At 73.7% G+C, this 57,375-nt stretch carries 47 protein-coding genes and 3 tRNA genes (2 of these 50 cut by a window edge); 23 read left to right on the top strand and 27 right to left on the bottom strand.

The annotated features are described in order from the left end of the window. Positions 1 to 2: a 2-nt sliver of a sensor histidine kinase gene (locus tag AC0682_RS27065; RefSeq protein WP_478535700.1), read on the bottom strand. It extends 1,462 nt beyond the left edge of the window; just 2 of its 1,464 coding nucleotides fall inside the window; its start codon straddles the left edge of the window (only 2 of its three bases are visible, at positions 1 to 2); the stop codon falls past the left edge of the window. After that, positions 1 to 760: the 5' portion of a response regulator transcription factor gene (locus AC0682_RS27060; protein WP_478535698.1), read on the bottom strand. It extends 2 nt beyond the left edge of the window; 760 of the gene's 762 nt are visible here — the first part of the coding sequence; its start codon is at positions 758 to 760; the stop codon is cut by the window's left edge — 1 of its three bases falls inside, at position 1. Before AC0682_RS27060 ends, AC0682_RS27065 begins: the two co-directional genes overlap by 4 nt. A gap of 188 nt (positions 761 to 948) precedes the next feature. Here AC0682_RS27060 and AC0682_RS27055 point away from each other — a divergent pair, with 188 nt between their 5' ends. Beyond that, on the top strand, positions 949 to 1,515 hold the full coding sequence (locus tag AC0682_RS27055) for a hypothetical protein (protein ID WP_478535697.1): 567 nt from the start codon (positions 949 to 951) through the stop codon (positions 1,513 to 1,515). 25 nt (positions 1,516 to 1,540) lie between these two features. Here AC0682_RS27055 and AC0682_RS27050 read toward each other — a convergent pair whose 3' ends face one another. Then, positions 1,541 to 2,437: a spermidine synthase gene (locus AC0682_RS27050; protein ID WP_478535696.1), complete on the bottom strand. Its 897-nt coding sequence runs from the start codon at positions 2,435 to 2,437 to the stop codon at positions 1,541 to 1,543. 216 nt (positions 2,438 to 2,653) lie between these two features. Further along, positions 2,654 to 3,136: a hypothetical protein gene (locus AC0682_RS27045; RefSeq protein WP_478535694.1), complete on the bottom strand. Its 483-nt coding sequence runs from the start codon at positions 3,134 to 3,136 to the stop codon at positions 2,654 to 2,656. Between the two features lie 253 nt (positions 3,137 to 3,389). On the opposite strand from AC0682_RS27045, the gene AC0682_RS27040 reads away from it, so the two are divergent. After that, a complete protein-coding gene (locus AC0682_RS27040; RefSeq protein ID WP_478535693.1) occupies positions 3,390 to 4,829 on the top strand; it encodes a tetratricopeptide repeat protein in 1,440 nt (479 codons plus the stop codon). A gap of 134 nt (positions 4,830 to 4,963) precedes the next feature. Here AC0682_RS27040 and AC0682_RS27035 read toward each other — a convergent pair whose 3' ends face one another. Next, entirely contained in the window at positions 4,964 to 5,563 is a 600-nt protein-coding gene (locus AC0682_RS27035) for a histidine phosphatase family protein (protein ID WP_478535692.1), read from the bottom strand. Between the two features lie 242 nt (positions 5,564 to 5,805). On the opposite strand from AC0682_RS27035, the gene AC0682_RS27030 reads away from it, so the two are divergent. From AC0682_RS27030 to AC0682_RS27010, 5 genes are all read left to right on the top strand, one after another. Further along, positions 5,806 to 6,804 (top strand): phosphatase PAP2 family protein, encoded by a 999-nt coding sequence (locus tag AC0682_RS27030; protein WP_478535690.1) that lies wholly within the window; start codon positions 5,806 to 5,808, stop codon positions 6,802 to 6,804. Then, the gene (locus AC0682_RS27025) at positions 6,752 to 7,915 is read left to right on the top strand and encodes a hypothetical protein (RefSeq protein WP_478535688.1); all 1,164 of its coding nucleotides are present in this window, start codon (positions 6,752 to 6,754) and stop codon (positions 7,913 to 7,915) included. The genes AC0682_RS27030 and AC0682_RS27025 overlap by 53 nt, the downstream gene beginning before the upstream one ends. Then, the gene (locus AC0682_RS27020; RefSeq protein WP_478535686.1) at positions 7,906 to 9,522 is read left to right on the top strand and encodes a hypothetical protein; all 1,617 of its coding nucleotides are present in this window, start codon (positions 7,906 to 7,908) and stop codon (positions 9,520 to 9,522) included. The genes AC0682_RS27025 and AC0682_RS27020 overlap by 10 nt, the downstream gene beginning before the upstream one ends. A 25-nt stretch (positions 9,523 to 9,547) precedes the next feature. Next, positions 9,548 to 10,882, top strand: a complete 1,335-nt coding sequence (locus AC0682_RS27015) for an AAA domain-containing protein (protein WP_478535684.1) — start codon at positions 9,548 to 9,550, stop codon at positions 10,880 to 10,882. Between the two features lie 144 nt (positions 10,883 to 11,026). After that, positions 11,027 to 11,371, top strand: coding sequence for a hypothetical protein (locus AC0682_RS27010; protein ID WP_367514110.1), 345 nt, complete (start codon positions 11,027 to 11,029; stop codon positions 11,369 to 11,371). A 157-nt stretch (positions 11,372 to 11,528) separates the two neighbouring features. On the opposite strand, the gene AC0682_RS27005 is transcribed toward AC0682_RS27010, so the two are convergent. Both AC0682_RS27005 and AC0682_RS27000 read right to left on the bottom strand, forming a co-directional pair. Then, entirely contained in the window at positions 11,529 to 12,071 is a 543-nt protein-coding gene (locus AC0682_RS27005) for a hypothetical protein (RefSeq protein ID WP_478535682.1), read from the bottom strand. A gap of 29 nt (positions 12,072 to 12,100) precedes the next feature. Continuing rightward, positions 12,101 to 14,923, bottom strand: coding sequence for a DNRLRE domain-containing protein (locus AC0682_RS27000; RefSeq protein WP_478535680.1), 2,823 nt, complete (start codon positions 14,921 to 14,923; stop codon positions 12,101 to 12,103). A 925-nt stretch (positions 14,924 to 15,848) separates the two neighbouring features. On the opposite strand from AC0682_RS27000, the gene AC0682_RS26995 reads away from it, so the two are divergent. The 3 genes from AC0682_RS26995 (at position 15,849) to AC0682_RS26985 (ending at position 18,456) form a co-directional block, all read left to right on the top strand. Further along, on the top strand, positions 15,849 to 17,393 hold the full coding sequence (locus AC0682_RS26995) for an LAETG motif-containing sortase-dependent surface protein (protein ID WP_478535678.1): 1,545 nt from the start codon (positions 15,849 to 15,851) through the stop codon (positions 17,391 to 17,393). A 291-nt stretch (positions 17,394 to 17,684) separates the two neighbouring features. Then, on the top strand, positions 17,685 to 18,392 hold the full coding sequence (locus AC0682_RS26990) for a hypothetical protein (RefSeq protein WP_254812490.1): 708 nt from the start codon (positions 17,685 to 17,687) through the stop codon (positions 18,390 to 18,392). Beyond that, positions 18,383 to 18,456: transfer RNA gene (locus tag AC0682_RS26985), tRNA-Lys, on the top strand. Before AC0682_RS26990 ends, AC0682_RS26985 begins: the two co-directional genes overlap by 10 nt. Positions 18,457 to 18,537: 81 nt before the next feature. On the opposite strand, the gene AC0682_RS26980 is transcribed toward AC0682_RS26985, so the two are convergent. Continuing rightward, positions 18,538 to 19,833, bottom strand: a complete 1,296-nt coding sequence (locus AC0682_RS26980; protein WP_478535675.1) for a M6 family metalloprotease domain-containing protein — start codon at positions 19,831 to 19,833, stop codon at positions 18,538 to 18,540. Positions 19,834 to 20,183: 350 nt separating this feature from the next. Here AC0682_RS26980 and AC0682_RS26975 point away from each other — a divergent pair, with 350 nt between their 5' ends. Continuing rightward, complete coding sequence (locus AC0682_RS26975; RefSeq protein WP_478535673.1) at positions 20,184 to 22,271, top strand: putative bifunctional diguanylate cyclase/phosphodiesterase; 2,088 nt, start codon at positions 20,184 to 20,186, stop codon at positions 22,269 to 22,271. On the opposite strand, the gene AC0682_RS26970 is transcribed toward AC0682_RS26975, so the two are convergent. Beyond that, a complete protein-coding gene (locus AC0682_RS26970; RefSeq protein WP_478535671.1) occupies positions 22,247 to 23,389 on the bottom strand; it encodes an LLM class flavin-dependent oxidoreductase in 1,143 nt (380 codons plus the stop codon). The two genes, AC0682_RS26975 and AC0682_RS26970, sit on opposite strands and share 25 nt — an antisense overlap. Before the next feature lie 149 nt (positions 23,390 to 23,538). Beyond that, positions 23,539 to 24,303 carry a maleate cis-trans isomerase family protein gene (locus tag AC0682_RS26965; RefSeq protein ID WP_478535669.1) on the bottom strand — a complete coding sequence of 255 codons (765 nt, stop codon included), beginning with the start codon at positions 24,301 to 24,303 and terminating at the stop codon, positions 23,539 to 23,541. Positions 24,304 to 24,655: 352 nt separating this feature from the next. Here AC0682_RS26965 and AC0682_RS26960 point away from each other — a divergent pair, with 352 nt between their 5' ends. From AC0682_RS26960 to AC0682_RS26930, 7 genes are all read left to right on the top strand, one after another. Continuing rightward, positions 24,656 to 25,651 (top strand): D-2-hydroxyacid dehydrogenase, encoded by a 996-nt coding sequence (locus AC0682_RS26960; protein WP_478535668.1) that lies wholly within the window; start codon positions 24,656 to 24,658, stop codon positions 25,649 to 25,651. Between the two features lie 147 nt (positions 25,652 to 25,798). After that, on the top strand, positions 25,799 to 26,701 hold the full coding sequence (gene ehuB / locus AC0682_RS26955) for an ectoine/hydroxyectoine ABC transporter substrate-binding protein EhuB (protein ID WP_478535666.1): 903 nt from the start codon (positions 25,799 to 25,801) through the stop codon (positions 26,699 to 26,701). 22 nt (positions 26,702 to 26,723) lie between these two features. After that, positions 26,724 to 27,455, top strand: a complete 732-nt coding sequence (gene ehuC / locus AC0682_RS26950) for an ectoine/hydroxyectoine ABC transporter permease subunit EhuC (protein WP_478535664.1) — start codon at positions 26,724 to 26,726, stop codon at positions 27,453 to 27,455. Continuing rightward, positions 27,452 to 28,093, top strand: coding sequence for an ectoine/hydroxyectoine ABC transporter permease subunit EhuD (ehuD, locus tag AC0682_RS26945; RefSeq protein WP_478535662.1), 642 nt, complete (start codon positions 27,452 to 27,454; stop codon positions 28,091 to 28,093). The genes ehuC and ehuD overlap by 4 nt, the downstream gene beginning before the upstream one ends. Continuing rightward, entirely contained in the window at positions 28,083 to 28,940 is an 858-nt protein-coding gene (gene ehuA / locus AC0682_RS26940) for an ectoine/hydroxyectoine ABC transporter ATP-binding protein EhuA (RefSeq protein ID WP_478535660.1), read from the top strand. Before ehuD ends, ehuA begins: the two co-directional genes overlap by 11 nt. Positions 28,941 to 29,107: 167 nt before the next feature. Next, the gene (locus AC0682_RS26935; protein WP_478535658.1) at positions 29,108 to 29,866 is read left to right on the top strand and encodes an IclR family transcriptional regulator; all 759 of its coding nucleotides are present in this window, start codon (positions 29,108 to 29,110) and stop codon (positions 29,864 to 29,866) included. 95 nt (positions 29,867 to 29,961) lie between these two features. Continuing rightward, positions 29,962 to 30,035: transfer RNA gene (locus AC0682_RS26930), tRNA-Lys, on the top strand. Between the two features lie 179 nt (positions 30,036 to 30,214). Here the strand turns inward: AC0682_RS26930 and AC0682_RS26925 are convergent. The 3 genes from AC0682_RS26925 to AC0682_RS26915 form a co-directional block, all read right to left on the bottom strand. After that, positions 30,215 to 30,805, bottom strand: a complete 591-nt coding sequence (locus AC0682_RS26925; RefSeq protein WP_478535656.1) for a lytic polysaccharide monooxygenase auxiliary activity family 9 protein — start codon at positions 30,803 to 30,805, stop codon at positions 30,215 to 30,217. Positions 30,806 to 31,028: 223 nt separating this feature from the next. Beyond that, entirely contained in the window at positions 31,029 to 33,155 is a 2,127-nt protein-coding gene (locus tag AC0682_RS26920) for an SPFH domain-containing protein (protein WP_478535654.1), read from the bottom strand. Between the two features lie 74 nt (positions 33,156 to 33,229). Beyond that, entirely contained in the window at positions 33,230 to 34,522 is a 1,293-nt protein-coding gene (locus AC0682_RS26915) for a peptidoglycan-binding protein (RefSeq protein WP_478535652.1), read from the bottom strand. A gap of 192 nt (positions 34,523 to 34,714) precedes the next feature. On the opposite strand from AC0682_RS26915, the gene AC0682_RS26910 reads away from it, so the two are divergent. Then, positions 34,715 to 34,788: transfer RNA gene (locus AC0682_RS26910), tRNA-Lys, on the top strand. 230 nt (positions 34,789 to 35,018) lie between these two features. On the opposite strand, the gene AC0682_RS26905 is transcribed toward AC0682_RS26910, so the two are convergent. From AC0682_RS26905 to AC0682_RS26845, 13 genes are all read right to left on the bottom strand, one after another. Next, on the bottom strand, positions 35,019 to 36,035 hold the full coding sequence (locus AC0682_RS26905) for a glycoside hydrolase family 6 protein (RefSeq protein WP_478535651.1): 1,017 nt from the start codon (positions 36,033 to 36,035) through the stop codon (positions 35,019 to 35,021). A 346-nt stretch (positions 36,036 to 36,381) separates the two neighbouring features. Then, positions 36,382 to 37,044, bottom strand: coding sequence for a class F sortase (locus AC0682_RS26900; protein WP_478535650.1), 663 nt, complete (start codon positions 37,042 to 37,044; stop codon positions 36,382 to 36,384). Between the two features lies 1 nt (position 37,045). Then, complete coding sequence (locus AC0682_RS26895; RefSeq protein ID WP_478535648.1) at positions 37,046 to 37,612, bottom strand: hypothetical protein; 567 nt, start codon at positions 37,610 to 37,612, stop codon at positions 37,046 to 37,048. A gap of 121 nt (positions 37,613 to 37,733) precedes the next feature. Then, entirely contained in the window at positions 37,734 to 38,540 is an 807-nt protein-coding gene (locus AC0682_RS26890; RefSeq protein ID WP_478535646.1) for an HAD-IIA family hydrolase, read from the bottom strand. 74 nt (positions 38,541 to 38,614) lie between these two features. After that, entirely contained in the window at positions 38,615 to 40,159 is a 1,545-nt protein-coding gene (locus AC0682_RS26885) for an alkaline phosphatase family protein (RefSeq protein ID WP_478535645.1), read from the bottom strand. A gap of 164 nt (positions 40,160 to 40,323) precedes the next feature. After that, positions 40,324 to 41,388, bottom strand: a complete 1,065-nt coding sequence (locus AC0682_RS26880) for a 2-aminoethylphosphonate ABC transporter substrate-binding protein (protein WP_478535644.1) — start codon at positions 41,386 to 41,388, stop codon at positions 40,324 to 40,326. 45 nt (positions 41,389 to 41,433) lie between these two features. After that, positions 41,434 to 42,231: an ABC transporter permease gene (locus AC0682_RS26875; protein WP_478535643.1), complete on the bottom strand. Its 798-nt coding sequence runs from the start codon at positions 42,229 to 42,231 to the stop codon at positions 41,434 to 41,436. Continuing rightward, positions 42,218 to 43,129, bottom strand: a complete 912-nt coding sequence (locus AC0682_RS26870; RefSeq protein WP_478535641.1) for a 2-aminoethylphosphonate ABC transporter permease subunit — start codon at positions 43,127 to 43,129, stop codon at positions 42,218 to 42,220. Before AC0682_RS26870 ends, AC0682_RS26875 begins: the two co-directional genes overlap by 14 nt. After that, entirely contained in the window at positions 43,122 to 44,225 is a 1,104-nt protein-coding gene (locus AC0682_RS26865; RefSeq protein WP_478535640.1) for an ABC transporter ATP-binding protein, read from the bottom strand. The genes AC0682_RS26870 and AC0682_RS26865 overlap by 8 nt, the downstream gene beginning before the upstream one ends. Next, complete coding sequence (locus AC0682_RS26860; RefSeq protein WP_478535639.1) at positions 44,222 to 44,938, bottom strand: phosphonatase-like hydrolase; 717 nt, start codon at positions 44,936 to 44,938, stop codon at positions 44,222 to 44,224. The genes AC0682_RS26865 and AC0682_RS26860 overlap by 4 nt, the downstream gene beginning before the upstream one ends. Positions 44,939 to 44,943: 5 nt before the next feature. Then, positions 44,944 to 46,068: a TIGR03364 family FAD-dependent oxidoreductase gene (locus AC0682_RS26855; RefSeq protein WP_478535638.1), complete on the bottom strand. Its 1,125-nt coding sequence runs from the start codon at positions 46,066 to 46,068 to the stop codon at positions 44,944 to 44,946. 140 nt (positions 46,069 to 46,208) lie between these two features. Beyond that, entirely contained in the window at positions 46,209 to 46,982 is a 774-nt protein-coding gene (locus AC0682_RS26850) for a GntR family transcriptional regulator (protein ID WP_478535636.1), read from the bottom strand. A gap of 182 nt (positions 46,983 to 47,164) precedes the next feature. Beyond that, a complete protein-coding gene (locus tag AC0682_RS26845; protein ID WP_478535634.1) occupies positions 47,165 to 48,322 on the bottom strand; it encodes a peptidase in 1,158 nt (385 codons plus the stop codon). 95 nt (positions 48,323 to 48,417) lie between these two features. Here AC0682_RS26845 and AC0682_RS26840 point away from each other — a divergent pair, with 95 nt between their 5' ends. Continuing rightward, positions 48,418 to 53,520 carry a hypothetical protein gene (locus AC0682_RS26840; RefSeq protein ID WP_478535633.1) on the top strand — a complete coding sequence of 1,701 codons (5,103 nt, stop codon included), beginning with the start codon at positions 48,418 to 48,420 and terminating at the stop codon, positions 53,518 to 53,520. A 373-nt stretch (positions 53,521 to 53,893) separates the two neighbouring features. Continuing rightward, a complete protein-coding gene (locus AC0682_RS26835) occupies positions 53,894 to 54,361 on the top strand; it encodes a hypothetical protein (protein ID WP_478535631.1) in 468 nt (155 codons plus the stop codon). Positions 54,362 to 54,392: 31 nt separating this feature from the next. Here the strand turns inward: AC0682_RS26835 and AC0682_RS26830 are convergent, their stop codons facing one another. Further along, positions 54,393 to 55,508: an ROK family transcriptional regulator gene (locus tag AC0682_RS26830; RefSeq protein WP_478535630.1), complete on the bottom strand. Its 1,116-nt coding sequence runs from the start codon at positions 55,506 to 55,508 to the stop codon at positions 54,393 to 54,395. Positions 55,509 to 55,581: 73 nt separating this feature from the next. Here AC0682_RS26830 and AC0682_RS26825 point away from each other — a divergent pair, with 73 nt between their 5' ends. Both AC0682_RS26825 and AC0682_RS26820 read left to right on the top strand, forming a co-directional pair. Beyond that, on the top strand, positions 55,582 to 56,745 hold the full coding sequence (locus tag AC0682_RS26825) for a Gfo/Idh/MocA family oxidoreductase (protein WP_478535706.1): 1,164 nt from the start codon (positions 55,582 to 55,584) through the stop codon (positions 56,743 to 56,745). After that, on the top strand, positions 56,742 to 57,221 hold the full coding sequence (locus AC0682_RS26820) for a heme-degrading domain-containing protein (protein WP_478535628.1): 480 nt from the start codon (positions 56,742 to 56,744) through the stop codon (positions 57,219 to 57,221). The genes AC0682_RS26825 and AC0682_RS26820 overlap by 4 nt, the downstream gene beginning before the upstream one ends. Positions 57,222 to 57,375: the final 154 nt, after the last annotated feature.

Raw genomic sequence — 57,375 nt, 5'->3', positions numbered from 1 at the left:
ATGCGGGCGGCCTCACGGCCGGGGCACCGGGGGGCGGCAGGGGGGCGGGCGGGGAGCCTGCCGGTGACGCGTCGGCCGGGGGCTGGAGCTTCACTCCGACGCCGCGCAGGGTGTGCAGATAGCGCGGCCGGGCGGCGGTCTCACCGAGCTTGCGGCGGAGCCAGGAGAGGTGGACGTCGATGGTCTGGTCGTCGCCGTAGGACTGCTGCCAGACCTCGGCCAGCAGCTCCTTGCGGGCCACGACCACCCCGGGCCGCCCGGCCAGGAAGGTCAGCAGGTCGAACTCACGTCGGGTGAGGTCGAGTTGGGCCCCGTCCAGCTCGGCGCTGCGGCGCAGCGGGTCGATGGCGAGTCCGCCGACGCGGATGACCCGGGGCGGCGGCGCCTGCTCCCCGGCCGCCCGGGCACGGCGCAGCACGGCGGCCATGCGGGCGGAGAGGTGCTCGACGGAGAACGGTTTGGTGAGGTAGTCGTCGGCACCGTCGTTGAGGAGCCGGACGATCTCACTCTCGTCGTCGCGGGCGGTGGCGATGATGACGGGTACGTCGGTGATGGAGCGCAGCATCTTGAGCGCCTCGCCGCCGTCCAGGTCGGGCAGCCCGAGATCGAGGATGACCACGTCGAAGCGGAAGTGCGCGACCTCGCGCAGCGCTTCGAGCGCGGTGCCCACACTCCGTACCGTGTGGGAGGCCTCACTGAGGTGTCGGATGAGGGCGGAACGCACGAACTGGTCGTCCTCGACCACGAGCACACTTGCCATGGGCCGCACCGTACGCCATGGCACGGGGCCCGGTCCCGCCGCCGCCGGAAACCTCCGCAAAGGCCGGAACAGGGCTGGAACGGGGCGGAGTCCGCAGCCGCAACGAACAGTCCCGGAGGGGCGCGGTCCCGGAGCGGACGGGGCCACCGGGGGGACAGTCCCGGTACGGGTGGGGCAGGATGTGCCCGATGCAACGAGGACTCGTTCACGCGCTCGCGTGGTCGCTCGCCACCGGCGCGGCGGTCACGCTGTCGTGGTGGGGCGTGCACACGGTCATGGCGGGGACGGCCTACGACCCGCCCCGGGCCGTGCCGGTCTCCGTAGGGGCGGGGACACCGCAGCGCATCGGGCAGTCCACCGAGGAGCCCCTCGCCTCCTCCACCCACCGTGCCTCACCGTCCCCCTCCCCCTCGGCGCGGAACAGCGAGCCGAGCCCGTCCCCGTCCACCGCGCGCCCGTCCCGTACGCCGTCGAGCCCCCCGGCGGAGCCGCCCGCATCGGCCAGGGCGGCCGCGGACCCCGGCGAGGTGAAGGGGTACCGCACCAGGGGCGGCCGGGTCGTGTTCGAGCTGGGGAGGAGCTCGGCGAAGCTGGTCTCCGCGACGCCGGAGCCGGGCTGGTCGATGCAGGTGTGGACGAACGAAGCCTGGATCCGGGTGGACTTCAGCGACGGCGGCGGGGTGAACGGCAAGACGTACTCGGTCTTCTGCACCTGGAACGGGACCCCGCCCACGGTGCAGGTCGTCGAGCCCTGAGCCCTCTGTTCGCAGGCCCGGAGGTTCAGAGGCCCTCGAAGACGGACGGCGGGGGCGCGGGCGAGGGTCTGGCCGCCGCGTCGGTGACGACCCCCGCGCCGCCGGTGAAGTCCGTGAGCGCCCGCCCGTGTTCGACCCGGCCGGGGTGCGGGTCGCTCGCCACCCGGCGGGTGAACTCGGCCACGGGCAGCGGCAGGGCGGAGGCCAGCAGGACCGCGTTGCCGAAGCGGCGGCCGCGCCAGACCACGGGGTCGGCGGCGAGCGCGAGTTCGGGGAAGACGGCGGCGGCGGTGGCGATCTGGCCGCGCAGATGGGCCAGCGGGGGGCCGTCGGCCAGGTTGGCGGCGTACTGCCCGGAGGGCTTCAGCACCCGGCGTACGTCGGTGAGGAACTCGGCGGAGGTCAGGTGCGCGGGGGTCCGGGCGCCGCTGAAGACGTCCGCGACGACCAGGTCCGCCCAGCCGTCCGGGAGCCCCGCGAGCCCTTCGCGGGCGTCCATCGACCGGACCCGGACGCGGGCCTGCGGGTCCAGCGGGAGCCGTTCGCGGACGAGCCGGACGAGGGCCGCGTCGATCTCCACGACCTGCTGGGTGGAGCGGGGGCGGGTGGCTGCGGTGTACCGGGCGAGGGTGAAGGCGCCGCCGCCCAGGTGCAGGACGCGCAGAGGCTGGAGCGGGGGCGCGGCGAGATCGATGATGTGGCCGAGCCTGCGCTGGTAGGCGAAGGAGAGGTGCCCGGGGTCGCCGAGGTCCACGTGGGACTGCGGGGCGCCGTCGAGCAGCAGCGTCCAGCCCTCTGGGCGCTCCCGGTCGGGTATCAGCTCGGCGCGTCCGCTGTCGACGGGGGTGGAGAAGGGCTCGCGCTCCTCCCTGCCGCGGCTGCGGTCCTTCCTGCCCTTGGCCTGCGCTCCTCTTCGTGCCACGTGCGCTGGTCCTTGCCGGCGGAGGGGCCGGGGTCCCCGGCGGCGGCGGAGGGTTCCGCCCCTGCCGCCATTATGGGCGCCCCGGGGATCACCGGCAGCCGCCGGGTGAGCGGCGGCCTTCGGGTCGGTGGCGGTCTCGTGCCCGGTTGCGGTCTTGTGCCCGGTTGCGGAAGACCGGGCGGCGGGCAGTCCTCCGTGCAGCGGCAGCCGATCAGTTCAGCGGCAGTTGTCCGCGGCCTCCAGGAGGCGGGCCGCCTGGTCGAGGGCGGCGCGCAGGACGGCGGGATCGGTGACGGGGGCGTCCTCCGCGGGCGGGAGCAGCCAGCAGGAGCCGGCGGCGGGCGGCTCGGCGGGGATGCGCAGCCCGCGTCCGTCCGTCCGCGTACAGGCGCTGCCCGGTACGTCCCAGGCGTCGGCGGTGCCGGGCGGGACGAGGAAGCCGAGGGTGTCGCACGGGCCGTCGTGCAGGACCGGGCCGACGCCCTCGTGGTTCCGGCCGCGGCGGAGGATGTCGACGGCCTCCAGCCCCTGGCGGGCGGGGACGGTGACGAGGTCGCAGGGCTGGTCCGCCGCCGTGGACGCGCACGCGGGTGCGGGTGCGGGCCGTGCGGGCTCCGTGATCGGGCCCATGGGGGTCGTGGTCGTCGTCGGGTTCGTCGCGGTCGTCCGTGAGCCGGTCTCCATGCCGAGGTGCAGCAAGGGAACCCCTCCTCTCATCGCCGAACGGAGCCACACTCCGTCTCCATGGGGACCAACGGCACGGGAGCGTCAAGGGCTACGGGAGCACACCGCCGCAAAGGGTGGCAGTTCATGGCGGATCACGCTCGATATGAGCTTGTTCAAGGGGAAATGCTGGGTTATGTCCTCCGTCGCAGCAGGTACGTTCATGCTCCGCCGGGACACCGGAAAGCAGGACCCGGCTCGCACCGCTTGCACCAGAGAGGGGCCGGCCATGGTGTCGACAGGGGCAGTTCCCAACCTCGCCTTCCGCCGACTGCGCGGACAGCGCTCCGCGGGAGAGTTCGCGGCCGCCGTCCGCAGAGCGGCGCGCGAGATCGGTGAGCAGGTCGCGTGCGATGCCCGGTACATCGGACGCGTGGAGTCCGGGGAGATCCGCTGCCCCAACTACGCGTACGAACGGGTCTTCCTGCACATGTTCCCCGGGGCCTCGCTGACCGACCTGGGCTTCTCGGCCCGCGAGAGCGTACGGGGGCGGGGCGCGCGGACCGTCTCGGCCTCCGCCCCCTCCCCCGCCCCTTCCGCCCCTTTCGTCCAGGGCGAGTCCCCCCACACCGACGAGGAGAGCGACGTGCTGCGTCGCGTGTTCATGATGGGCGGTACGGCCACGGTGGCCGCCGCGTCCCTGGGGCTGGGCGGAGCACCCGCCGCGGCCGCCGGGGTCTCCCTGCCCGCACAGCGCCGGGTCGGTGAGAGCGAGGTGGACGCCGTCGAGCAGGCGGTCCGGCGGATCCGGGTGCTGGACGACCGGCACGGGGGCGACGGGCTCTACCGGCAGGCCGCGCGGCCGTTGCGGGCGGCCTACGAGCTGCTGGACGCCGGGACCACGACCCGGCGGGCGACGGCCGACCGGCTGCACGCGGGCGCGGGTGAGCTGGCCATCTCGGTGGGGTGGCTGGCCCATGACTCGGGGCGCTTCGAGGACGCGCGCTCGCACTACGCGGAGGCCCTGGCGACGGCGCGGCTGGCGGGGGACGCGGGTCTTGAGGCGCACGCGTTCTGCAACACCTCGTTCCTGGCCCGGGACGCCGGGCGGCCGCGGGAGGCCGTACGGGCGGCGGAGGCCGGGCAGCGGGCGGCCCGCGCGCTGGGCTCGCCCCGGCTGCTGGCGCTGCTCGCGTTGCGGGAGGCGGGGGGCCGGGCGGGGCTCGGGGACCGTACGGGGTGCGACCGGGCGATCGGGCGGGCGCGGGCGGCGTTCGAGCGGGGGGCGGCGGCCGGTGACCCGGAGTGGATGAGCTTCTTCCGGGAGGCGGAGCTGGAGCTGCTGGAGGCGCAGTGCTGGTCGGCGCTGGGCGACTGGTCCCGGGCGGCGCGGCACGGGCGGCGGGCGGTGGTGCTCCAGGACGCGCACTTCACCCGGAACCTGGCGCTGTACCGGGCGCAGCTGGCGGGGGACCTGGCGCGGGCGGGCCGGGTGGAGGAGGCGGCGGCGACGGGCCACCAGGTGCTGGACCTGCTGGACCGGGTCAGGTCCTCCCGGATCCGGGGGATGGTGGCGGGGGCGGCGCGGGTGCTCGAGGGGCGTGCGGGGGTGTCGGGCGCGGAGTCCTTCCTGACCCGCCACCGCGAGTCGGGGGGCGCCCGCTCCGGCCTGGCCGGGGCCCCCTCCAGCCCGTCCCGGGGCGGCCACCCCAGCCCGTCGGGAGTGTGAGGGCGCAACCGCTGCCCGGGTGAGGACGCGCCCGGTCGGATCCCGTGGCGCGCGAAGGGCCTCCCGTGGCGCGGGAGAGCCGTGCAGCGCACCCGGAACACGCTCGACGGTCCGGCCCTCGGGCGCCGGACGGCTCAGGCCGTCTCCAGATGCCCCAGGTCGTTCCAGCGTTCCATGGCCGGGGCCCCGTACGCCCATCCCAGTACGGACAGCGACGTCGGTTCCAGGCGGATGCGGGCGCCGAAGGCCAGCTCCTCGCCCAGCCAGCGCGCGGCGAGGGCGCGCAGGATGTGGCCGTGGGCGAAGACCAGCACGTCGCGGTCGGCCGACCGCGCCCAGTCGACCACCGCGTCCGCGCGGGCGGTGACCTCCGCGAGGGACTCCCCCTCCGGAACCCCGTCGCGCCAGATCAGCCACTCCGGCCGGTCCGCCCTGATCTGCGCCGGGGTCAGCCCCTCGTACGCCCCGTAGTCCCACTCCAGCAGCGCGTCCCACCGCTCGGCCCGCTCACCGAACCCGGCGATCTCGCACGTCTCGGCGGCCCGGACCAGCGGGCTGGTGCGCACCTCGACCCCGGGCAGCCCGTTCCACGGCGCCCGGTGCAGCCTTTCGCCGAGCAGCTTCGCGCCCTCGCGGCCGGTGTCCAGGAGCGGGATGTCCGTCCGGCCGGTGTGATTGCCCCGGACCGACCACTGGGTCTGGCCGTGCCGGGCTAGGAGGATGCGCGGTGCCATGGGGGATGCTCCCTGAAACGGTGGTGCGGCCCTCCATCATCCCGTACCGCCCCACCGGGGAACCTCCGGGCCCGCCCCGGCGTCCCTCCCTTGAGCAGCAGCTCGCAGCGGTGGGAACGCCACGGCGGGGCCGGCCGCGTGCGGGATGTCCGGGAGTGGACCCCCGGGGGAGAGGGCGGCCCGCCACCGCCTTACGGTTGAACGCTGACCGTCGGCCGCATGAAAACGGGGAGAGCCACCGGATGCCGCACGCCACCGCCCTGCCCGCGACCGGTCATCGGCCCCGCTGGTGGACGGAGCTGCCGCTGATCGCGGTGGTGTACGCGCTGTACTCCGTGGGCCGCCTCCTGGTCCGCGGGGACGTGTCGACGGCGGTCGACCACGGGCTGGCGATCCTCCGGTTCGAGCAGGCGCTGTACCTGAACGCCGAACACCCGCTGAATCGTCTCTTCACCAGCACCCCTGCCTTGGGCATACCCGCCGACTTCGCCTACGCCACGCTGCACTACCTGGTCACCCCGGCGATCCTGGTCTGGATGTTCCGGCGCAGGTCGGCCGCGTACCGGGCGGCCCGGGTCTGGCTGATGAACTCGACGCTGCTCGGTCTGGTCGGCTTCACGCTCCTGCCGACCTGCCCGCCCCGGCTGCTGGACGCGAGCCACGGCTTCGTCGACACGATGGCGCAGTACAGCGCGTACGGGTGGTGGGGCGAGGGCGCGAGCGCGCCGCGCGGGCTGAGCGGGATGACCAACCAGTACGCGGCCATGCCGAGCCTGCACGTCGGCTGGTCCCTGTGGTGCGGCATCCTCCTGTGGCGCCACGCCCGCCACCCCCTGCTGCGGGCGGCCGGGATCGCCTACCCCCTGATTACCACCATCGTCGTCATGGGTACCGCGAACCACTATTTCCTGGACGCGGTCGCGGGCGCCGCCGTGATGGGTGTCGGAGCCCTGCTGACCAGGCCCGTCATCCGGCTCGCCGACCGGACCAAGGGCCGGCTGCGGGCCGCCCTCGCCACCGTGCGTACGGCCTCCGAGCCGGTCAGGTCCCCGATTGTCAGTGACGGGTGCAAGACTTCCGCGGGTGAGCGAATCCCCGGCCAGCGGACCTCCTCCGCAGATTCCCCCGACGCGCAGGCCGACGGGCCGGCAGCACCCCGTGGCGCGGCAGCCGACGCCGCAGGACCGGGTGCGGGACCAGGCGCCTCGGCCGACGACGACGCTCCGGCAGCGGCTCGCTGAGCTGCGCGGCCCCTCCGTCGCCCCGCACCCGCTCGACGCCCGGGCGCTCGCCGCCCTCGCCGCCAACCCCGGCTGCAAGCGGCGCGCCCTGCTCGACGGCGCCGGGGTCGACAAGGGGGTGCTGGCCCAGGCCCTCGGCTCCCCCGCCCCCTTCGGCCAGTCCCAGTTCGCCTTCATGCGGGGCAACGCCTTCGAGGCCCGGGTCAAGGCCGACGGCGGCGCGGAGCTGCTGCGCCTGCTGTACGAGCGGCTCGGGGGCTCCTCCCCCGCCCCGGGCCCGGATGCCGCCACGCCCGATCTGAGCGCCGCCGGTCCCGAGGGCCGGGCCGCCCGGACCGCGCTCGCCCTGCGCGAGGCGACGGCCGCGGGTGGCTGGGCGCTGCTGGACCACCCGATGCTGGCCCTGGAGGTGGCGGGCTCCCCCGCCTATCTGGAGCCGGACGCCGTGGTGGTGCACCCCGACGGCCGCTGGACGGTGGTCGAGATCAAGTCGTTCCCGATGATCGACGCCTCCGCCGACGCCGCGAAGGTCGGGGCCGCCGCCCGCCAGGCCGCGGTGTACGTGCTGGCGCTGGAGCGGGTGGCGGCGGTGACCGAGGGCGCCGAGGTGGGCCACCGGGTGCTGCTGGTCTGCCCGAAGGACTTCTCCAACCTGCCGACCGCCTCCGTCGTCGACGTACGCAAGCAGCGGGCCGTCACCCGCCGCCAGCTGACCCGGCTCACCCGTATCGAGGACATCGCGGCGGCTCTCCCCGAGGGGACGACCTTCGACCCGGCGTGCTCGCCGCAGGAGCTTCAGGCCGCCGTCTCCGCCGTCTCCGCGGCGTACGCCCCCGAGTGCCTGGCCGCGTGCGAGCTGGCCTTCCACTGCCGGGCCCGGTCCCGGGCCGAGGGGGCCGTGGAGACCCTCGGCCGGAGCGTGCGCGGCGAGCTGGGCGGGCTGACCACGGTGGCCGGGGTGCTGGCCGCCGCCGCGGGCAAGGAGGGCGATCCGGCCGACCCGACCGTGGCCGCCCTGCGCCGGGCCGCGGCGCTGCGCGCGGAGGCGCTGGAGAGCGCGGCCGTCCTGCGCGAGCGCGTCCGGCAGGAGGAGGCCGCCGTATGTCGCTGATCACCACCCTCGCCCGGCTGGAGGCCGTCGACTCCGGCCGCGCCCAGCCGCTCGCGACCGTCCGCCACCGCCATCTCACCGACCGCCCGCTGGTCCTGGTCCCGCTCACCACCGCCGGGGAGGCCGGGGCCCCGCTCGGTGCCCTGGTCGGCACCGATCGCGAGCAGCCCCGGCTGCTCGCCGTGGCCCAGCCGCGCGACCGGGACCTGCGGTTCGCGTTCCTGGCCGAGCTGGCGGAGGCGGTCCTTCCGCACATCGAGGCGTACGAGGACGTCGTCGAGCCCACCGAGCGGAACGAGACCGATCCGGCCACCGGCAAGAAGACCAAGGTCGAGGTCGAGCTGTGCACGGACGCCCCGCAGCTGATCGTGCCGAGCCGGGCGGGCATCGAGTTCGTCCGGCTGCTCGGCCGCTCCATGCGGTTCCGCCGGACCGCCGAGGACGATCCGCAGACGCCGTACCCGGCCCCGGTGCGCGTCCCGCTGCTCGGCCGCTGGCTCACGCACTACGGGGAGCGGGCCCGGGTGCCCGGCTCCTCACTGCTGCTGGCCGCCACCGACCTGCTCAACCGGCACTGGGCGACCGGCCAGAGCAGTCTGGAGGACCAGCACCTGGGGGCGCTGCTCGCCTGGATCGACCCGCCGGAGGGCTCGTCCGGCGCCGAGGCCGCCCTCGCCGCCGAGCTGGCCCGGGACGCGGACGGCCAGCTCCTGTGCCCGCCCGCCGGCCCGGCCACCGACCCGGCCTTCGACAACCGGCTGCTGGCCCCGGCGATCGAGCGGTACGACCGGGCCCGTACGGCGTTCGCGGCGGCCGAGGACGGACTCGCGGCCGACGAGCGGCACGGTGAGCTGAGCAGGGCCGAGCACGAGATCCGCTCGCTCCTGGCCAAGGTGGCCCTGCCGACCTGGGACAAGGTGTGGCAGGGGCTCGACCTGCTGCGGGAGCTGCCCGAGGGGTCCCGGGCCGAGGACCGCTGGACCCGGGACCGCTGGTCCTTCACCGCCCACCGGGACCGGGTGCGCTCCGGCGAGCCGCCGCAGCCCCGCCGCGACGACGCGGTGACGGCCGCGCAGAAGCTGGCCTCCCGGGAGACCGCCCAGGCCCAGCTGGAGGCCCAGGAGGCGCTGGACGATCCGCTGGTGCTGGCCGGGCGGCGGCTGGCGGGCGAGGCGTTCCTCGCGACGGTGACCGGCGTCGAGATGGCCTACACCGAGTCCAAGCGGCCCTCCCCGCGCCCGCTCGTCACCCTCCGCACGGACGAGCGGCCGCATCTCGGCGAGCGGACCAAGGTCTACCGCTCGCTGGACGGCAAGCCGCAGACGGCCGAGTTCGTACGGGCCGGGCAGGAGGAGGGCCCGGACGGCGAGATCCTGCTCGTGCTGCGGATCATGGACCGGATGGGGCGGGGCAAGGAGCCCGCGCCCGGTTCGCTGCCGGAGCCGGGCGAGCGGATCGCCTGGACCCTGTTCGAGCACGACCAGCGCGGCGGGCCGAAGCTGCCCGACCCGGAGGAGACCCCGTGGACCCACGGCGGCCCGCCGGGCGCGGACGCCGCGACGCGCGCGGAGCATCCCGACCCCGTGACCCCGGAGGATCTGCTGTGACCACCGCCCGCTGGGAGGACCCGCTGTGACCACCGTCTTCGACCCCGGCGCCGCGGCGGCGCGGGCGACCGGGGCGATCCTGGACGACACTCTGCGCGGCTCCGCCCGGGGCATCGTCGTGGACTCCCCGCCCGGGGCCGGGAAGTCCACCCTGGTGGTCCGGGCGGCCCTGGAGCTGGCCGCCGCCGGGCACCCGCTCATGGTGGTCGCGCAGACCAACGCCCAGGTCGACGACCTGGTGGTGCGGCTCGCGGAGAAGGAGCCCGAGCTGCCGGTGGGCCGGCTGCACAGCAACGACTCCGACCCGTACGACCCGGTGCTGGACGGGCTGGAGAACGTACGAAAATCGGCCAAGGCGGCGGACCTGGCCGGGCTGGACGTGGTGATCTCCACGGCCGCCAAGTGGGCGCACGTGAAGAACGTGGAGCCGTGGGGGCACGCGATCGTCGACGAGGCGTACCAGATGCGCTCCGACGCGCTGCTGGCCGTGGCCGGGCTGTTCGACCGGGCGCTGTTCGTCGGGGACCCGGGGCAGCTGGACCCGTTCTCGATCGTGGGCGCGGACCAGTGGGCGGGGTTGAGCTACGACCCGTCCGCGAGCGCGGTCTCCACGCTGCTCGCGCACAATCCGGAGCTGCCGCAGCACCGGCTGCCGGTCTCCTGGCGGCTCCCCGCCTCGGCGGCGCCGCTGGTATCGGACGCGTTCTACCCGTACACCCCCTTCCGCAGCGGTACGGACCACGGGGACCGGAAGCTCTCGTTCGGGGTGGCCTCGGACGGGTCGGGCCCGGACCGGGTGCTGGACGAGGCGGCGGAGGCCGGGTGGGGCCTGCTGGAGCTGCCGGCCCGGCACACCCCGCGTACGGACCCCGAGGCGGTACGGGCGGTGGCCCTGGTGGTCCGCCGGCTGCTGGACCGGGGCGGCGTCGCCACCAGCGAGCGGGCGGACGAGCCGGTTCCGGTCACGGCGGACCGGGTGGCGGTCGGCACGGCCCACCGCGACCAGGCGGCGGCCGTGCGGACGGCCCTCGCGGAGCTGGGCGTCACGGGTGTGGCGGTGGACACGGCCAACCGGCTCCAGGGCCGCGAGTTCGACGTCACGGTCGTCCTGCACCCGCTGTCGGGCCGCCCCGACGCCACCGCCTTCCATCTGGAGACGGGGCGCCTGTGCGTGCTGGCCTCGCGCCACCGGCACGCGTGCGTCGTGGTGTGCCGGGAGGGGGTGGCGGAGCTGCTGGACGAGCACCCGTCGACCGAGCCGGTGCAGCTCGGCGTCACGGTGAAGTTCCCGGACGGCTGGGAGGCCAACCACGCGGTCCTGGCCCACCTCGCGGAGCACCGGGTGCGGTGGCGGCCCTAGACCGCCCTCCCCTCCCGCCAGGGCGGTGCGCCCGAGCGGTGCGCCCGGGCAAAGCGTCCGAAAGCCGGTCGCGCTCTTGCGCGGGGTCGGACAATGGAGGGTGGCCGTCCGGGCTGTCCGGACCGCCTGAGGGAGGAACAGCACATGACACAGTCCGAGCGGAACGAACGGCAGCGGCTGCGCCCCGCGCCGCTGCTCTTCGAGCCGTCGGAGGCGGTGGCCGACCCGGAGCACTTCTTCGACCTGGAGTCGGTGGAGGACCCCCGTGAGCTGCTGGCCCGCGCGACGGAGCTGACGCAGGCCTTCCGCGCGGCGACGGACCGGTCGGTGGAGTTCCAGGCGATGGCGGCGGCCCAGCTCGCCGACCCGCGCCGGTTCGACCGGCTGACCGCGGCGGATGTCGCGGAGCGCGCGGAGTGGACCGAGGACTACGCGAAGAAGATGATCGAGTTCGGCCGCTCCCTGCTGGACGCCTCCTCCCCGGCCTGAGCCCGCTTCCGCCGGTCCGGGAGCGTCCCGGTGCGCCGGCCCGGTCAGCGGCCCGGGCCCGCGCGCGGGGTGCGCGGGGGCCTGGGCCGCATCCCGGTCGGCCGGGGCCGACGCCCGGATCGGACCGGTGCGTCCGGCCCGGTCCGGACGCAGGACCCTAGTCCGCCAGGCGGACCGAGAAGTCGCACCACGCGGTCCACTGCGAGCTGGCGGGGCCGTCCTGGACCCTGACCCTCCAGCGGTAGTCACCGCTGGTGAGCCTGGCCTCGGGGAGCTGGTAGACAGCCGTGTGGCCGGCCTCCGTGGTGGCCTTCTTGGTGAGCACGTGCTTCCCGTCCGCCTCGGTCACCTCGAAGACGACCTTGCGGCCGGGCTGGTCCGCGCCTTCGGGCGGCTCGACGGAGCCGGGGGGCGCCACCGACTCGAGGGTCGCGGCGAGGCTCGGACGGTCCGTGGTGACCAGCGGCGGGTTGTCCGGGATCCCGCAGAACTGGAAGCCCGAGTAGGAGCCGTCGGAGATCCGCGGGACCTCGGGGGTCGCGAGGAGCCGATCGGGGTCGCCCGCAGGCAGCGCCTGCGAGCCCTTCGGCGTGGGGTCGGCCATGGAGAGAGGAGCGGCGACCGCTCCGACGACCACGGCGGCGGCCAGCACGATCGCGGCCCGCGACCACGTGCCGGGGACCTTGTCGAACAGACGCATGTTTGCTGTCCTTCCTGGACGTGGGCCGGCTACTTGACGGAGAGCGCGTGGTCGGTGTTCGCGGTGGTGACCCGCACGCACTGGTAGGCGCTCCAGCGGTGCTCGGCGACGAGCTTCTGGCCCAGCGCCTCACAGCCGCCGAGGTTCTTCAGCGTCTCGTAGGCGACCCAGGTGGCCGAGGTGTTGCTCTTCACCTTGTTCGCGGCGACGTAGGCGGCTGCGGCGGCGCCGGAGGAGACCCCTTCGGTACCGTCCCAGTCGTAGTGGACACCCAGCCACACCCGGCCGATGGCGTTCTCGTCCGCGGCGGCCGAGAAGCTGCTGAAGGTCCGGGTGACGCCGACGGCGTTCGGGTCCTCGGTGGTGGCCGTGAAGGTGACGTCGTCGGTGGAGAACCACTGCTCCATGGCCTTCGCCCAGGCTCCGCCGAAGGTGGCGTGCCCCGAGACGTAGGCGGGGAAGGGCGGGGAGAAGTGCTGGCCGTTGCGGTCCTGCGAGAGCGGCTGCCAGTTGGGGTCGACCACGGTGGCCGGGTTGTCGTCGCCGTCGAGCCGGATCGCGGACTCCGGACGCCACAGATCGAGGTCCGTCTGGTACTTGGCGTCCCACGCGACGATGCCGGCGTCCGCCATGGCGAAGGCGGTCAGCGCGAAGAGCTTGGCGTTCGCGGTGACCGACAGACCCCGGTCGCGCGAGACGATCTGGGTGAACTCGAAGAGCTGGCCCGGGGGCTTGTAGGTGCCGTCCAGGTCGTTGGCCCAGAAGAGGGCCGCCTGGGTCTGGTCGGAGGTGCGCTGCGTCGAGTCGGACCTGCCCAGGGACTTCACCTGGTTGACCTGCCGGGCGTACTCCGCGCTCTTCAGCACCTCGGAGCCGCCGGCGAGTTCGGGCAGGCTCCTGGGGCGGAACTGGGAGCTGGAAGCCATGCCGAAGGGCTTGAGCAGGCCCCAGCCGGGGGTGGCGGCGCTGCCGCTCCCCGTGGGGCGCCACTGCCCCGGGGCGGTGCTGGGGGTGTAGGCGGTGTTGCTCGTCGCTCCGTCGTTCTGCCGGTCCGCGATCATGGCCGCTGCCGCCTGCTGTCCGATCGCGGTACCCGCCGCCCGCTGTGCGCCGGTGACTCCGGCCGGGATGGTGGCGCGGGCGTCCGCGATCTCCCGGTCGAAGTCGAGCTGCGGGTAGACCGACCGCAGCACGTCGAAGGCGGCGTGGTCGATGGCGCTGTTGATGTCCGGCAGCTCACCGGACGAGGGGACCTTGACGAGGTAGGCGTCCCCCAGGCACTTCGCGGGACCCTGCGCGCACTGAGCGGAGTTCGCGGCATCGTAGATCGCGCCGTGCATCATCGCACCGGCGCGGGCCAGGGGCCCGGGTGCTCCGCCGATCTGACGGTAGGTCGCCTGCAGCACGTCGTTCCAGTAGGTGACGTGGTCCTTGACCGGGTCGGCCGGGACCTCGTACGTGACCAGCAGCGAGGGCCCGTTGGCCGGTGCGTCGCTGGAGGCGAAGATCTTGTACGCCTTCGTGTCGGACTCGTCGGTGGCGCGGATGCCGATGGAGTTCTCGGCGCGGTCCGCCACGGCCCACTCCTTCACGAGACCGGTGACGTCCGTCTGGATCCACTGGGCTCCGCAGGCGGGTGAGTGGCCGAGCGTGCTCGTCGAGGTCGCGACCTTCGAACGCCAGGCGGGCTGGTTGCTCCAGCGCGTGGCGGTCGAGGTGAGCCCGGTGTCCCAGAGCTCCCACGACCTGGGCTCGCAGGAGTCGGACCAGACCGAGTAGAGGTTGAGCTCCGCGTTGAGGATCTCCATGCCCGAGACGACGAAGTTCCGCGGGAAGTGCACGAAGGAGCGGGCCGCCTGCTTGCCGTACTCACGGCCCACGGGCAGATCGACGGAGGCGGAGAGGTCCTCGGTCACCCCCTCACGCACGGCGGTGTCGAAGTTGGTGCCGAAGAAGACCGCGGGGTCGATGGTCACGGGGTACTGCGTGTTCTCGTCCGCGAGGAACTTCCGGTCGGGCGTGAGCCGCAGCTCCAGGTTCTCGCCCTGCCCGGCGACCTTCAGGTCCACAGCGGCACGGTTGGTGGCCGCGAGACCCTGCTTGTTGCGGGAGGCGTCCCACATCACCGGGGCGGGGAGCCTGCCCACGGTCGTCCCGGTCCTGGCGTCGGTGAACGTGAGGGACCGGTCCGCGTTCTGCGTGGTCTTCAGGCCCTTCGCCGAGAGCGGGAGGGTGATGCGGGCCGCCGCGTCGGCCGCGGAGCGGTTCTTGACGACGAGATACTGCTCGAACCCTGTCCGGGTCGCCTCGACCACCAGGTCGGTGGCGGGCCTGACGTCCACGTAGGTGGCCTTGTTGCCCCGCAGGACGGGGTCGGGCAGCGCGCCCTGCCAGCCGAGGCTGACCTCGTGCGCGCCGGCGCCGAGTGTCACCAGCTCGCCGCCGTCGGACCCTGTGCGGCCGGCGAGCCGGAGGCCTCGGGGATGGCTCTTGGCCCGCACCGAACCGTCCTCGGCCTTCTCCAGGTCGACGTCGACGGCGACCCAGCTCTTCCCCTCGCGGAACCTGACCGGTCCGGCATGGGTCTCCTGCGACATGGTGCCGTCGGGGTTGGCCCACAGCGTCGTGTTCTCGGTACGGGCCCCCAGCACCTCTATCGGGCGCTCCTGGGCGGCAGCGGCGACGCGTGCCGAGAACTCGTCCCGGGCTTCGGCCGCCCCCCGCCGTTCGGCCGTCGAAGCGGGCTCGGAGGCCCCTTGCTTCCGGGTGCCGTCGGCCGCCACAGCGGCACCGGCGGCCATGCCGACCTCGGCCAGCAGCAGAAGGGACAGCGGAACGGCCAGGGCCCCCAACCACCGTGCCCTGCCGGCCTTCCGTGCGGGAACCCCCGCAGACGGATGGATACGTCTTTGCATTGTTGAACCCCCCATTATCGTCCGCCTGTTCGAGACGGGCACCCAAACCCTGACACCTCATCAACCACGCGGTCCAGGGCCGCCCTTGAGCCGGTCGGTGACCTTCATCACTATCGGGCGGCATCGCGCACCCGCCCACGCGCGCTGAATTCATCGGGTTTCCACCACCCCGGCCGGATTCCGTCAGCGGCACCCGCGGGATTCGACGGTGAGAGTTCTCTTCCTCCGGTACCGATACACACCGGACCGTGGCAGGCGCCCGATTCACGAAAAGACGTCTGCATTTCCGGAACTGTCCACACCGGAATGCATCGCACGTTCATTTTCGGCGGCACGCCTTCGAGCACGGCACTTCGCTCCGGACGACCCGCCCTCCCGCACGGAAGGGCGCCCGGGGCGGGGGTGGGCCGGGGTGTCTTGCCGGTCCGCCGCCCCACGCCCCCTCAGCTCCTCCCGCACGGGCTCCACTTCCCGCGCATGTCCGGCCCGCGCGACCCCGTCCCGGCAGGCCCTGACGGGACCGCGGCAGCCGCCGGACCGAGGGCAGGAACCGTGACTCCCTGCCCCTGGAGAGACACGGCCTGTCGCCGCGGAGCGCAAGTGGTGGGAACGCCGCGGCCTCGGCACCTCCGGACGCGGCTCCATAGCCCAGCCGTAAGGGGCCGGGGCAACCCCCTTCGGAGGTAACGATTCCGATTCAGAACCCTCAAATCATGCCGCCGAGGAGCACGGCGCGCCGCTCGCTCCATAGGATCTCCGCGTGCTCGCAGGGCACTTGGCACTGGTTTCGCGACTCTCCCACGTATCTCGTGTGGCGCATCTGACGCGCCTGCAAGGATGAGCCGCATCGGAGGGGACTTCTGTGTTTGCAAACTTCTCATCACCCGCCGCGACCGGGCGGGGAACCACCGGTCGCCGCATAGCGACCTCGGTCGCCACGGCCGGACTTCTGGTCCTGGGCTCCCTCGCCGGGGCCGGCAGCGCCGCGGCCGACGGACGCGACGTCCACCACCAGGGTGGCGCGGTGGCCACGCTGGACGGTCTGAAGACGTATGACACCGCCCGGCTCGACGTCGGCAACGGCAAGACCACGAACATCTCCGCGGGCCTGTTCGAGATGACCGTGGAGGGTGGCGGCCGACTGCAGACGTACTGCATCGACATCCACAACCCGACCCAGAACAAGGCGAAGTACCTGGAGACCCCCTGGGGCCAGACCTCGCTCGGCAGCAACAAGGACGCCGGGAAGATCCTCTGGATCCTCCGCAACTCCTACCCGCAGGTCGGTGACCTGGACGCGCTGGCCCAGAAGTCGGGCGCCGGGAAGCTGACCGCCAAGACCGCTGCCGCCGGCACGCAGGTCGCCATCTGGCGCTTCTCGGACGGTGCGAAGGTCGAGGCGAAGAACGGGCAGGCCGAGAAGCTGGCGGACTGGCTCGAGGCCCAGGCCCAGAACCTCCAGGAGCCGAAGACCTCCCTGACGCTGGACCCGAACGCGGTCTCCGGCAAGTCGGGCAGCAAGATCGGCCCGGTGACGGTGCACACCGATGCCGACAAGGTCTCCGTGGCCGCCAACTCCGACGCCACGGCGGCGGGGATCAAGGTGACCGACAAGGACGGCCAGCCCATCACCTCGGTCAACGACGGCACCGAGCTGTACTTCGACGTGCCGGCGGGCACGGCCGACGGCACCGCCTCGCTCACGGCCAAGGCCACCACGCAGGTCCCGGTCGGCCGGGCGTTCGCGAGCCCCAGCAAGAGCCAGACCCAGATCCTGGCCGGCTCGACCGAGTCCACGATCACCGCGGACGCGACCGTGAACTGGGCCGCGAAGGGCGCCATCCCCTCGGTCACCGCTGAGAAGAACTGCTCCGCGGGCGGCGTCGACGTCAAGGTCAGCAACGACGGCGACGCCCCCTTCACCTTCGAACTCTCCGGCGTCGAGCACACCGTCGCCGCCGGCGAGACCAAGACCGTGACGGTCCCGGTCGGCGAGGACGAGGCGTACGACTTCACCGTCACCGGCCCGGACGGCTTCTCGGAGCGTTTCCAGGGAGTCCTGGACTGCGAGACCCAGGGCACCCCTGCCCCGAGCACCGGTGGCAGCGGCGGGACCCCTCCCACCACCCCGACCCCCACGCCCGGTGACACCGACGGCGGCACCACCGGAGAGACGACCGGTGGTACGACCGGTGGTACGACCGGCGACACCACCGGCGGCACGACCGGCGACACCACGGGTGGCACCACCGGTGACAAGACCGGCGGCACCACCGGCGGCGGCGACCTCGCCGAGACCGGCAGCTCCAGTGCCACGCCCATGATCGCCGGCCTGGCGGTCGCCCTCGTGGCCGCAGGCGGTGCGGCGCTGTTCCTGCTGCGCAGGAAGAAGGCCGCGGGTCAGTAGCCTGCAAAGAGTTCGGTGGACGGGCCCGGCACCCATGTGCCGGGCCCGTCGCCGTGCGGCCCCGCGTACGCGGCAGGGTCCCGCCGGGGCCCACCGCGGCTCCCGGGGCCGGGAACAGACCGCTCCCCCCGGCGCCCCGCTCGGGCAGAGCAGGGGGCGGGCGGCCTCAGGCCGGCGGGCAGGTCCGGTGGCATATTCCGGGCGGGCAAGATACTCCTTCCCCTCACGCCCTGTCCTGGTTTCCGGCAACTCTCGGAATCATCTCCGTCACTCCCGGTAGACCTTCTCTCCATGAGCGCTTGGCTGAAAGACGAAACGACCCTGCAGGCCGGCGGAGCCGCGGCCCACGCCGTCGACATCTTCGCCCTGCTGCGGGACCAGGCGGGGGTGCAGGCCGCCCAGGTGACCGCGGCGGGCGCCGCCTGGCTGGCGGGCGCCTCCGCCTACCCGCGCTCCACGCTCGCGCAGTGGGAGGAGCGCCCCTCCTCGCCCGGGGTACTCCCCTGCGGCACCCAGTTCGACGTCGTCAACGTGCCCGCGCTGTTCGGGCGGCGGATGCTGGAGCGGCTCTGGGCCGAGGGCCCGGGCACCGGTCCGGTCGCCGTGCACCGGGGGCGGATGCTGCTCTTCGCCTCCCCCGGCACGGCCCAGCGGCTGCCCTCGCTGCTGGCCTGGGAGGAGTGGGGCGCGGGCGGCGGCGCTCCGCGCGGCGAGGTGCCCCCGCTGCTCTGCCACGGCACCGGCGACGCCGTCACCGTACCGCCGCTGACCTGCCCGTCCGGTGGTTCGGGCCCGCGCTGGCTGGTGGCACCCGACACCCGGGCCCCCTGGCTGCCGGGACCCGATGTGCTGCTGTGGGCCTGTGTGCGGGTGAGCCGCGCCACGGCGTCCCACCAGGAGTCGCGCGGCTCGGGGCGGACCTCCCACGGGTCCGGGCATTCGATTTTTCCTCGGGCGGATCAGGGTGCTAATGTCTACGACGTCAGCAGGCGCCGTTAGCTCAGTTGGTTAGAGCAGCTGACTCTTAATCAGCGGGTCCGGGGTTCGAGTCCCTGACGGCGCACCGACGGAAGAAGCCCCTCGCGCGAGCGAGGGGCTTCTTCGTGTTCCCGTAGGCGCTCGCGTTCCCGTACGGGCGGCGGGCTCAGACGCCGGTGGTGACCCGGACCGTCCAGGAGCCGGACGGCGTGCGGTCCGCGACCTCCACCCGGGTGCGCTCCCCCGGCACGGTGTAGGTCTCGCCCTCCGCGAGCGGGGCGTCCGCGAGCGGCGGGTAGACCGAGCGGTCCCAGCAGGCGCCGGTGTCCGGATGGGTGTCCACCACCTCGACCGGGCCGCCGCCGGAGGCCGTACCGGCGCGGACCTTGTAGATCAGGATGCCCTCGGTGCAGGTCCCCTCGTCGTTGCCGGTGGCGCTGCGGGCCTCGATGGCGAGCACGCTGTCCTCGCCGGTCCGCACGACGGCGAGCCGGGTGCCGATGGACCCGCCCGGCACGGGCGCGGCGGCGACCGGCTCCAGGGTGAGGTCGGCGGAGCCCTGGACGCAGACGACCTGGGCCTCGTCCAGCCAGCCCAGCTTCCACTTGTGCCAGCCGAAGAGGTCGGGGGCCAGGCCGAACTGGCTGCCCATGACGTCCCAGTCGCCCACGTGGGTGTCCCAGTCGCCCTTGCCGTCGGCGGGGCGGTGGTAGAGGTCGGCCAGGTCGAAGACGTGCCCGGTCTCATGGGCGAGGACGTTGCGGTCGGGCGGGTGCTGTTCGAAGACGGTGACCACGCGCCGGATGTCCGTTCCGTCGGCGCGCAGCGGCCGCTCGAAGTTGACGACCTTCGTGGCGTCGGAGTCCACGCCCGGGGCGTCCGGGTCCGCCACCAGGTAGACGATGTCGTACGCCGAGAAGTCGACGTGTCCGTCGGCGGCGGCGATCGCGTCGCGGAGGTAGGCGGTGCGCTTCCTGGCGTCCCAGTCGCGCTCTATGCCGTACCAGGTGGAGGCGCGCGGCATCGGCGTCCAGCTCCGCCGCGGGTGCGGGCGGAGGGTGAAACGGCCGTAGCTGGCGCGCTCGAAGAAGCGGGTGGTGGCGGGGAAGTGGTCGGCGGCGAGGAGTTCGGGGGTGAGCCGGGGTTCGGAGTCCGGGAAGGAGAGGAAGATCATCACCGCGTCGAGGCCGCGGTCGGGGCGGGGGTAGGCCCCGTTCCAGCTGTCCAGGCCCAGCGAGTGGTGGGCCGAGGTCCTGGGGAGTGTGCACGGGGCCGCGTCGCGTACGGCGGCCGCGGCGGGACCGGCGACGAGCGAGGTGGCGGCGAGCGCCAGAAGGGAGGTGAGGGCGGCCGCAAGACTGCGCACACTCGGCCGCCCCGCTCCCCCGGGTCCGGGCTCACGCTGCACATCGACCTCCGGGTGGGGAACGCGGTACGTCCCGTCCACCCTGTTCCGGTTCATGGCGGTGCGCCCTGTTGTGCTGCCCCACACGGGTCACAGAGGTCACACGCGCCTCAGGGGCGGCACCCGAAGGCGCCCCCACCCCAGACCTTCACGGAACGTCACCGTCGATCGGATCGGCGACTCGATACAACAGAACCGCTCAGAAACCATCGAGTTCGGGCAAAGCGGAACGTCGCAGACCAGCCGTTCGCGCAACCCGTGGCCGGATGCGAGCTGGAACGCCCGACGCGCCACCCTCTATGCTTCACCACGCTTTCCCGCGTGGATCGGGCCCCTTCACGGGTTCACCACCCGGTGCCCTGTCCGACCCCACCTGTTCACGACAACCTTCACAGCGGGAGCGAGCGGTGAGCGGAACCTCCGAAGGGCCCAGGGCCCCGGCAGGCACATCCCCGGACGCCGTGGACACGACGGTCACGGAGCGTCATACGGCACGGCCCCCGGAGCACCCCGCGGCGCACCCCGCGGCCCGGCCCGCGCCCCCGCCGGAGCAGCCACGGGCCCGGACGTCGGAGGAGACAGCGGAGCGGACACCGGAGCAGCCGCCGGGGCAGACATCGGCGCAGGCGTCCGGGAGCGCGGCGGACGCCGCCGCCGCCGAGCTGCGCGACCACCGGGCCGCCTTCAACGCCGCCCCCCTCCCCATGGCCGTCGTGGACGGCCGGGGCCATGTCGTCCGGGCCAACGACGCCCTCGGCTCCCTCCTCGGCACCACGGCCGGGGCGCTGGCCGACCGTCAGGCCTGCGACCTGGTCGACCTGGCCTCCGACGACCGCACCTGGCACGCCTACCGCGAGGTGCTCCAGGGCCGCCGCTCCCGGTTCCGCTGCACCCGCCGCCTCAAACACCCCGACGGGCGGACCCTGTGGGCCGAGGTCACCGTCGTACCGATGACGGGGACGTCGGCGGCCGAGCCCGCCCGGGTCCTGCTGACGGTGGCGGACATCAGCGACCGGCGCGAGCTCCAGGACCGGCTGCGCCATCTCCAGATGCACGACCCGGTGACCCGGCTGCCCAACCGGACCCTGTTCTTCGAGCGGCTCTCGGTGGCCCTGGAGACCCCGCCGTACCAGGACGACTCGATGCTCCCCCGGCACGGCCGGATCGGCCTCTGCTACCTGGACCTGGACGGCTTCAAGGCCATCAACGACACCCTGGGCCACCGGATCGGGGACCGGCTGCTGGCCGCCGTGGCCGGGCGGCTCAACGACTGCGCCGAGAACGACGCGAGCCGCAACCCGGGCGGCGGCCGGCTGGTGGCGCGCATGGGCGGCGACGAGTTCGCGATCCTGGTGGAGGACTCCGGCGGTACGGAGGCGCTGACCGAGCTGGCCCGCTCGGTCCTGGCCGCCCTCCAGCGCCCCTTCGACCTGGCCGGGCAGCGGCTCTCGGTCTCCGCGTCGATCGGGGTGGTGGAGCGGCCGGTGGCGGGCACCTCGCCCACCGGCCTGATGCAGGCCGCCGACACCACGCTGTACTGGGCGAAGGCCGACGGCCGGGCCCGCTGGACCCTCTTCGACCCCGAGCGCAACGCCCACCGCATGACCCGCCAGGCCCTCGCCTCCACGCTCCGGCCCGCCGTGGAGCGCGGCGAGTTCACGCTGGAGTACCAGCCGCTCGTCGGGATGGCGGACGGGGTGGTGCGCGGGGTGGAGGCGCTGGTGCGCTGGAACCATCCCCAGTTCGGCGTGCTCTCGCCGAATCGGTTCGTCGGGATCGCCGAGGAGGACGGCTCGATCGTCCAGCTCGGCCAGTGGATCCTGCGCACCGCCTGCCGCCAGGCGCGCCGCTGGCAGCTGGACCACCCGGACGAGCCCGCGCTCTTCATCAGCGTCAATGTCGCCGTACGCCAGGTCTGGGACTCCGACCTCGTGGCGGACGTGGCGCAGATCCTCAACGAGACCGGCCTGGATCCGGGGCTGCTCCAGCTGGAGCTGACCGAGTCGGCGGTGATGGGCTCGGGCGGCCGCCCGCTGAGAGCTCTCCAGGCCCTGAGCGACATGGGCGTGAGGATCGCGATCGACGACTTCGGGACCGGCTACTCCAACCTCGCCTACCTCAGCCGCCTGCCCGTCTCCGTGCTGAAGCTGGACGGGGCGTTCGTGAAGGGCTTCCGGTACGAGGACGGTACGCATCCGAGCCCGGCCGACGAGACGATCGTGGAGGCGATGGTGCAGCTGGCCCACCGCCTGGGCCTGACCGTCACCGCGGAGTGCGTGGAGACGGCCGGGCAGGCGGAGCGGCTGCGCCGGATCGGCTGCGACACCGGGCAGGGGTGGCTGTACTCGCGGGCGGTGGCACCGGAGCTGATCGCGGCGCTGATCACAGGGCGGCCCGGGGCCGACCCCGAGGCGCCCGGGACCGGCCCTGCCCGGGCAGCGGCCGGTCCGTACGTGACCGGCCCCGGGCCTCAGCCCACGCGCGGCAGACCGTAGGCGTCCGCGATCAGCTCGTAGCTGCGCAGCCGCGCTTCGCCGCCGTGCGCGTTGGCGGTGATCATCAGCTCGTCGGCGCCGGTCCGCCCGGCCAGGTCGTCCAGGCCGGTGCGGACCTCGTCGGCGGTGCCGTGGACGACGTCGGCGAGCCAGCCGTCGACGAATTCCCGCTCCATCGGGGAGAAGTCGTACGCGGCCGCCTCCTCCGGGCTGGGGATCAGCCCGGGCCGCCCGGTGCGCAGCCGGACCATGGACAGAGCGCCGGTCAGCACCTGGCGGCGGGCCTCGGCCTCCTCGTCGGCGGCCAGCGCGGAGACGCCGATCAGGGCGTACGGGGCATCCAGCACGGCCGAGGGCCGGAAGGAGCTGCGGTACAGGTCCAGCGCCGGGATCGTGTTCCGCGCCGAGAAGTGGTGGGCGAAGGCGAACGGCAGCCCGAGCGTGCCCGCCAGCCGGGCGCTGAAGCCGGAGGAGCCGAGCAGCCAGACCGGCGGCCGGTGTGCGGACTGCACCCCGCCGGGGGCGGTCGCCTGGACCGGGCCGGGCACGGCGTGGATGCGTGCGTACGGGTGCCCGTCGGGGAAGTCGTCGTCCAGGAACCGGATCAGCTCGCTGAGCTGCTGCGGGAAATCGTCGGCGCCCTCGCCGAGCCGGTCGCTGCGGCGCAGGGCGGCGGCCGTCGCGCCGTCGGTGCCGGGGGCCCGGCCGAGGCCCAGGTCGACGCGGCCCGGAGCCATCGCCTCCAGCGTGCCGAACTGCTCCGCGATCACCAGGGGGGCGTGGTTGGGCAGCATGACACCGCCGGAGCCGAGGCGGATGCGCTCGGTGTGGGCGGCGGTGTGCGCGAGGATCACGGCCGGGGAGGACGAGGCGACCCCGGGCATGGAGTGGTGCTCGGCCACCCAGTAGCGGTGGAAGCCGCGGCTCTCGGCGAGCTTCGCTGTCTCCACGCCGGTGCGCAGGGCCTGGGTCGCGGTGCGGCCCTGCCCGACGGTCACCAGGTCGAGCACGGAGAGCGGCACGGGGGCGGTGCCCGCCGCCGCACCCCGGATTCCGTCGCCGTCCGTCCGGCCGGTGCCCGGCTCGCCCGTCCCGTCGCCGCCCTGGATGTCGTTCACGTCTTCGGCCCTCTCCCGGTGGTGCTGCTGCTCGTCCCGCGTCCGCGTAACGGAGGCGTACAACAGGAGGATGGCTCCGCTTATTCCGGAGCCACCCTCCGGGGCTGCCCCCGGGAGGGGCGCCGGGCGTCGGGTGCGGGAGCCGGGGCCTACTCCCGCACCTCGATCCCCTTCGGCTCCGCCGCACCCGGTGCCGGCCGGCGGGCGGCGAAGAGGGTGCCGAGCGTCGGGGCCCAGATCCGGCGGTCGGTCAGCCGCAGGCCTTCCCAGACCGTCACCTGGTTCGCCGTGAGGACCGGCTTCCCGACCGCCTCCTCCAGCTCCGGGATGTACGCGGCCGTGTGCAGGGCCGCGTCCGGGAGCAGCAGCACCTCGGCGTCCGGGTGGTCGGCCGCGAGCGCCAGCTCCTTGACCCGCCCGGCCTCCCACCCGGCGATCTCGGCGGCCGTGGCGACGCCCGCGCTGTGGGTGACCACCGCGTCGGTCCCGGCGGCCACCAGGAACTCCACGAAGAGGGCGGTGACGTCCTCGGGCCAGGCGGCGGCGACCGCGACCCGGTCGGCGCCCAGCTCCCGCACGGCGTGGACGAAGCCGAAGGCGGTGCTGGAGGCGGGCAGGCCCGCGCTCCGGGCGAGGGTGGCGATCTGGTTGTGGGCGCCCGCCCAGCCGTAGACGAAGCTGCCCGCGGGGCTCGCCTGGACGATCGCCTCCGCACCCGCCAGACGCAGCTCCTCGACGCCTTCGGAGAGCCGGTCGGGGGCCCCGGCCTCCAGCAGGGCCCCGGGCCGGAAGGTGTTCTCGTCGGCCTCGGTGGAGAACAGCGGCAGCCGGATGTCCGTGTCGAGCGTGATCTCGATCCGCGGGAAGTCGTCCTCGGCGGCGTGGCCCGGGTAGAGCAGTCCTACGGCGGTCATGGTCACCCTTCCTTCGCGCGTCTTCGCATCGGGCGCGGAAAACCACTGGTGCCCCTCCCTCCATCAAGTATTCCCCGGCCGGCCCCGCGGCGGAGGGTGGACGACACGCAGGCGGGCAGGGGCGGGACACCTCCGGGGAACCGGCAGCGGGCGCGGGCGGGACACCTCCGGAAGACCGGCAGCGGGCGCGGGCGGGAGACCGGCGAGGGGCATGGACGGCGGGCGCGGCCGGGACCCGGACAGCGAGCCGTGTTGACGGGGGCCGGGGCTGCTGCGAGCGTGGAGGGCGCGGAGACCATGATCACGCCTGCACCCACGGCGACCTGCGATGTTGCGGAGTGATGAGCCACCGATGCCGGTACCCGTCGTTCTCGTCCTCGATGCCGACCCGCCCCCGCGCCTCGGCCGTCTGACCGGCCGGGCCCGCGTCGTGCGCACCGGTGCGGCGGATCTCGCCGCCCGGCTGCCACAGGCCGATGTGCTGCTGGTGTGGGACTTCGCCTCCGACGCCGTACGGGAGGCGTGGCCCGGTCCGGGGGCACGGCCGGGCTGGGTGCACACGGCGAGCGCGGGGGTGGACCGGCTGCTCTGCCCGGAGCTGGTGGCCTCCGGCACCGTGGTGACCCACGCGCGGGGCGTCTTCGAGCGGCCGATCGCGGAGTACGTGGCCGGGTTGGTGCTGGCCTTCGCCAAGGGCCTGCCCGCCACCCTCGCCCTCCAGCGGGAGCGGCGCTGGCACCACCGGGAGGGCCGGCAGGTGGCCGGTTCGCGGGCGGTGGTCGTCGGGGCGGGCCCCGTCGGCCGCGAGATCACCCGGCTGCTGCACGGCCTGGACGTCCAGGTGGCGCTGGTGGGCCGGACCGCCCGGCGCACCATCCACGGGGTCGGGGACCTGGGCCCGCTGGCGGCCCGCGCGGACTGGGTGATCTCCGCGGTGCCGCTGACCCCGGCCACGTACGGCATGTTCGACACCCGCTTCTTCGGCCTGCTCCAGCCCTCGGCCCATTTCATCAACGTGGGCCGCGGGGCGACCGTCGTGGAGGCGGACCTGGTGGACGCCCTCGACCGCCGCTGGCTGGCGGGGGCCGCGCTCGACGTCTTCTCGGACGAACCCCTGGGCGAGGAGAGCCCGTTGTGGGAGGTGCCGGGTCTGCTGATCTCGCCGCATCAGAGCGGGGACACGGTCGGCTGGCGGGACCGGCTGGCCGAGCAGTTCGTGGAAATGTACGAACTATGGGTAAATGGTGATCCGTTGCCCCATGTGGTGGACAAGGAGCGGGGCCACATCCCGTCCGAGGACCTTTCCACCGACAACTCCGTCGCCACGGAGGGCACTTCCCCGGACTGAGCCCTCCGCCGACCCCCTCACCAGGCCACGGGAAGATCTCCCTCCGGCCACTGTTCGGTTACAGGCCCCGGCTTCCTGCATAGACGCGGGGGATCGGGCAGGCGCTCACCCTGTCCGGACTGTTCGACCTCCAGGAGACCGCGAACCATGGCTGACTTTCCTCACCTTTCCCGCCGGAGCTTCCTCAATCGATCGGCGGCCGTGGGTGGCCTGCTGGTCGTTCCCGGCCTCCTGACCGCGTGCAGCAAGGCCGACTCGGGGGCCGCCACCGGCGCGGGCGCGCTCGACAAGCTGCGGGAGCAGGGGTTCGTCCGGGTGGCGTACGCCAACGAGGCACCGTACGGGTACATGGAGGGCAAGGAGCTGAAGGGCGAGGCGCCCACGCTGCACCGGGAGATCTTCAAGGCGCTGGGCGTCGACGAGCTGAAGCCGACGCTCTCCGAGTGGGACGGGCTGATCCCGGGTCTCCAGGCGGGGAAGTACGACGTGGTCAGCGCGGGGATGGCGATCACCCCTGAGCGCTGCGGCAACGCGATCTTCTCCGAGCCGGAGTTCATCTCCCCGACCGCACTGATGGTCCGGAAGGGCAACCCGAAGAACATCACCGACCTGGCCTCCGCCAAGGAGGCCGGGATCACCGTCGGCGTCATGTCCGGTGCGGTTGAAGGAAGTTACGCCAAGGGGGCGGGCATCCCCGAGGGGAAGATCAAGACCTTGCAGAAGCCGCAGGACGGGGCGGACGCGGTCAAGGGCGGACGGGTCGACGCGTTCCTGCTCACCGGGATCTCGCTGCGCTGGCTGGCGAAGACCAATCCGGACACGGAGGTCACCGAGGCGTTCGTGCCGAAGCTGGACGGCAAGGAGCAGTTCTCGCCCGGCGGGGCGGTCTTCCGCAAGGGCAACGAGGATCTGCGGGACTCCTTCAACCGCGAGCTGAAGAAGATCGTCTCGGACCGTTCGCGCTATGTGCGGCTGCTGGAGCCGTACGGGTTCGGCGAGACGGAGATCCCGCCCGCCGACCTGCGGACGGCGGACCTGTGCAGGGGCTGACGGGGCGGGCGGGTGCGCACGCATGAGTGACTTCTTCTCCCTTCTCGTCGAGGAGTTCCCCCAGGTCCGCTCCGGGTTGTGGGTGACGCTCCAGGCCACCGTCCTGGGCGCGCTGCTGGCCCTGGTGCTGGCCTTCGCGCTCGGGCTGGCCGCGGGCAGCCGGCTGCTGCTGGTCCGCGGGGCCTCCCGGGTGGTCGTGGAGTTCTTCCGGGGCACCTCCCTCTACATCCAGCTGTTCTGGCTCTACTACGCGATGCCGCTGCTGACCGGCTACGAACTCACCCCCGTGATCTGCGGGGTGGTCGCCTTCGGCCTCAACTTCGGCGCATACGGCGCCGAAGTGGTGCGCGGTGCCGTCAACTCGGTTCCGCGCGCGCAGTACGAGGCGGCGATCGCGCTCAACCTCAGCCCCTCCAGACGGCTGTGGAAGGTGATCCTGCCGCAGGCCTGGGTGCAGATGATCCCGAGCTTCACCAATCTGCTGATCCAGCTGCTGAAGGCGACCCCGCTGCTGTGGCTGATCTCGGCCGCCGACCTGATGACGGTGATCCAGACGCTGCGCGACCGCACCGGTGAGACCCTCACCGCCTATCTGACCCTGCTGGCCGCCTACTTCGTGCTGGCCTACGCGCTGACGATGCTGATGAACCTGCTGGAGCGGAGCGCCAAACGGCGGCTCGGCCTGGAGGCGGGGGCCACCAGCCTGTTCAGGAGCCGCAGCGCGTCGACGGCGACGGTGGGAGGTGCCCGGTGAACGGATTCGACTGGACCGCCCTCGGCGAGTCCCTGCCCCTGCTGCTGGAGGGGTTCCGGGTCACCCTGCTCGCCACCGTGCTCGGCACCCTGGTGGCGGCCGTACTGGGGCTGGCGGTCGCGGTGGCCGGACGCGCGCCCAGCCGGTTCGTGACGCTCCCCGTCCGAGCGGTCACAGAGTTCGTCCGCTCCACCCCGCTCCTGGTCCAACTGGTCGGAGCGGCTGCCCTGTTCAGCTCGGTGGAGCCGCTGTACATCGGGATCGCGGTGCTCGGCGTGCACTACGCCGCGTACACCTCCGAGGTCTACCGGGCCGGGATCGACGGCGTACCGAAGGGGCAGTGGGAGGCGTGCCGCGCGCTGTCGCTGTCGCCCCGGCGCACCTGGCAGGCGGTGATCCTGCCGCAGGCGGTGCGCAACGTGCTCCCGGCCCTCGGGAACTACGCGATCTCGATGTTCAAGGAGACCCCGTTCCTGGCCGTGATCACCGTGCAGGAGATGGTCTTCGAGGCCCGGAAGTACGGGGCCGACCACTTCGCGTACACCGAGGTCTTCACCCTCGCCGGCCTGATCTTCCTGGTCGCGAGCTACCCCACGTCGCTGCTGATGAGAAAGCTGGAGAAGCGCCTTGGCCACTGAACCCCTCCCCCTGAAGAAGACGGAGCCCTCGGGGCCGGTGGCAGCCCCCCGGGACGCGGCCCCGGCGACCGGGAGCACGGACGGGCCGCTGGTCCGCTTCGACAAGGTGGTCAAGCGCTACGGCGACCATGTGGTCCTGGACGAGCTGGACTTCACCGTCGAGCGCGGCGAGCACGTCACTCTTATCGGGCCCAGCGGCTCGGGCAAGACCACGATCCTGCGGCTGCTGATGACGCTGGAGAAGGTCAGCGACGGGGTGATCTGGGTCAACGGCTCCCCGCTCTCCCATGTCCGCACCCCGGGCGGGGCGCTGAAGCCGGCCGGCGAGAAGCAGTTGCGGGAGTCCCGGAAGAAGATCGGGATGGTCTTCCAGCAGTTCAACCTCTTCCCCAACATGAAGGTGCTCCAGAACATCACCGAGGCCCCGGTGAGCGTCCTCGGCAAGGAGCGCGAGGAGGCGGAGGCCCGCGCCCGGGAGCTGCTGGAGCTGGTGGGACTCTCCGGCAAGGTCGACGCGCACCCCTCCCAGCTCTCCGGCGGCCAGCAGCAGCGGGTGGCGATCGCCCGGGCGCTGGCGATGGAGCCGGAGATCCTGCTGCTGGACGAGGTGACCTCCGCGCTCGACCCGGAACTGGTGGCCGGGGTGCTGGAGCTGCTCGGCGACATCGCCCGGAACACCGACATCACCATGCTCTGCGTGACCCACGAGATGAACTTCGCCCGGGACGTCTCGGAGAAGGTACTGATGTTCGACGCGGGCCGGGTCGTGGAGGCCGGGACCCCGGAGAAAATCTTCTCCGACCCGTCGCACGAACGTACGCGCGAGTTCCTCAACGCGGTGCTGTGACCTCGCGCTTGAGTCGCCGCCCATGCCTCTGGCATATGCCGTGCGGGTGCGCCCCAGTTGGCAGGGCCGGGGCGCCCCTACTGGCCTGTCAACTACCGCCCCGAAACCGGGGCCCGGCGGCTATCGTGGGGCGGAAGCTTGCGGTCACAACCTTTTAGGGGGACACCGTGGCGTTGAAGCCCGAGCCGACCGCACCGTTCCACTCGGTGCAGTACGCCCTGCGCGTGCTGGAGTCGGTCTCCCGGCACGGCAGCGGTGTGGCCGATGCCCAGATCTCCCGCGAGACGGGGCTGCCGCCCGGGCATCTCGCTCCCCTGCTCCTGACGCTGCGCCGCGAGGGCTATGTCGAGCAGGTCGGCGACGGCGCGTACGTCATAGGGGCCTCCCTGCTGCTCCTCGGCTCCGGCGCGGCCCGCCGCCAGGCCCTGGAGGGGCGGCTCCAGCACGCCCTGGACCAGCTGCGCGACTCGGTCGGCGCCGCCGTCTACCTCAGCCGGTACGTGGACGGCGAGGTCAGCGTCGTCCGGGTCTCCGACGGGCCGCTCACCCCGGCGGTCAACGAGTGGGTGGACTTCCGCTCCTCCGCGCACGCCAGCGCGGTCGGCAAGTGCCTGCTGGGCCAGCTCGACCACGCCGGGCGGCGCGACCACCTCTCCCGGCACCGGATCGCCCGGCTCACCTCGCGGACGATCACCAGCGAGAAGGTGCTTCTGGCCAAGCTGGAGGCGCAGCCCGCCACGGTCCCGGTGCTCGATCTCCAGGAGTACGCGGTGGGCACCGTCTGCGCGGCGGTCCCGCTGACGGCCGGGGCCACCGCCGGCTGCCTCGCCCTCTCCCTCCCGATCGAGGACGCCCACCGGCTCCGCGAGGCGGCCGACACCCTCAACCGGCGCGCGGCCCCGGTACTGCTCTCGCTGGCGCTGTAGGGCGCACGGGGCCGGGACGACGGGGCTCCGGAGGGCCTCGGGCCAGGGGTGTCATCAGCACCCCTCCGGACCAGGTATTATTTTCGAGTCAGCAGGCGCCGTTAGCTCAGTTGGTTAGAGCAGCTGACTCTTAATCAGCGGGTCCGGGGTTCGAGTCCCTGACGGCGCACGACACGCCTGTGGGCGGTCTCCCTCGCGGAGACCGCCCACAGTGCTGCTTCCGGCCCGGTTCAGCAGCCGCCCACCGCAACGGCGGCCCCGGCTCAGGGCCGCCGCGTCGAGCCACAGCGGAAATGCAGGGTGGGCTGTCAGGTGCGCCGTAGCGGGCTACGGGCTACCTGCCGCGCTTCAGAACTTGACGTCCGAGCACGCGTAGAACGCGTTGGCGGTGTCCGCGACGTTCCAGACCGCCAGGATGATGTGCTTGCCGCTCTTCTGGGTGGGGATCGTGCCCTGGTGGGTCAGGGTGGCCGGCGGCTGCTGGCTCCCGTACGGCACGGTCATGAAGGGCTGCGACTCCAGCGCGGCCCGGGTGAGCGGCTTGGTGGAGTCCCAGCCGTTCTTGGTGATGTAGTAGCGGAAGTCGCTGGTACGGTGCCGGGCCGTGAACTGCCAGCGGAAGCTGTAGCCCTGGCCGCCGGTGACCTGGGTGGCGGGCCAGTTGCCGCCGCGCGGGTCGTCCAGCTGGGCGAACTGCCCGTTGCCGCCGGAGCAGATCCTGCCGTCGGCGGGTCCCGACGCCGGGAAGCCCTTGGGGCCCTCGACGCTCTGCGGCTCCCACTGGATGTTGCCGCAGCCGGTGACCGTGCCGTTGGCACACAGTTTCTGGCGGCTGATGGGGGAGTCCGTGTAGCCGTGGCTGCTGGCGCTGGTGGTCGCGAGGACGGAGACTCCCGCTATCGCCAGGCCGATCACGGCCGCGCTTGCCTTTTTCCGCATTGCTGTCGCTCCTCTAGAACGTGGGGGAGGTTCCTGAGCATTGCTCGACATGCTGCGCGCTTGGTGCGTGGTGGGTGAGTGCTGCGGTCTAGACCAAGTCTTAGATTATTGACGCTTCATGAACATGTCCAGACCAATAAGCATCGGATTCCGGGGCACCGGAAGGGGCCCGGAGCGATCTCTCCGGGCCCCTTCCACCACGCACGATCCGCTCGCGGTGCGCTCAGGCTCCGCCCCCTCCGGTGCTGCGACCGGTGTAGAAGGCAACCGTCAAGTCCTTGACCAGCGCCTTGCGTTCGTAGTCGTCCAGCTCGACGATGCCGCGCGCGGTGAGCCGGCTGACGGTGTCGTCGACCGCGTCCACCACCGAAGTCAGCACGCTGTCACGGTGCTTGGCGTCGATGGCGGCAATCCGCCGCCGCTGCATCGCCGCCGCCACCTCGGGGGCGTACTCGATACCGGTGGGCTGCGCCGAGTAGACCTCGACCCCGACCGGCTCGCAATCCGCCTTCAGCATCCTGGTCAGGGCGTCCCCGACCGCCTCCGCGTCACGGAGAGTCGGGGCGTCCTCGTGGAAGGCGTCGGCCGGGAGTTGGGAGAGGACCCGGGCCATGGCCGACTCGACCTGCGCGCTCAAATAGGCCTCGTGGTCCTCGATCCCGAGAGCGGCGCGCACGGTGTCCTTGATCCGCCAGACCACCAGGACGACGACGCGCAGCGCGGTGCCGTTGGCGTCGACCGCGGGGAGCGGTTCGCTGCGCCAGTGCCGCAGGCGTACGTCGACGCGGCGGCGCAGCAGGAGCGGGGAGACCCAGACGAGGCCCGTGCGGCGGACGGTCCCCCGGTAGTCGCCGAAGAGCGTGAGCACCCAGGCGTGGCCGACCCGGCCGCGACCGAGGCCGCCGAGGGCGAGGACGACGAGGGTGACCAGGAGGGCGAGGCCGGCCCAGCCTCCGGCGCCGACGCCCTCGTACGGGCGGGGTGCCAGCCCCACGGCGCTCTGTACGGCGACGGGCAGGGCGCCCCGCCACCACAGGAGCGCCGCGAGGCCGAGGAGCCCGGCGGCTCCGGTGAGCAGGGCGGCGTACCCGGAGAGGGCGGGGCCGGGGCGTTCGGCGAGGCGGGGGTCGGCGAGGGGGGCGGGCCGGGTGGGCGGCTCGACCCGAGGACGGGGGGAGCGTGGGCGGGGGGCGCGGTCGGCGGGGGTGCTGTGCGTGGGGGCGGGGTGCGGGGCCTGGCGGGCCACAGTGGTGGGCAGGGCGGTGGGTTCGGTACGCCGGGGGGCGTCGTCGTCACGGAAGAGCAGGTGTACGGGGATGGCCGCGGTGGACTCGCCGGCGATGACCGAGTGGCGGCGGGGGTGCGGCGGGGGCTGCGGTGCCGGTACGGAGGGGGAGGCCGTGGGCGCGGGGGTGGAGGCGCCCTGGGGGTTGTCCGCGGCCTGGGCCCGGGCCCCGGTCTCCGTCTCCGCCCCGGTCCGGTCCGTCTGCGCGGCGGGGGCGGGGGTCGGGCGGGGCCCTACCTCTCCCCCGTACGCCGGGAGCGGCGTCCACTCCCCCGAGGGTTCCGTCCTCGGACGCCGGACGGGCTGGAAGAGGCCGAGGCCCTCCGTACGCTTCGCGCCGCTGCCGGGCCGGCAGTGGGGGCGGTCCGCCGCCGGGTCCTCTCCCTCCCCCCGGCCCGGGTGCGGGCTCCGGCCCGGGTGCTCCAGACTCACCGGCTTGAGGGGGGTGTCCGGGAGCGAGGCCGGGCCCGGGACGGGGCCCGGGTCCGCGGCAGGGCCCGGGTCCACGGCCGGGCCCGGGTCCACGTCCGCGGCTGGGTACGCCTGGCTTGTCGCCCCCGGGGCCGCGTCCGGGGCCGCGCCCAGGCCCGCCGTCCCCGGGCGCGAGTCGAGGTCGAGGTCGGCGTCGGGACCGAGGTCCCGGTCCGGGCCCGTCCCGCCCGTGCCCGTCCTGCTCGGTGCCGGGTCCAGGCCCACGAACAGATCCAGGTCCGAGTCGGGGCCGGGGGCCGGAGCACCCGGGCCCTCCCCCGTGGGTCTCGGGTCCAGGTCAAGCAGCGGGCCCGGGGCCGGGGGTGCCACCGAGGTCCCCGCCCCCGCCGACCCCGGGCCGGGCTCAGGTTCCAGGACCGGGCCCGGGGGCGTGACCGGCGTCCCCTCCCCCGTCACTCCCCGCTCCTCCCTCGGGCGGAACAGAGGTGGCGGGGTCGATGCGGGGGGCTGGTGCAGGGCCACTCCGTCCACCAGGGGCATCGGGGTCTCACCGCGGGGGGCGAGACGGTCGTGGTCGGTCGGGGGGTGGGGGTTCTGGTCTGGGGTCACCGGTTCCCTGTTCCTTTCCGTCATCCGTCATCCGTCGTCCGTCGGGTCATCGGGTCCGTCAGGGCCTCAGGGCCTCAGGGCCTCAGGGCCTCAGGGCCTCAGGCGAAGAGTCGGCGCCAGGTCTCCGGCCCGGGGTATCCGTCGGCCGCGCTGCCGCGCCAGCCCTGGGCGCGCTGGAACGCCTCGACGTTGCGGCGGTCCGCCTCGGTCCAGCGGGGGTCGGGACCCGACACGTAGTGCTTGCCGTATCCCTTCTTCACCAACTGCCGGCCGAGCCGGTCGACATGGCTGTTCGACTGACCCGGCTGGAAATGGCCGCGTCCGGGGAAGGCCACCGAGGTGTTCGGGCTGCCCCCCGTGGCGGCGGGCGGGATGTCGCGGCCGGTGCCCGTGGTCAGCAGCCGCCAGGTGTCCGGGCCGGGGATGCCGTCCGCCTCCGCGCCCCTCCACCCCTGGGCCTGCTGGAAGGCCTGCGTGGCCCGCCGGTCGGCCGCGCTCCACACCGGGCCGGGCCCGATCTCGTAGAACCGCTTGCCGCCGCGTTCGACCAGCATCTCGCCGAGCCGGGTGACATGGGGGTTGTCGGCGCCGGGGCCGAACTGGTCGGCGCCGGGGAAGGCCGTGTCGGCGCCCGAGCCGGGGTTGCCGGCACTGAGGCCCTTGTAGCGGTAGGCGATGTACCGGTCGGAGTTGTTCCAGTACGCCATGGGCGTGGACTGCTTCCGCGTCTGCGGGCGCGCCTGCTCGTAGGCGATGTAGTGGGTGCGGCGGTAGTCGGTCCAGCCGCCGAAGATCGTGACGTGGGAGCCCCTGGAGGGGTCGGCCGGGTTGTGGAAGAGGAGCATGTCACCGGGCTGGAGGTCGGCGCGGGCGATCCGGGTCCCGTAGCTCGCGAGGCTGCCGGTCCACTCGTTGGTGCCGAGGTTCCAGGCCATCGAGACATAGCCGGAGCAGTCCTGGCGGTACCCGTCCGACCAGTACTTCTCCATGCTGTACGGCACCTTCGCGGCGACCCACTTCTTGGCCCGGTTGATGATGTCGGCCCGGGTGGTCTTCGCCAGGACCGTGCTGTCGGACGGCGGCCCGGAGGCGCCGCCGCCCTTCAGCGGGCCCGTCTCGCCCTGCGGGGTGGCCGGTACGGGATCGGGCCCCTCGTCCGCCCGGGGCACCCCGGCGGTGGGCCCGGCGGTGGCCGCGGCGCCGGCGGCCCCGCAGGAGAGGACGACCCCGGCGGCGGTGGCCAGGACCAGGGCGCGGCGGGCGCCGTGCGCGGCGGGGTGGCCGCCGTAGCGGACGGCGACGGCCCGTGCGGCGGTCCGCCGCTGTACGGCGCACCCCGCACAGGCGCAGTCGATGGCGGGCTCGTACTCCTCGAAGACCGGCACAGTCATGCGATTCCCCTCCGCACTCGTCACTCGTCAAGATCTTTGGGCGCAGCTGCGACGGGCGTCAGCGTCTCAACACTCCCGACATAAGGCATTTTGACGGACTAATGAGAAAAAACGACCACCTGGCAGGGCGTGGCGGCAGGTAAATGGTCCGGAGCACCCTCCGGCGTCGGGTAGAGTTCTCCAGGTCAGCAGGCGCCGTTAGCTCAGTTGGTTAGAGCAGCTGACTCTTAATCAGCGGGTCCGGGGTTCGAGTCCCTGACGGCGCACGCACCATCAAGGCCCCCTCACTGAACGTGAGGGGGCCTTGATCATTCCCTGGTTCACGACCGGCGACACCAGTGCGCCATCACCAGAGAGCGACGACAGGGGCGCGGAGAGTCACATTCGGCGGCCGGGGACGCTCCGGCGCTCATCGCCACGTCGCCACGCCCCGCGATGAGCACGCCCCGGATCGGTTCCCTGGGGGCGGGCGTTCCCGCGACGCCGCGGGCAGTCGCTACCTCGCGGCGCGGGCCAGGTCGAGCGCGTACTCGGGCCACCAGTCGCCCGCCTTCGGGCCGCCCTTGCAGTCGCCGTCGGACTCGCCGGGGGGCTTGATCCAGAGGAAGGCGTCGACCTTCTCGTCCCCGGTGCTCGTGGTCGGGGGCTCACCCAGGGCCCGGCCGGGCGGGTTGCACCAGGTCTCGGCCGGGTCGCCGCCCGTGTAGGGGCCGTTGCCGTTGCGGCTGGTGTCGATGACGAAGGGCTTGCCCCCGACCTCGGCCGAGAGCTTCCTGCCGAACTCCGCGGAGGCGGCCGTCGTGAGGAAGTTGGAGACGTTGAGCGAGAAGCCGTCGGCCTTCTCGACACCCGCCCGCCGCAGCGGTTCGCGCAGGGCCTCCGGCGACTGCCAGCCCGCGTTGCCCGCGTCCACGTAGACCCTGGTGGCGGGCTGCTCCTTCAGCCGCTCGATCGCCCCTTCGAGCAGGGCGTACCGCTCGTCGTGGTGCTCCTGAGGGGTGCAGTCGTCGACCAGGTGGAGCAGGGCGTCCGGTTCCAGGATCACGGTCGCCCGGCGGGCCCCGATGCCTTTCGCGATGCCGTCCACCCAGGCCCGGTAGGCGTCGGCGTCGGCGGCACCGCCCTTGGAGTACTGACCGCAGTCGCGGTGCGGGATGTTGTAGAGGACCAGCAGCGCGTACCGGTCGGCCTTCGCGGCCGCCTCGGTGACCCGCCGCGCCCCGCCCTCGGGATCGTCGGGGCCGACCCACTCGCCCACCGGCTGCTCGGCGATCCTCCGGATCAGGTCGGCCTTCTCCCGTTCGCCGTCCTTCTCGTACGCGGCGACCTGGCGGGCCGCGTTGCTCTGCGGGTTCACCCAGTACGAGCCCTTCCCCCCGGGCTCCCGGCCGACGACCGGGGCGCCGCCGGAACCGCCGTCGCCACCGCCCGTACAGCCGGTGAGGAGGAGCGCGGCGCAGACCGCCACCGCCGTACCGGCGGACCTGCTGGGACCGGTGTGACTGCCGTACATCCATTCCCCCTGGGGTGCACTGCCTGTACTGCCCGCTGTCGCCCCGGTCTGCCGGGTTCTCCGGGCCATCCTGGCACAGCGGTCCGCCCCGTCCGGCGGCGGTGGCGAAGGGTTCCGGCCGCCCCGCACGGCCATACAGAGGCACCGGTTTCCGGACATCCTGTTCGAAACCGGTGCCTCCGGGGTGCCCGTCCCCCTACAGTGGCGGCAGGGATCGGCCCCGTACCGCACCGACCTCCCGTACCGCGCCGGGCGACTCCCGCGGCCCGGCGCACGCGGTCGAGGCCGGCCCGGTGGGCGGCCCGGCGACGGGCGTGCCCACCGGGCCGGGTGTCATCCGCCGCTCCTACGCCGCGTCCCGGGTCCCCGTGAGGTAGGCCGAGACCACGACGTTCGCGCTGTACGAGCGGGTCTTCCTGTCGTACGTCCCGCCGCAGGTGATCAGCCGCAGCTCCGCCCGCCCGGCCACGCGGGGCCCGTACGCCTTCTCCGCGTCGAAGCGTTCGCGGGTGACGACCTGGACGTCGTCCACGGTGAACTCCGCGATGCTGCCGTCGTCCCGGACCACCTCGACCTTCTCGCCCGGCCGCACCGTGCTGAGCCCGTAGAAGACGGCGGGCTCGGTCTCGGTGTCGACGTGGCCGACCAGCAGGGCCGCTCCCTCGGCGCCGGGCCGGGTGCCCTTGCCGTACCAGCCGGCCGTCTGCGGCAGGTCGTACGGGGGCGGGTCGACGGCCCCGTCCTTGTCCAGGCCGCGCGGGACGACCGGGGCGTCGATCCCGACCGAGGGGACCTGCACCCCGCGCGGGGCCACGCCCTCGACCGGTGGGTGCGCCGGGGGGAGCGGGGCACCGAGCGGACGGCCGACGGCGGCGACGTCGCCGGTGGTCGGCGCGGACATCCCGCCGGACGCGTCGCGTCCCCAGAGCCAGAGGCCGAGCAGGAGCACGGCCCAGGCCACTCCGGTGAGCAGTCGCCCGGTGCCTGCCGGGCGGGCGGGGGCGGACATGTCAGTCCGCGGCCGCGTCGCGGCGGCGGCGCCAGGTACGCAGGGCGACGGCCGCGGAGGCGACGGCGGCGAGGGCGAGACCGATCACCGCGTGCCGGACGCCGGGGCCCTCGGACTGGGTTCCCCGCTCGGCGAGGACGGCTGTGCCTCCGCCGCCGGCCTTGACGGGGGCGACGGGCGAGGGGCGGGTGTGGTGGATGACGGTGAGGGTGCCGGTGGCCTTGCCCTTGCCGTTCTCGCACGTCACCCAGACGTCGTAGGTGCGGGGTTCGGCATCGGAGCGGATGGTGGCCTCGGCGTGGATTCCCTTGCCGTCGGCCGGGCGGAAGTGGGCGACCGAGGCGAAGGCGTCGGAGTTCCCCTTGGCCGACCGGCCCTTGCCGCAGGCGTCGGTCCGGAGTTCGACCTGTCCGCCGGGGGCGATCGTGGACGGTGTGACCGAGAGGGTGGTGCCTCTCCGGTCGTCGTCACCGGCACGGGCGGCCGGGGACGCCTGGGCGGCGGGTATGGGCAGGGCTATGAGCGCGACCGCCGCCGCGGCACAGAACGTGATGGGCGCTGAACGCATCGTGAACCTCCTAGGGGAAGGTTCACGCCTGGCTCCCCGGCCCGCATCCGCAGTCCTCCATTCGAGCGACGGGGAGGGGACTGCGGACGCGGTCCTCGCAGGTCAGGTGCGGCGTCGCCGATTACGGCCGGTCGGCCTGGTCCGGCAGGTCGATGAGGTCCACCAGGTCGGCGATGGAGTCGACGACGTGGGACGGCCGGAACGGGTAGCGGTCGATGTCCGCGGTGCCCGTGAGGCCGGTGAGGACCAGGAACGTCTGCATCCCCGCCTCCAGCCCGGCCAGCACGTCGGTGTCCATCCGGTCACCGATCATGGCGCTGGTCTCGGAGTGGGCGCCGATCGCGTTGAGCCCGGTCCGCATCATCAGCGGGTTGGGCTTGCCCGCGAAGTACGGCTCCTTGCCGGTCGCCTTGGTGATCAGCGCGGCGACCGAACCGGTGGCGGGCAGCGGGCCCTCGGCGGACGGCCCGGTCTCGTCGGGGTTGGTGCAGATGAAGCGGGCGCCGCCGTTGATGAGCCGGATCGCCTTGGTGAGCGCCTCGAAGCTGTACGTACGGGTCTCGCCGAGCACCACGTAGTCCGGGTCGTGGTCGGTCAGGACGTACCCGATGTCGTGCAGCGCGGTGGTGAGCCCGGCCTCACCGATGACGTACGCCGTGCCGCCGGGGCGCTGGTCGTCCAGGAACTGGGCGGTGGCGAGGGCGGAGGTCCAGATGTTCTGCACGGGCACGTCCAGGCCCATGCGGTTGAGCCGGGCGTGCAGGTCGCGCGCGGTGTAGATGGAGTTGTTGGTGAGGACGAGGAAGGGGAGCCCGGAATCCCGCAGCCGCTTGATGAAGGCGTCGGCGCCGGGGATCGGGGTGCCCTCGTGGATGAGGACGCCGTCCATGTCGGTGAGCCAGGAAGTGATCGGCTTGCGATCTGCCATGTGCGGGGACTCCTGCCGTACGTGCTGCGTGCTGGGGGTGCCCGGACCACGCCGTCCCGGCACCCCCAGCATAATTAGCCGACGCTGATCTTGACCCCGTCGATCACCCAGTACCAGTTGTTGCTGCCGGTGTAGTGGAACCGGAAGCTCACGTTGGTCGCCCCGGCCGGGACGGCGAGGTTCAGCGACTGCGGCTGGGAGATGACCTCGGTGGTGTAGGTGCGCACGACGGTCGGGGTGCCGCCGTTCCAGGAGGCCAGAACACGGGCGGTCTGGCTGCCCTCCGGCCGGAAGAGGGTGGTGAAGTCCAGCGTCACGGAGGACTTCCCGCCGACCGCGTACGCCGGGGTGACCAGCGTCGAGTCGAAGCGGCCCGAGGAGGCCTTGTCGTCCCACTCGTCGGAGTCGGCCACCGCGAAGATCCCGCGCGCGCGGACGTTCAGCTCGCGCCACTGGTCCCGCTGGGTGCGGCTCCAGAACTCGTCGGTGGCGAAGGCCCAGCCGCGCCACTCGGCCACTCCCCCGGTGCCCATCGCGGAGTTGATGACCGACCAGCCGCTGGGCGCGGTGTGGGTCCAGCCGAGGACCCCGGCCGGGATGCCGGTCTCGTCGACCCGGCCGGCGAGCGCCGGGTACAGGGCCTCGAAGGGGTCGGTGGAGCGCTCCTGGATCGGCTTGCCGTCCAGGCCCCAGGCAGGGTCGGGGGCGATGCCGAGCTGGTGGAAGACGGTGGCGGCGACATCGACGAGCCGGGTGTCGCCGGGGGTGGCACCGGCGGCGATGCCGGGGCCCTGGGCGAGGACGAAGGTGCGCCGCTCCTCGATGGAACTGCCACCGTGGCCACCGGCGTTGGTGTGTCCGTGGTCGGTGGCGACGATGACCGTCCACCGCTCGGTGGAGTGGCTCGGGCGGGCCTTGATCGCGGCGAGGAAGCGGCCCAGGTAGCCGTCGACGGTGTCGATCGCGGCGCGGTACTGGGCGTGGGCCGCGCCGAGGTTGTGGCCGACGATGTCGACCTGGCCGAGGTAGGCGAAGACGACGTCCGGGTTCTGGTGGCGCAGGATCGACTCGGTGTCGGCGGCGATGGTGGCGTCGTGGCCGGTGTAGCCGTCGCGGTCGCCGTCGAGGACGAGCTTGGCGTCGGCGCCCGCGGTGACGGTGCCCTGGGCGTCCAGGGGCTTCCAGTCGACGGCCGCGTAGGTGGAGAGTTCGGGGCGGACCTGGGCGAGGCGGGCGAGGAAGCCGGGGTAGCGCGTGTAGTTCTTGCCGGCGAAGGAGTTGTCCTTCACCCCGTGCTTGTCGGGCCAGACACCGGTGGAGATCGTCGACCAGCCGGGGCCGGAGGAGGTGGCGGCCATGGGGTTGGCGTACAGCAGCGAGGTGCCGTACGTGCCGTTCACCATCATCCCCTTGAGGTGGGGGGCGTTGGCGGCGGCGATGACGTCGTGGCGCAGGCCGTCGATGCCGACGACGAGCACCTTGTCCTTGCTGGTGCCGTCGGGGAGCGTGGGCGGGGCCGCGTACGCGGTGGCGGCGGTGGCGAGGGGGCCGACGGCGGCGACGGTGGCCGCGGCGGCGGTGGTCGCGAGCACGGAGCGCCGGGAGACGGTTCGGGACACGTGATCCTCCAGAGGGGGACGGTGACACGGGGGTTCGTGCGGGGGCTTGCTGCAACTCACTTCTGGACCAGACCCGTTACCTTTGCGAGACAAATGGGCGGAGTCCAGAGCTTTGCGGTGCGGGATGTGACCTTGGCAGGGGTCCGTGGCCGAAAGGTGACCGGTCAGCTGCCGGTGGCCGTCTTCCAGGCGTCGATGTACGTGTCCAGGTTGGTGCCGATGTCCGCCCAGTCCGGCTCGAAGATCTCCACGCCCTCCAACAGGCCGTTCAGTTCGGTGGCGTTGGCGTCGGTGGCCTTGATGTCCTTACGGGCGGCGAACCCGCCGCCGACCGCGCTGACATCGCGCTGGGCCGTCTCCGAGAGGAGGAAGTCGAGCAGCTTCTTGCCGTTCTCGCTGTGCGGGGCCTTCGCCAGCAGCCCGGCCGCGTACGGCAGGGCGAAGCTGGTGGGCTTCCCGTCGCCCTTGGCGGGGAACCAGATGGCGAGGTTCGGCATGTCCTTGGACTGGGCGTAGTTCATCTGTACGTCCCCGTTGGCGACGAGCAGCTCCCCCTTGTCGACCTTGGGGGCGAGCTTGCCGGTGGAGGCGGAGGGGCCGACGTTGTTGGTCTGGAGCCGCTTGAGGTACTCCATCGCGGGTTCCTTGCCGCCGAAGTCGTGCATGGCCTTGATGAGGACGGCGGTGCCGTCGCCCGCGACGCCGGGGGTGGAGTACTGGATCTTCTCCTTGTACGACGGGTCCAGCAGCTCCTCCCAGGTGCGGGGCGGGTCCGCGAGCCGCTTCTTGTTGTAGATGAAGCCGAAGTAGTTGTTCACGACGGAGGTCCACTTGCCGTCGGGCGCCTTGTCCGCCGCGTCGACCTGGTCGGCACCCTTCGGCTCGTACGCCGCCAACAACCCCTTGGCGTCGGCCTGCTGGATGAAGGGCGGGAGGGTGACGAGCACATCGGCCTGGGTGTTGGACTCCTCGCGGACGGCGCGCTGCACCATCTCGCCGGAGCCGCCCTCCACGTACTTCACCTTGATGCCGGTCTCCTTCTCGAACTCGGCGAAGACCTTGTCGTACCAGCCGTCGCCGTTCTCGCCCTTGAGGCCGTCGGCGCTGTAGACGGTGACGGCCTTCTCGTCGGAGGCGGCGGAGGTGCCCCCGCAGGCGGTGAGGGTGACGGCGGTGAGGGCGAGGGCGCCGAGGACGGCGACGGGCTGCTTGAGGGCGTGGGTGCGCATGGGAGGTCTTCTCCTGGAGCGGTTGCGTGAAGGGGATCGGGAGGATCAGCGGTAGGAGGCGCGGGTCCGGATGCGGGAGACGGCGGTCAGGACGAGGAGCGTCGTCCCCATCAGGACCGCGGCGAGGGCTGCGCCCGTGAAGAGCGAGCCGCGGTCGGTGGCGGCGAAGACATGCACCGGCAGCGGGGTCCAGTCGGGCGGGTAGAGCATCATCGTGGCGCTCAACTCCCCCATGGACAGGGCGAAGCAGAGACCGGCCGCCGCTGTGAGCGAAGGCAGCAGGAGCGGCAGCCTGACCCGCCACAGGACGCGGGCGGGGCTCGCCCCGAGACTGGCCGCGGCCTGTTCGTACATCGGGTCCAGGCGCCGGGCGGCGGCCGAGACGGACTGGTAGGCGAAGGCGGTGACCAGCACCGTGTGAGCGATGATCACGATCCAGCGGGTGCCGTTGAGGAGGACCGGCGGCCGGCTGAAGGCGACGAGCACGGCGAGCCCGACGACCACCGACGGCACGGCGACCGGCAGCATGAACAGCGCGTCCAGGAACCGCTTTCCGCGTCGGCCGAGGGAGCAGGCGGCGAGCGCCGCCCAGCCGCCGAGCACCAGGGCCAGCACGCTGGCGCAGAGCGCGGTGACCAGGCTGGTGGTGAGCGCCTGGAGGGAGTCGCCGCTGGTGGCGGCGGTGTAGCGGGTGGCGGTCGGGCCGGAGGGGAGGGCACCGGACCAGTTGGTGGCGAAGGAGGCGGCGAGGATGACGAGGAGGGGCACCGCGAAGAGCGGCACGAAGAGGAGCGCGAACACGGACCAGATGGTCCACTTGCCCCTGCGGCTATGCACCAGCACGACGGCTCACCACCCGGTACAGGCTGTAAAGGCCCACGGAGAGAACGACGTTGACGACGGCGACGACACAGGCGGCCGGGTAGTCCGACTCCAGGATCGCCTTGCTGTAGACGAGCGTCGGCAGCGTCGTGACCCCTTTCGCCCCGGTGAACAGGACGATCCCGAACTCGTTGAGGCAGAGCACCAGGACCAGGCTGCCGCCCGCCGCGAGCGCGGGGAGCGCCTCGGGCAGGATCACCTGCCGCACGATCCGCAGCGGCCCGGCGCCGAGCGACGAGGCCACTTCCAGCTGTGCGGTGTCCAGTTGGGAGAAGGCGGCGAGCAGCGGGCGCATCACGAAGGGCGTGAAGTACGTGATCTCCGCGAGCAGAACGCCCCAGGGCGTGGTGAGGAAGTGGAAGGGCCCTTCGGCGGCTCCGGTGACGCCCGTCCAGGCTCCGTTGGCCATGCCGACCGACCCGTAGACGAAGAGCAGGGCGAGCGTGATGAGGAAGGACGGGAAGGAGAGGAAGACGTCGATGGACCGGGCGACCGCCTTGCCGCCGGGGAACGGGACGAAGGCGATGACCAGGGCGAGGGCGAAGCCGAGGACCAGACAGCCGACGGTGGCGCCGGCCGCGAGCCAGACGGTGGTGGTGAGCGCCTCGCGGAAGGCGGTGGAGGCGAAGACCTCGGCGTAGGGGGCGAGGGAGGCGCCGCCTTCGTCCAGCGACTCCGGGGTGAAGGACTGCCGGACGACCAGGGCCAGCGGGTAGAGGAAACCGAGCGCGAGGACGAGGACGGGCGGGAGGGCCCAGGCCCAGGTGGGGAGGGCGGTGCGGCGTGGGGCGGCCGGGGTGGCGCTGGGGGCGGAGGGCGGGTCCGGTGGCTTCCGGTGGAGGGTCGCGGTGCTAGCCACCGGCCACCTCCCGCTCACGCGCCGCGCCCGCCGGGAGCAGCACGGCGTCCTGCTCCGCGAAGTGCAGGGTGACCGGGGCGCCGAGGGCCGGGGGCTCGCGCAGTTCGCGGAGGTCGGCCATGAGGGAGTGGCCTTCGATGTCGGCGTGGACCCGGTGGGTGGAGCCGCGCCACTGGACCTCGGTGACCGTGCCGGTGAGCGCGTTGGGCCCGGGGCCGAGGCCGACGAGGTGCGGCCGGACGCAGAGGGTGGCCGTGGCGCCGGGGGTGGCGGTGTGGGCGGGGACGGCGAGCGGGGTGCCCGCCAGCTCGACGTGTTCCGGGCCGGTGACGGTGACCGGGAGCAGGTTGGCGTTGCCCACGAACGAGGCGGTGAACTCCGTGCGGGGGCGGCGGTACAGCTCCTGGGGCGTGCCGCAGTCCTGGAGCCGGGCGCGGTCCATGACGGCGATACGGTCGGCCAGGGTGAGCGCCTCGACCTGGTCATGGGTGACGTACAGGATGGAGACGTCGGGCAGCTCACGGTGCAGTCGCGCGAGTTCGGCGAGCATCCCGGAGCGGAGCCGGGCGTCGAGCGCGGAGAGCGGTTCGTCGAGGAGGAGGACGCCCGGGCGGATGGCCAGCGCGCGGGCGATGGCGACGCGCTGCTGCTGGCCGCCGGAGAGTTCGCGGGGGTAGCGGGTGGCGTAGGCGGACATGCCGACGAGTTCGAGGGCCTCGGTCACCCGCCCGGCGATCTCGGCCCGGGGCGCGCGGTGGGCCTTGAGGCCGAAGGCGACGTTGTCCTTCACCTTGAGGTGCGGGAAGAGCGCGTACTGCTGGACCACCATGCCGATGCCCCTGTGGCGGGGCGGCAGTCGGGTGACGTCGCGTCCGCCGATGTACACGCGCCCGCGGGCGGGTCGGACGAACCCGGCGACGGCACGCAGGGCGGTGGTCTTGCCGGAGCCGGAGGGCCCGAGGAGGGCCATGACCTCGCCCGGTTCGACGGTGAGGTCGAGCCGGTCCAGGACGGTGTTCTCCCCGTACACGACGCTGACGCCGTCGAACCGGATGCCGCTGGGCGCGGGGGTGGTGGGGGTGGCCTCGGTGCTCATGCCTCGGCCCGGGCGATGAGGTCCGGCAGCTCCGCGACGGAGCCGAGGACGTGGGTGGCACCGGACCGCTCCAGTCGGCCGCGGTCGTGGGCCCCGGTGAGGACGCCCGCGACGAGCCCGGCGCCGGACCGTACGCCGCTGAGCATGTCGTACGAGGTGTCCCCCGCCACCACGGCCCGGCGGACGTCGTCCACGGCGCCCGTGCGCAGGAAGGCGGCCAGGACCATGTCCGGGTAGGGGCGCCCCCGGCCGCCCGCGTCGGCGGGGCAGAGGGTGAGGGGGACGAGGTCCTGCCAGCCGAGGGCGGCGAGGATGGCGTCCTGGGTGGTGCGGGCGAACCCCGTGGTCAGGACGACGGTGCGGCCTTCGGCGGTGAGCCGTTCGACGGCTTCCCGCGCCCCGGGAATCGGCGCGATGCGACCGCTGTCGACGAGTGCTCCGTACGCCTCCTCGAAGGCGGCGTTGGCGTACTGGGCCTTCTCCTCGTCCTCGAAGAGGTGGCGGAAGACGGAGATCTTGGATTCGCCCATGGTGGCGCGCACGTAGGCGATGTGGCGCTCGTGCTCCCCCGATCCCGGCTTCACGCCGAGGCGTTCGGCGGCGGCGGAGAAGGCCTGCTCGACGAGGCCGCCGTCGGCGACGGTGGTGCCGGCCATGTCGAGGACGACGAGGCCGAAGGGGTGGGTTTCCGTGGTCTGCGTCGCTGAAGTCATGTGGTTCACCAGCCCAGTCGGTCTGCGGTTGTTTCGGCGATGGCGGGTGAGCACGTCATGCCGCGCCCGCCGGGCCCGGTCACCAGCCAGACCCCGTCGGCCACCTGTTGGCGGTGGACGACGCGTGAGGTGTCGGTGCACTGGGCGTAGACGCCCGCCCAGCGGCGCCTGATGCGCGGCAGGGGCCGGCCGAGGAAGGTCTCGACGACCCGGGTGAGGTGCTCGTACGGCTCCTCGACGGTGTCGAAGGCGAAGGGGTGCTCGTACTCGTGGGTGTCCCCGATGGTGAGCCCGCCGTCGTTCCGCTGGACCATGAGGAGTTGCATGCGGTGCTCGGCGGCGACCGGGTCCTGCGGCTGGCGGGCGTCGAGGGCGTCGAGGGCCTCGCCGCGGTAGGCGGGGTAGTAGCGGAAGCTGTCGGCGTCGGCGACCGAGGTGGTGAGGGGCTCGCCGAGGGGGTCGGTCTGCATCATCTGGAGCCGGACGCGGCGTACGGGCAGGTCGGGACCGGCCAGTTCGCGGACGAGTCCGCCGAGCCAGGCCCCGGTCGCGAGGATCACGGCGTCCCCGGCGTGGACGTCACCGTGGTCGTCGCGCACCGCGGCGGCACCGACGACCTCGCGGACCTCACGCCCGCCGAGGTAGGTGTACCGCCCGGAGGCCAGCAGCTCGCGCTTCAGCGCGAGTTGGGCGGTGCGCGGCTCGACCGCCGCGTCCCGCTCGCACCACAGGGCGGCGGTGAACTCCCCGCGCAGGGCGGGGTTGAGGGCGCGGGCCTCCTCGGCCGTGAGCAGCTTGCGGCCACGCGCGGCGGCGTCCGGCCGGGCGGTGGCCGCCTCGGCGACGGCGGTCTCGGCGGGCGTCCGCAGCGGGGTGAGCGAACCGCAGGCCCGGAAGCCGACCCCCGGCACCCGCCGCCCGATCTCCTCCCACAACTCCCTTGCCCGCAGGGCGGTTTCCAGCTCCTGGCCACCGGCCCGGCCGCTGACCCAAATCTGTCCGAAGTTGCGGAGCGATGCCCCGCGCGCCTCGCTCTCGCGCTCGATCTGTACGACCTCGTGGCCGCGGCTGACTGCATGCCAGGCGTGCATGGTTCCCACCACGCCGGCTCCTACGACGATGACTCTCACGGCGGCCACGCTCCTCGGGACGGGTGTCACGGACACATCCGGTCGACAACGGGATGGTGAACGACCTCGCAAGTTTGGACTAGACCCGTTACTTTTTCGTTATGGAACGGGGAGGCTTCGTCCCGTGGCTTCCGCCTGCCTCAGCGGCCCTCGCCACCGCCCCCCAGGTGCGTGGTGAAGGAGAACCGGTCCCCCCGGAACAGCGTCCGCACCCGCTCCACCGGCCGCCCCTCCGTGTCCCGGGAGAGCCGGTGGAGGAGAAGCATCGGCAGGGCGGGCGGAGTCCCGATGAGCAGGGCCTCCCGAGGGGTCGCGAGTACGGTCTCGATCCGCTCGTCGGCGTCCCCGAACGCGATTCCGAGCCGCTCCCGGAGGTAGGCGTAGAAGGAGGAGTCCGGGTCGAACTCCGTGTCCAGGCGCGGGAGTCGGGCGACGGTGACATACGTGCTCTCCAGCCCGACCCGCTCGTCGTCGGCGAGCAGCACCCGCTCCAGGTGCCAGACGGGCTCGCCCGGCTCCACCGCGATCTCGGCGGCGAGCGCCGCGGGGCAGGGGAAGCGTTCCAGCCCGATGAGATGGCGGCCGGGCCGCCTGCCCTGACGGCGGACCCCCTCGGTGTAGCTGGCGAGCGAGAGCGGCTGCTCCAGCTTGGGCCCGGCGACGACGGTGCCGCGCCCCTGCCTCCGCAGCCGCCCCTCCAGCAGCAGTTCACGCAGCGCCTGGCGCACGGTCTCGCGCGACACCTCGTGGCGCAGGGCGAGGTCCCGCTCGGTGGGCAGGAGCCCGCCCTCGCCCAGCTCGTCGAGAAGGAGGGAGATCCGGGCCTTGACCGCGTAGTACTTGGGGATACGGCCGTGCTCCGGGATGCCGGAGCGGATCGGTGCGCCAGGTGCCTGGTCGTTCGGGTAGTCCACCGCCCGATCCTGGCAGATCCAGGTGAACGGGCAGGTACGGGCCCTGGCCGGCCACCCGGGCAGGCCGGCGGCCTGCGGTTCGGGCCGCGGGAAGGGCCGTGGCCGGCCGACGTGCCCCGCGGCCCGCGGTGGGCCGTCGTCAGCCCGCGGGCCTGCGGTACGGGCTGCGGCGCGTGCCGTGGTCAGCCCGCGGCTCGGCGCATCCGGCGGCCCTGGGCCACGAGCGCCCCGCCGCAGAGGATGAGCGCCCCGGCCAGAGCTCCGGCCCAGGGCAGCAGCTCGGGCCCGGTACGGGCGAGTTCGGGCAGCGGGCGACCGGTCCCGTAGTGCGGCGGGCGCGCGGGCCGCTCCGTGCCGCCGCCGTCGCCGACCTCCTCGCGGCGGCCGCCCCTGTCCTCATCGCCCTCGCTCCGGGGGGACGCCGGACCGTCCGGACGGGCGGGGGGGCGGATGCCGGACTCCTTCCCGGGGCCCGTGTAGGCGGGGGCGGGCGTGGGCGCGCCGGAGGACGGGGTCGTACGGGGCCGGGGCGCCGCCGGGACATCCGTAGGGCCGCCACCGTCCTCATCGGTGGCCTCCGGCCGGGGGTACTCGCCCGTGGCACCGTCGACGATCACGAACCGGTACGCCCCCGACTCCCCGACCCACTCCCCGTCCTCCCGGCCACCCCCTTCGGCCTTGTCGCGGTGGCGGCGCTGGACGACGACGGCGTGGGCGGTGACGCGGGCGGGGTCGGTCTCGGAGGCGAAGGCCATGCGGACGCGGACGCTGGCGGTGCCCCCGGCCGGGACGGTGAACCCGAGGAAGTCGCCGGAGCCGGGACCGGAAGGCGAGCCGGGGCGGGAGCCGTCGAAGACGCCGATCTGCTCGTGGCGGTCGGTGGTCTCCCAGGTGGCCCGGTGCTCGGTGTCGGTGCGGCCGGGTTCGGAGAACTTCAGCTCGATCTGGTCGGCCGTCAGCCTGCGCTGCCCGTCGCTGAGCACCAGCACCGGATGCAGGGCACCGCAGGCGGCGTCGGTGGTGTTGGTGAGGTCGAGGAACCAGGTGCCGTAACCGCCGCCGGAGACGTACGTCCTCGGCGCGTCCTGGATCCGGGCCTCGATGGGGAACTCCTTGGCGGCCGGATCACCGCAGACGGGCTGCTCGTCAGCGGCATCGGCGGCATCGGCGGCCACGGCGGCGGCGGTTAAGGAGACGGGGGCGACCGGGGCCGGGGCAGTCGGCCGGGCGGCGGCCTGCGGGCCGGCCAGGAGCGCGGCGGGGACCGCGATCCCGGCGGCCAGCCCGAGGGCGGTGAGCGCACGGCCGTCGCGCAGCCGTGCACGGGAGGTGGGGGACATGGGGGACACCCTTCGCTGCTCGCGAACGACCGGGGCGGGGGCCACCGGTGGCGGTCTCCGACGCAAACACGCGCGCGCGGAGCCGGAGAGTCGACATGCCGACACCCACCCATGCGATTCATACGATCACCCGACCGACGGACCGCCAGGTGGCGAACCCGGGCAGCGGCGGCCCGGCCGGGGTGCTGTCAGTGGTGCATGTGACGATCGGAGGCATGATCGCCTCGCTCGCGGCTCTGCTGCCCACCGCCGGTACGCACACCTCGACCACGTACGCCGACTGGGCCGCCGCCCACGACCCGGGCGCGGCCGGGGCCGCCCGTGATCTGACGGCGGACATGGGCTCCGAGCTGGCGCGGTCCTGGACGAAGCCCGGCCGGTTCGTCGACCGGATGGCGGCGCGGGCACGGCGACTGCCGCCCGCGCATCTGCCGTGGTTCTGGGACACCGTGGGCCACCGGCTGATCGGTTACGGGGACCGTCCGGCCGGGCGGGCCTACGGCGCGGCGCGGACGGCCGAGGCCGAGCACGGACTGCCGGTGGACCCCGCCTACCGCCGGGCCAACGCGCTGCTGTTCGCCGCGGGCGGAGCCATGCCGGCCAAGGAGTTCGGGGCCCATCAGCGCTTTCTCGCCGAGACGCTGGAGCCGGCCGGGGCGCACGCGGCGCTGGAGGCGTTCCTGACGGCGTGGGCCGCCTCGCCCGGCGCCCTGCCGGCGGATCTCGTACGCCGGGTGCGGGCCTCGGCCAAGGCTGCCGGGCAGGGGGACGAGGAGGTCGCCCGGCTGGTGGGCTCGGTCCTGTCGGTGGCCCGCAGGAAGTCGGTGCCGGACGCGCTGCTGACCGCGGCGGGGCCGTTCCTGGCGGCCCGTCCTCCGGCGGACCCGGTCGCGGCGGGGCTGGTGGAGGTCTTCCCGGAGGGGGCGACCGACGGCGGGGCGTGGCTGCGCCTGCTGATCGGCTGCGGGGCGGCGGAGGCGCTGGCGAGCGGCCGGGTGGTTCCGGAGGGCGGACTGCCGCACTGGGTGGGCCACTTCGTCCACATGTACCAGTACACGACCGTGTCCGGCGGCGGGGTCGGGCGGCAGCCGCTGCCGCCGGAGTTCCTCGACCTGGTGGCTCTGCTGGGCCCGCTGCTGCGTGCGGCGGGTGCGCCGGTCACGCTGCACACGACCCGCCACCACTACCAGGGCTTCGACGCGGATGTGCTGGACGCCGTGCTGGCGGCCGGGGTGCCGGTGGTCGACCCGGGCCCGGGGGTGGGGATGCGCTTCTGGGGCGAGAAGTCACGGCGGGACCTCGCCGCGCTGGCGGCGGACCCGGTGTTCGGTCCCCGGCTGGAGGGGACGGTCCACGCGAACCTGCTGCCGGGGTTCGCGTCCAGGCCCCGGCGGCCCGGATCGGCCGTGACCCTGCTGCCGGGCAACGAGGGGATCGCCCAGAAGGTGGCCGACCGGGTCGGCAAGCTCCTCGACACGGTCGGCGGCGGCGGTATGGCCGGGGCCGAGGAGGCCATGGCCGGGCTGGAGACCCTGCTGGACCGCCCGACGGTGACGGCCCTGGGCGGCATCGTCGACGCGGTGGCCGGAGCGGAGGTGGCGGGCGCCCTGCACCGCTCCCTGGCGGCCGGCCTCCCGGAGGAGCTGGCCTGGCCGGAACTGGAGGCGGTGTACGAGCAGTTCGAGGCGGAGCGGGCCGGGGCGGCGGAGTCGGCGAAGACCGGGGCGAAGAGCGTCGAGGCGGAGGCGGGTTCGGCGGCCGGGCACGGCGCGGCGGACACCTCCGGGGCTCCCGGCCGCTCCGAGGATCCCTCGGCCGGGGCTCCCGGGGTGGTCGGGGTGACCTCCACCTGGCCGGTGCTGACGGTGTTCGGGCGGGACCGGGCGGTCGCCGTGGCCCCGGACGGAGTGCGCGGCTCCTGCCGGTTCACCGTGCCCGAGGACGCGACCCTGTTCGCCGTCCACTACGTGGGCGGTTCCTTCCTGATCAGCTGGACCCGCGAGGCGAACCCGTACTACGGGGACACGGCCGTCTGGGCCGACCGTCCCGACGAGCCGTTCACGCCGGAGGAGACGGGCGGCCTGGTGCCGTTCGAGGGGAACCTGCGCGGGGCGTACGGCTTCCAGTTCGAGAGCGCCGACGGGGGCGGGCGCCACAGCGGCGGCCATGTCCTGCGTCCCGGCGGCACGGAGGGCATCGACAGGGACGAGCTGCAACTCGGTGACGGGTCTCGGATCTGGACCAACGCGGTCTACGGGAACCGGCCGTGGGAGGTGGTGCACCCGGTCACCGGCGAGCGCCGGGGAGCGAGATCGCTGCCGGACTTCCCGGGCCGTGCGCCGAACGCGGCCCCGGCCGCCTCCGCCCCGACCGGTCCCGCCGACCCGCCCGCCGCCGTCGAGGAAGGCATGACCCTGGCTGTCGAAGCACTGCAACTCGCGCCCCTGCCGGCCCCGTTGACCGACTCGCCGCTGGGCAGCAAGGACGGTCTGGCCGGGACCCGGGTGCTGTTTCGCACCCCGCACCGCGCCCGTACGCCCGACCAGTTCCTGGTGGAGAGCGTGGACGGGCGGACGGCCCGGTTCACCGCCGACCGGCAGGGCGCTCGCCCCTGGGCCCTGTGGTCACCGCCGGAGGGCACAGCGGAGGACGTGGTCCTGGCCGATGCGGGGACCTCGACGGGGGTGCGCGCGTACGCGGCCGACGGCGCCCTGCTGTGGGAGCTGAAGGGGCCCCACTCGCCCCGGCATCCGCGGTTGCCGTCGCTGCCGTCGGGCCGGAGGATCACCCGTCCCGGAGGCCTGGCCCTGCCCCCGGCCTTCTGGTATCTGCTGCGCACCCGGGACGCGGCCGGGTCCCGGGTGCTGCGGGCGGTGCGGCCGCGGACGGCACGCGCCCTGCTGACCGCCGCGCTCGACGGCACCGAGGCGCTGCGTACGGCCGTGGCCCGGGAGTTGCCCGAGGTCACCGACGCCGTGCTGGTGGAGGCCGTCGTGGCGGTGGCCGGGCGGGCGGCGCGGGTCGAGGAGCGGCGCCGCGCCCTGCACCGGCGCGTCACCCTCCTGGCCGAGGCCCCGCCCGCCCTGCCGCGCCGGTCCGCGCCGGACACCGAGCTGCTGCCCGCCCTGTCCGGGCTGATCGCGGAGCGGGAGCGCAATCCGGGACGGCGGGCGCCCGACGCGGCCCTTCCGGCGACGCTGAACGCACTGGCCGCCGACAGTGCCTGTCTGGCCGGGGCGATCGAGGAGGAGGTGCGCCGGCTCTCCCCGCCCGCGCCCCCGCACGACTGGTCGCAGCTGGTGGGCGCGGTGGACGCCGTCGCCTGGCGGGCGGCGGTCGCCCCGACCCCGGCCCCGGCGCGGGCCGCGCTCCTCGCCCTCCTGGACACCTGGGCCGGCAGCCCGTTCGCCCGGGCGGGCAGCCGCTGGTGGGTGGGGGCGGCTGCCGCCCCCGAGGGCCTGGACGGACTGCGGGCGAACGGCAGGGCGGTGGCGTCCGCGGCGGTACGGGGAGGCGGCGCGGCGCACTGGTTCGTGACGGCGGCCGCACAGGACCGGGCGGAGGGCACCGCCGCCTCCGCCCCGGGGCGCCGGACCGAGGACGGCGACGCCGCACAGGGGCCGGCCGAGGACACGACGACCCAGCAAGGCCGGTCCGAGGTCCGGGCCGACGACCGGGCGGTGGCGCAGGTGGATCCGGAGGCTCGTCTCGTCCGGGTGGGCCGGGACGACGCGGCCCGGCTCCGGGCCCTGGTGGCCGCGGTGGACGAGCGGGGGCCCGTCGCGCTACCGGAGTCCGCGGCGGCGCGATTCGCCGAACTGACCGGCGTGCGGCGGTCCGTGGCACGGCTGGTGCTGGCGGGCCTGATCGGCGGCGCGGACCTGGAGGCGGACCGTGCCCAGCTGCGCAAGGCCCCGTACAGGGCGACGCCGATGACGATCGAGGCGTACCGGCGGCTGCTGGAGGGGCTCGGGGAGAGCGGTCGGCGCGCGGTGCTGGCCGCGGCCCTGCCCGAGGATCCGACGGAGCTGTGGCGCTCGGGCGGGACCGAGGCGGCCGCCGAGCGGATGGCCGGGGTCTGGCGGGAGCTGGTCGGGTCCCGGCCCGTCGTGCACGACGAAGCGGCGGACGCCCTGGAGAGCGCCGTCGGCCTCTGCGAGGTGTGGGCGCGGCGGCTGGCGGACGGTTACGGTGCGGCCGACGACGGGACCGTGGAGGCGGCGGGCTGGGAGCTGGCGGCGACCGCGTACAGCCAGGGGGTGGAGGTGCGGCCCGTACCGCCGCCCGGTGCCGAGCCGCCCTACGGCACCCCCGTGGGCCTCGCGCTCCGCGAGGTCGCGAGCGCGCTGGTGTGGGCGTGGACGGACCGCCCGGTGGGCGACCCCGCGGTGGCCGGGGCGGCGGCGCTGTACGAACGGCTGCGGGAGGAGGTGGCCCGCCCCGGCCTGCTGCTGAAGCTGGAGGGGGCCCGGGTCCAGGACACCGCGGACCGGATAGCCGAGCGGTTCGGGCCCGCCCGGCTGCCGGTGGCGCCGGCCCGCCGCGAGGCCGACGGGGCCCCGGCCGCGACGGCTTACGACGGGGGCCCGTTGGTGGTCTGCGCGCCCGGCGGCGCCTCCTTCCTACGGCCCATCGCCGTCACCGGCCCCGAGGTCTGGCGGCAGCTCCGGGAGGTCACCGACCTGACCGGCGCCTTGGACCGGCTGGCCCCCCTGCTGCCCGGCGGCGGGCTGGAGCGGATGCTGCACCGGTCCCGTTCCGGGGCGGTGCCGACGGGGGCGTACGAGGCCGACCCCCGGCGCTCCTGCCCGGAGCTGGTCGAACAGGTCGCGAAGGAGCTGCGAGTGGGCGCGGACGCGGCGGCGCTCTACCTCCAGCTGGCGACGCTGGCCGCCCCCACCGACCGGAACGTCCGCCGCTGGAACGGCTGGTCGGCCAAGCAGCACGGACAGGCCGGGGCGGAGCTGCGCGCCACGGGCACGGTGGTGGAGGCCAAGCGGGCGCGGGCGGGCCGGACGCTGTTCCTGCCGGGTGACTGGACCGAGATCGGCGCCCCGCACCTGCCGCTGGAGACGGCGAAGCTGGCGACGCACGCGGTGTCGCCGCTGTACGGCAACAGCATCGTCGCCCCGTTCCTGCGGATCCTGCCGACGGCCCCCTTGCACGAGATGTTCACGCAGGCGTGGGAACGGCGGTAGGGGGCGGCTGTCGGGGGAGCTGCCGGGGAGGGAGAGTGCTGGGGAGAGGGGCGGTTCGGGGCCTTCGGCCGTCTTTCGCCCCCACCGGATCGGCGTCGGCCGGTACCGCCCGCTCGATCTCCCCGCAGTACGGCTGGAGACCCTCGACGACCAGCACGCCGAGCAGCCCGCTCTCGCTACCGAACAGCGAGTGGTCGGCCCCCGTGGTCTCCCCGGCCCGCTCGGCGATGTCGTCGAGCCGGGCGCGGTGCCCCGTCTCAGGAGACCGTGGGGAAGGCGGCGTCCAGCAGGGCGCGGCGGTTGCGTTTCTTGGTTTCGGCCCCCGTCATTCTCATCATCGAGTTGTCAATAACGAGAAGACGAGGAGGGGTTCATGACGTCCCAGCGTGTGGGAGCAATCAGCGACGGCGCGTTCAAGGTGCTGCTCGGCGCGGCCTTCACGGTCAGCCCGGAGATCGGATCCATGTTCGGGGTGCCTGTCTGGCTGATGGTCGCCACGGGCTCAGCCCTGCTGATCGGCGGCACGGTCGAGATCGTCTACGCACGCCGTCGCTCGCTCTCCAGCTGCATCCGGCTCATGCGGACCTACGACATCGGCTGGACGGTGGCGACCGCCGTCGCACTCGGGGCGGCCTGGCTGGGCAGCACGGCCGGGGGCGAGATATGGGCCGGATACCAGGCGTTGGCCGCCCCCGCGCTCGCCGTACTCCTGGTGCGCGCCCCCGCCGGCACCGCACCCTCGCCCGACTCCGCGCCATGCCCCGACTCCACCGCCTCCCCCGCCCCCACCGAGGCCCGGCCGGGCGCCCAGGACACCACCGCCCAGGAACCCACCCCCTGACGCCCCCCGGCCGCTCTGGAGGGGAGGGCCCCTACCCCCGCTCCCCCACCCGCCCGAAGACCGGCGCGAGCACGAGTTGGGCCGCGCCCTCCGCGACGGGCCGGTCGCCGCCGTCCGCGACGGTGACGGCCGCATGGGCGCCGCCCGCGCCCCGGGTCGCCCGCTCGGCGATCACGGCGCGGACGCCCCGTACGTACGCGTCCTCGTCGGCCGCCACCGTCCGCCCGCCCAGCACGATCCGGTCGATGTCGAGGAGCCCGACCAGGTTCGCCGCGCCCGCGCCCAGGACCCGGGCCGCCTCCGCGCGGTCGCCGCGGGCCTCGGCGGCCAGGCAGAGCGCCTCGATGCAGCCGCGCCCGCCGCACTCGCACAGGGGCCCGTCGAGCTGGAGGATCTGGTGGCCGAACTCCCCGGCCCCCGTCCGCGCCCCCCGGTGCACCTCGCCGCCCAGGACGAGCCCGGCGCCGAGCCCCGTACCGAGGTGGAGATAGGCGAAGTCACCGCGCGGCTCGCTCGGCGAAAGGGCCAGGGCCAGGGCAGCGGCGTTGGTGTCCTTGTCGACGGTGACCGGCAGCCCGGTCAGCCCGGCCAGCACGTCGCGGAGCGGAAAGCCGTCCCACTGCGGGAAGCCGGTGACCCGGTGCAGCACACCGTCCCGGTGGTCGAGCGGCCCCGGTACGGCGACCCCCACCCCCAGCACCGGCTTGTGCGGCTCGGCCGCGCGCAGGTCCCGCACGGCGTCCGACGCCGCGCCGAGCACCCGTTCTGCCGGGGCTCCGAAGTCGAGGGGGGCGGAGGTCACCGCGACCGAGCGGCCGGCCAGGTCGACCAGGACGGCGGTGAGCCCGTCCCGGTCCAGGTGGAGGCCGACGGCGAACTGGGCGTCGGGGACGAGCCGGAGCACCGTACGCGGCTTGCCGCCCGTGGAGGGCCGCAGCCCGGCGCCCACGGCCAGCCCCTCGGCCCGCAGCCGGGCGGTGATCTTGCTGACGGCCTGCGGGGTGAGCCCGGTGCGCTCGGCCAGCTCCAGCCGGCTGACGCCCTCCGCCCCGGCCTCCCGCAGCAGGTCCAGGACCAGGGCCGCGTTGTGGTGGCGCAGGGCGGGCAGACCCACCCCCGCCTGGGCCTTCGTCAGGCTCCCGTTCACGGTTCGCTCCTCTTCACCACCCCATTGTGCCGGTCGCTTGCACTTTGGCAACAGCGTTGCTTAAGTGGAACGCATGGTTGCCAACGCCCCTTTCCAGGGCGCCCCTCTCCACGACGCCTTTCTCCACGGCGCTCCCCTCCGCGTCGCGCTCGTCGGCTACGGCCTGGCCGGTTCCGTCTTCCACGCCCCGCTGATCGCCGCGACCGAGGGCCTGACCCTCGACACCGTCGTGACGGCGAACGAGGAGCGGCGGGCCGAGGCCCGCGCCGCGTATCCCGACCTCCGGTTCGCCGCCTCGCCGGACGAGCTGTGGGAGCGCGCGGACGATCTGGACCTGGTCGTGATCGCCTCCCCGAACAAGACGCACGTCTCCCTCGCGACGGCCGCGCTCACGGCGGGCCTTGCGGTGGTCGTGGACAAGCCGATCGCCGGGACCGCCGCCGAGGCGCGCGAGCTGGCAGCCCTGGCCGAGGAGCGCGGACTGCTGCTCTCGGTCTTCCAGAACCGCCGCTGGGACAACGACTTCCGAACGCTCGCCGCGCTGATCGCCGACGGCGAACTGGGCGAGGTGCGGCGCTTCGAGTCCCGGTTCGAGCGCTGGCGCCCCCAACTGAAGGGCGGCTGGCGCGAGTCGGGCGACCCGGAGGAGATCGGCGGACTGCTGTACGACCTGGGCAGCCATGTCGTCGACCAGGCGCTGGTGCTGTTCGGCCCGGCGGTACGGGTGTACGCGGAGGCCGACGTACGGCGTCCGGGCGCGGCGGCGGACGACGACACGTTCATCGCGATCACGCACGCGAACGGGGTCCGCTCGCATCTGTACGTGAGCGCCACCACGGCCCAGCTCGGCCCGCGCTTCCGGGTGCTCGGCTCGGCGGCGGGCTATGTGAAGTACGGCCTGGACCCCCAGGAGGCGGCCCTGCGCGAGGGGAAGCGCCCCCAGGCCGCCGGTGGCGAGCCGTGGGGCGAGGAGGTGGAGAGCCTGTGGGGCCGGATCGGCTCCGGCGAGTCCCCGCTGACCGGCGGCGGCACCCCGGTCCGTACGCTGCCCGGCGCCTACCCGGCGTACTACGCCGCCGTCGCCGCCGCCCTGCGCTCCACCGGCGAGAACCCGGTCACCGCGCTCCAGGCGGCCGCCGCCCTGGACGTCCTGGAGGCCGCCTGCCGCTCGGCCCGCGAGGGCGTCACCGTGACCCTGCCCGGAAATCTGCCCGACGAGGAGCGGCCCACCGCATGACCACCACCTCCCCCACGATCTCCGAGCTGATCGCCCAGGAACGCCGGCTCGCCCTCCCCCGCTTCGGCCATGACGACGCGTTCGCGCTCGGCAGCCTGCTGGTCGCACTGGCCCGGGAGCGGCACGCCCCGGTGGCGATCGACATCCGGCGCGGGGCGCAGCAGCTGTTCCACGCGGCGCTGCCCGGCTCCAGCGCGGACAACGACGCCTGGATCGACCGCAAGCGGAAGGTGGTCGAGCGGTACGGCGAGAGTTCGTATCTGGTCGGCACCCGGTTCCGGGCGAAGGGGACGACGTTCGAGGAGTCGTCCCGCCTGGACCCGGACACGTACGCGGCGCACGGCGGCTCGTTCCCGATCGCGGTGGAGGGGGCGGGCGTGATCGGCACGGTCACCGTCTCGGGGCTGCCGCAGGCGGAGGACCACGCGATGGTGGTGGAGGCGCTGGAGCAGTTCGCGTCGACGCTGGTCGCCTGAGGGACCGCGCGCGGGCGCCGTCACCTGAGTACGGCGACGGCGCCCCGCCCCCTCCTCGGCTAGGGAGCGTATTCGGTTGTGATCAAGGTGCTGCTCGTGTGAGGTCCTTGATCCAGATCATGGAGGCGCGGAGGTGGAGGCCGGCGAGGTAGCT

The sequence above is a fragment of the Streptomyces sp. NPDC043746 genome (assembly GCF_056436485.1).
This window is presented reverse-complemented; position numbering and strand designations above follow the sequence as displayed.

Excerpts from the sequence above, each read along its gene's own strand:
- AC0682_RS27055 (WP_478535697.1), top strand. The coding sequence starts at position 949 with ATGCAACGAGGACTCGTTCACGCGCTCGCGTGGTCGCTCGCCACCGGC.
- AC0682_RS27040 (WP_478535693.1), top strand. The coding sequence starts at position 3,390 with ATGGTGTCGACAGGGGCAGTTCCCAACCTCGCCTTCCGCCGACTGCGC.
- AC0682_RS27035 (WP_478535692.1), bottom strand. The coding sequence starts at position 5,563 with ATGGCACCGCGCATCCTCCTAGCCCGGCACGGCCAGACCCAGTGGTCG.
- AC0682_RS27030 (WP_478535690.1), top strand. The coding sequence starts at position 5,806 with ATGCCGCACGCCACCGCCCTGCCCGCGACCGGTCATCGGCCCCGCTGG.
- AC0682_RS27020 (WP_478535686.1), top strand. The coding sequence starts at position 7,906 with ATGTCGCTGATCACCACCCTCGCCCGGCTGGAGGCCGTCGACTCCGGC.
- AC0682_RS27010 (WP_367514110.1), top strand. The coding sequence starts at position 11,027 with ATGACACAGTCCGAGCGGAACGAACGGCAGCGGCTGCGCCCCGCGCCG.
- AC0682_RS27005 (WP_478535682.1), bottom strand. The coding sequence starts at position 12,071 with ATGCGTCTGTTCGACAAGGTCCCCGGCACGTGGTCGCGGGCCGCGATC.
- AC0682_RS26990 (WP_254812490.1), top strand. The coding sequence starts at position 17,685 with ATGAGCGCTTGGCTGAAAGACGAAACGACCCTGCAGGCCGGCGGAGCC.
- AC0682_RS26980 (WP_478535675.1), bottom strand. The coding sequence starts at position 19,833 with ATGAACCGGAACAGGGTGGACGGGACGTACCGCGTTCCCCACCCGGAG.
- AC0682_RS26965 (WP_478535669.1), bottom strand. The coding sequence starts at position 24,303 with ATGACCGCCGTAGGACTGCTCTACCCGGGCCACGCCGCCGAGGACGAC.
- AC0682_RS26960 (WP_478535668.1), top strand. The coding sequence starts at position 24,656 with ATGCCGGTACCCGTCGTTCTCGTCCTCGATGCCGACCCGCCCCCGCGC.
- ehuB (WP_478535666.1), top strand. The coding sequence starts at position 25,799 with ATGGCTGACTTTCCTCACCTTTCCCGCCGGAGCTTCCTCAATCGATCG.
- ehuC (WP_478535664.1), top strand. The coding sequence starts at position 26,724 with ATGAGTGACTTCTTCTCCCTTCTCGTCGAGGAGTTCCCCCAGGTCCGC.
- AC0682_RS26925 (WP_478535656.1), bottom strand. The coding sequence starts at position 30,805 with ATGCGGAAAAAGGCAAGCGCGGCCGTGATCGGCCTGGCGATAGCGGGA.
- AC0682_RS26920 (WP_478535654.1), bottom strand. The coding sequence starts at position 33,155 with ATGACGGAAAGGAACAGGGAACCGGTGACCCCAGACCAGAACCCCCAC.
- AC0682_RS26915 (WP_478535652.1), bottom strand. The coding sequence starts at position 34,522 with ATGACTGTGCCGGTCTTCGAGGAGTACGAGCCCGCCATCGACTGCGCC.
- AC0682_RS26905 (WP_478535651.1), bottom strand. The coding sequence starts at position 36,035 with ATGTACGGCAGTCACACCGGTCCCAGCAGGTCCGCCGGTACGGCGGTG.
- AC0682_RS26900 (WP_478535650.1), bottom strand. The coding sequence starts at position 37,044 with ATGTCCGCCCCCGCCCGCCCGGCAGGCACCGGGCGACTGCTCACCGGA.
- AC0682_RS26895 (WP_478535648.1), bottom strand. The coding sequence starts at position 37,612 with ATGCGTTCAGCGCCCATCACGTTCTGTGCCGCGGCGGCGGTCGCGCTC.
- AC0682_RS26890 (WP_478535646.1), bottom strand. The coding sequence starts at position 38,540 with ATGGCAGATCGCAAGCCGATCACTTCCTGGCTCACCGACATGGACGGC.
- AC0682_RS26880 (WP_478535644.1), bottom strand. The coding sequence starts at position 41,388 with ATGCGCACCCACGCCCTCAAGCAGCCCGTCGCCGTCCTCGGCGCCCTC.
- AC0682_RS26865 (WP_478535640.1), bottom strand. The coding sequence starts at position 44,225 with ATGAGCACCGAGGCCACCCCCACCACCCCCGCGCCCAGCGGCATCCGG.
- AC0682_RS26860 (WP_478535639.1), bottom strand. The coding sequence starts at position 44,938 with ATGACTTCAGCGACGCAGACCACGGAAACCCACCCCTTCGGCCTCGTC.
- AC0682_RS26845 (WP_478535634.1), bottom strand. The coding sequence starts at position 48,322 with ATGTCCCCCACCTCCCGTGCACGGCTGCGCGACGGCCGTGCGCTCACC.
- AC0682_RS26840 (WP_478535633.1), top strand. The coding sequence starts at position 48,418 with ATGCCGACACCCACCCATGCGATTCATACGATCACCCGACCGACGGAC.
- AC0682_RS26835 (WP_478535631.1), top strand. The coding sequence starts at position 53,894 with ATGACGTCCCAGCGTGTGGGAGCAATCAGCGACGGCGCGTTCAAGGTG.
- AC0682_RS26825 (WP_478535706.1), top strand. The coding sequence starts at position 55,582 with ATGGTTGCCAACGCCCCTTTCCAGGGCGCCCCTCTCCACGACGCCTTT.
- AC0682_RS26820 (WP_478535628.1), top strand. The coding sequence starts at position 56,742 with ATGACCACCACCTCCCCCACGATCTCCGAGCTGATCGCCCAGGAACGC.